General features: G+C 69.4%; 54 protein-coding genes, 3 tRNA genes and 2 pseudogenes (1 of these 59 running past the window's edge). 26 read left to right on the top strand and 33 right to left on the bottom strand.

Annotated elements, in window-relative coordinates:
- On the top strand, positions 1-468 hold the end of the coding sequence (locus AB0N66_RS29440) for a hypothetical protein (protein ID WP_365440630.1). It extends 516 nt beyond the left edge of the window; the window shows 468 of its 984 coding nt (coding positions 517-984); the start codon falls outside the window, past its left edge; the stop codon is at positions 466-468.
- Positions 469-750: 282 nt separating this feature from the next.
- Here the strand turns inward: AB0N66_RS29440 and AB0N66_RS29435 are convergent, their stop codons facing one another.
- On the bottom strand, positions 751-1,635 hold the full coding sequence (locus AB0N66_RS29435) for a bifunctional DNA primase/polymerase (protein WP_365440628.1): 885 nt from the start codon (positions 1,633-1,635) through the stop codon (positions 751-753).
- A gap of 397 nt (positions 1,636-2,032) precedes the next feature.
- Here AB0N66_RS29435 and AB0N66_RS29430 point away from each other — a divergent pair, with 397 nt between their 5' ends.
- The 8 genes from AB0N66_RS29430 to AB0N66_RS29395 all read left to right on the top strand — a co-directional run bounded on the left by AB0N66_RS29430 (position 2,033) and on the right by AB0N66_RS29395 (position 10,661).
- The gene (locus tag AB0N66_RS29430; protein WP_365440626.1) at positions 2,033-2,338 is read left to right on the top strand and encodes a hypothetical protein; all 306 of its coding nucleotides are present in this window, start codon (positions 2,033-2,035) and stop codon (positions 2,336-2,338) included.
- 307 nt (positions 2,339-2,645) lie between these two features.
- The gene (locus AB0N66_RS29425) at positions 2,646-3,989 is read left to right on the top strand and encodes an acyl-CoA dehydrogenase family protein (protein ID WP_365440624.1); all 1,344 of its coding nucleotides are present in this window, start codon (positions 2,646-2,648) and stop codon (positions 3,987-3,989) included.
- A complete protein-coding gene (locus AB0N66_RS29420; RefSeq protein ID WP_365440622.1) occupies positions 3,986-4,936 on the top strand; it encodes a bifunctional MaoC family dehydratase N-terminal/OB-fold nucleic acid binding domain-containing protein in 951 nt (316 codons plus the stop codon). Before AB0N66_RS29425 ends, AB0N66_RS29420 begins: the two co-directional genes overlap by 4 nt.
- Before the next feature lies 1 nt (position 4,937).
- Positions 4,938-6,065 (top strand): acyl-CoA dehydrogenase family protein, encoded by a 1,128-nt coding sequence (locus AB0N66_RS29415; RefSeq protein WP_365440620.1) that lies wholly within the window; start codon positions 4,938-4,940, stop codon positions 6,063-6,065.
- Positions 6,066-6,280: 215 nt separating this feature from the next.
- Positions 6,281-6,676, top strand: a complete 396-nt coding sequence (locus AB0N66_RS29410) for a MaoC family dehydratase (RefSeq protein WP_365440846.1) — start codon at positions 6,281-6,283, stop codon at positions 6,674-6,676.
- The gene (locus AB0N66_RS29405) at positions 6,673-7,857 is read left to right on the top strand and encodes a lipid-transfer protein (protein WP_365440618.1); all 1,185 of its coding nucleotides are present in this window, start codon (positions 6,673-6,675) and stop codon (positions 7,855-7,857) included. The genes AB0N66_RS29410 and AB0N66_RS29405 overlap by 4 nt, the downstream gene beginning before the upstream one ends.
- 219 nt (positions 7,858-8,076) lie before the next feature.
- A complete protein-coding gene (locus AB0N66_RS29400; protein ID WP_365440616.1) occupies positions 8,077-8,631 on the top strand; it encodes a SigE family RNA polymerase sigma factor in 555 nt (184 codons plus the stop codon).
- A gap of 377 nt (positions 8,632-9,008) precedes the next feature.
- A complete protein-coding gene (locus tag AB0N66_RS29395; protein WP_365440614.1) occupies positions 9,009-10,661 on the top strand; it encodes a long-chain fatty acid--CoA ligase in 1,653 nt (550 codons plus the stop codon).
- A 123-nt stretch (positions 10,662-10,784) separates the two neighbouring features.
- Here AB0N66_RS29395 and AB0N66_RS29390 read toward each other — a convergent pair whose 3' ends face one another.
- Entirely contained in the window at positions 10,785-14,864 is a 4,080-nt protein-coding gene (locus AB0N66_RS29390) for a PAS domain-containing protein (protein WP_365440612.1), read from the bottom strand.
- Between the two features lie 315 nt (positions 14,865-15,179).
- Positions 15,180-15,752: an SSI family serine proteinase inhibitor gene (locus tag AB0N66_RS29385; protein ID WP_365440610.1), complete on the bottom strand. Its 573-nt coding sequence runs from the start codon at positions 15,750-15,752 to the stop codon at positions 15,180-15,182.
- Positions 15,753-16,023: 271 nt separating this feature from the next.
- Between AB0N66_RS29385 and AB0N66_RS29380 the strand changes: the two genes are divergently transcribed.
- Both AB0N66_RS29380 and AB0N66_RS29375 read left to right on the top strand, forming a co-directional pair.
- Positions 16,024-16,114: transfer RNA gene (locus AB0N66_RS29380), tRNA-Ser, on the top strand.
- A gap of 185 nt (positions 16,115-16,299) precedes the next feature.
- A tRNA-Arg gene (locus tag AB0N66_RS29375) sits at positions 16,300-16,372 on the top strand.
- Positions 16,373-16,452: 80 nt separating this feature from the next.
- On the opposite strand, the gene AB0N66_RS29370 is transcribed toward AB0N66_RS29375, so the two are convergent.
- The 12 genes from AB0N66_RS29370 to AB0N66_RS29315 form a co-directional block, all read right to left on the bottom strand.
- Positions 16,453-17,736 (bottom strand): tyrosine-type recombinase/integrase, encoded by a 1,284-nt coding sequence (locus tag AB0N66_RS29370; protein WP_365440608.1) that lies wholly within the window; start codon positions 17,734-17,736, stop codon positions 16,453-16,455.
- Positions 17,736-17,933, bottom strand: coding sequence for a helix-turn-helix domain-containing protein (locus AB0N66_RS29365; RefSeq protein WP_365440606.1), 198 nt, complete (start codon positions 17,931-17,933; stop codon positions 17,736-17,738). The genes AB0N66_RS29370 and AB0N66_RS29365 overlap by 1 nt, the downstream gene beginning before the upstream one ends.
- Positions 17,934-18,116: 183 nt before the next feature.
- The gene (locus AB0N66_RS29360; RefSeq protein ID WP_365440604.1) at positions 18,117-19,262 is read right to left on the bottom strand and encodes a DUF3631 domain-containing protein; all 1,146 of its coding nucleotides are present in this window, start codon (positions 19,260-19,262) and stop codon (positions 18,117-18,119) included.
- The gene (locus AB0N66_RS29355) at positions 19,259-19,612 is read right to left on the bottom strand and encodes a hypothetical protein (RefSeq protein ID WP_365440602.1); all 354 of its coding nucleotides are present in this window, start codon (positions 19,610-19,612) and stop codon (positions 19,259-19,261) included. Before AB0N66_RS29355 ends, AB0N66_RS29360 begins: the two co-directional genes overlap by 4 nt.
- Positions 19,609-20,532 carry a bifunctional DNA primase/polymerase gene (locus AB0N66_RS29350; protein WP_365440601.1) on the bottom strand — a complete coding sequence of 308 codons (924 nt, stop codon included), beginning with the start codon at positions 20,530-20,532 and terminating at the stop codon, positions 19,609-19,611. The genes AB0N66_RS29355 and AB0N66_RS29350 overlap by 4 nt, the downstream gene beginning before the upstream one ends.
- Positions 20,533-20,620: 88 nt before the next feature.
- On the bottom strand, positions 20,621-20,932 hold the full coding sequence (locus AB0N66_RS29345; protein ID WP_365440599.1) for a hypothetical protein: 312 nt from the start codon (positions 20,930-20,932) through the stop codon (positions 20,621-20,623).
- Positions 20,933-21,136: 204 nt separating this feature from the next.
- The gene (locus AB0N66_RS29340; protein WP_365440597.1) at positions 21,137-23,254 is read right to left on the bottom strand and encodes an FtsK/SpoIIIE domain-containing protein; all 2,118 of its coding nucleotides are present in this window, start codon (positions 23,252-23,254) and stop codon (positions 21,137-21,139) included.
- A gap of 85 nt (positions 23,255-23,339) precedes the next feature.
- Positions 23,340-23,657, bottom strand: a complete 318-nt coding sequence (locus AB0N66_RS29335) for a hypothetical protein (protein ID WP_365440595.1) — start codon at positions 23,655-23,657, stop codon at positions 23,340-23,342.
- A 12-nt stretch (positions 23,658-23,669) separates the two neighbouring features.
- The gene (locus AB0N66_RS29330) at positions 23,670-24,041 is read right to left on the bottom strand and encodes an RRQRL motif-containing zinc-binding protein (RefSeq protein ID WP_365440593.1); all 372 of its coding nucleotides are present in this window, start codon (positions 24,039-24,041) and stop codon (positions 23,670-23,672) included.
- A complete protein-coding gene (locus AB0N66_RS29325) occupies positions 24,041-24,925 on the bottom strand; it encodes a DUF2637 domain-containing protein (RefSeq protein ID WP_365440591.1) in 885 nt (294 codons plus the stop codon). Before AB0N66_RS29325 ends, AB0N66_RS29330 begins: the two co-directional genes overlap by 1 nt.
- On the bottom strand, positions 24,922-25,116 hold the full coding sequence (locus tag AB0N66_RS29320) for a hypothetical protein (RefSeq protein WP_365440589.1): 195 nt from the start codon (positions 25,114-25,116) through the stop codon (positions 24,922-24,924). The genes AB0N66_RS29325 and AB0N66_RS29320 overlap by 4 nt, the downstream gene beginning before the upstream one ends.
- Positions 25,113-25,379 (bottom strand): DUF6284 family protein, encoded by a 267-nt coding sequence (locus AB0N66_RS29315; RefSeq protein WP_365440587.1) that lies wholly within the window; start codon positions 25,377-25,379, stop codon positions 25,113-25,115. Before AB0N66_RS29315 ends, AB0N66_RS29320 begins: the two co-directional genes overlap by 4 nt.
- A 472-nt stretch (positions 25,380-25,851) precedes the next feature.
- Here AB0N66_RS29315 and AB0N66_RS29310 point away from each other — a divergent pair, with 472 nt between their 5' ends.
- The 12 genes and pseudogenes from AB0N66_RS29310 to AB0N66_RS29255 all read left to right on the top strand — a co-directional run bounded on the left by AB0N66_RS29310 (position 25,852) and on the right by AB0N66_RS29255 (position 39,706).
- The gene (locus AB0N66_RS29310; RefSeq protein WP_365440585.1) at positions 25,852-26,697 is read left to right on the top strand and encodes a sigma factor-like helix-turn-helix DNA-binding protein; all 846 of its coding nucleotides are present in this window, start codon (positions 25,852-25,854) and stop codon (positions 26,695-26,697) included.
- Positions 26,694-27,506: a hypothetical protein gene (locus AB0N66_RS29305; protein WP_365440583.1), complete on the top strand. Its 813-nt coding sequence runs from the start codon at positions 26,694-26,696 to the stop codon at positions 27,504-27,506. Before AB0N66_RS29310 ends, AB0N66_RS29305 begins: the two co-directional genes overlap by 4 nt.
- A gap of 571 nt (positions 27,507-28,077) precedes the next feature.
- Positions 28,078-28,281, top strand: a pseudogene (locus AB0N66_RS29300) (FG-GAP repeat protein); the annotation flags it as partial.
- A gap of 253 nt (positions 28,282-28,534) precedes the next feature.
- Positions 28,535-29,548 (top strand): DUF2797 domain-containing protein, encoded by a 1,014-nt coding sequence (locus AB0N66_RS29295; RefSeq protein ID WP_365440581.1) that lies wholly within the window; start codon positions 28,535-28,537, stop codon positions 29,546-29,548.
- A gap of 91 nt (positions 29,549-29,639) precedes the next feature.
- Positions 29,640-30,002: an antibiotic biosynthesis monooxygenase gene (locus tag AB0N66_RS29290; protein ID WP_365440579.1), complete on the top strand. Its 363-nt coding sequence runs from the start codon at positions 29,640-29,642 to the stop codon at positions 30,000-30,002.
- Positions 29,999-31,024 (top strand): amidohydrolase family protein, encoded by a 1,026-nt coding sequence (locus AB0N66_RS29285; protein WP_365440577.1) that lies wholly within the window; start codon positions 29,999-30,001, stop codon positions 31,022-31,024. Before AB0N66_RS29290 ends, AB0N66_RS29285 begins: the two co-directional genes overlap by 4 nt.
- Positions 31,025-31,131: 107 nt before the next feature.
- Complete coding sequence (locus AB0N66_RS29280) at positions 31,132-31,872, top strand: response regulator transcription factor (RefSeq protein ID WP_365440575.1); 741 nt, start codon at positions 31,132-31,134, stop codon at positions 31,870-31,872.
- Complete coding sequence (locus AB0N66_RS29275) at positions 31,869-33,491, top strand: HAMP domain-containing sensor histidine kinase (RefSeq protein WP_365440573.1); 1,623 nt, start codon at positions 31,869-31,871, stop codon at positions 33,489-33,491. The genes AB0N66_RS29280 and AB0N66_RS29275 overlap by 4 nt, the downstream gene beginning before the upstream one ends.
- Before the next feature lie 14 nt (positions 33,492-33,505).
- Complete coding sequence (locus tag AB0N66_RS29270; RefSeq protein WP_365440571.1) at positions 33,506-34,996, top strand: bifunctional glycosyltransferase family 2/GtrA family protein; 1,491 nt, start codon at positions 33,506-33,508, stop codon at positions 34,994-34,996.
- Positions 34,993-37,188: a glycosyltransferase family 39 protein gene (locus AB0N66_RS29265; protein WP_365440569.1), complete on the top strand. Its 2,196-nt coding sequence runs from the start codon at positions 34,993-34,995 to the stop codon at positions 37,186-37,188. The genes AB0N66_RS29270 and AB0N66_RS29265 overlap by 4 nt, the downstream gene beginning before the upstream one ends.
- Positions 37,189-37,312: 124 nt before the next feature.
- Positions 37,313-38,836: pseudogene (locus AB0N66_RS29260) on the top strand (MFS transporter).
- A gap of 84 nt (positions 38,837-38,920) precedes the next feature.
- Positions 38,921-39,706: a TetR/AcrR family transcriptional regulator gene (locus AB0N66_RS29255; RefSeq protein ID WP_365440567.1), complete on the top strand. Its 786-nt coding sequence runs from the start codon at positions 38,921-38,923 to the stop codon at positions 39,704-39,706.
- Between the two features lie 195 nt (positions 39,707-39,901).
- Here AB0N66_RS29255 and AB0N66_RS29250 read toward each other — a convergent pair whose 3' ends face one another.
- The 4 genes from AB0N66_RS29250 to AB0N66_RS29235 all read right to left on the bottom strand — a co-directional run bounded on the left by AB0N66_RS29250 (position 39,902) and on the right by AB0N66_RS29235 (position 44,399).
- Complete coding sequence (locus tag AB0N66_RS29250) at positions 39,902-40,372, bottom strand: PPOX class F420-dependent oxidoreductase (protein WP_365440566.1); 471 nt, start codon at positions 40,370-40,372, stop codon at positions 39,902-39,904.
- A 49-nt stretch (positions 40,373-40,421) separates the two neighbouring features.
- Positions 40,422-41,243, bottom strand: a complete 822-nt coding sequence (locus AB0N66_RS29245; protein ID WP_365440564.1) for a YceI family protein — start codon at positions 41,241-41,243, stop codon at positions 40,422-40,424.
- A 112-nt stretch (positions 41,244-41,355) separates the two neighbouring features.
- Complete coding sequence (locus tag AB0N66_RS29240) at positions 41,356-43,869, bottom strand: MFS transporter (RefSeq protein WP_365440562.1); 2,514 nt, start codon at positions 43,867-43,869, stop codon at positions 41,356-41,358.
- 29 nt (positions 43,870-43,898) lie between these two features.
- On the bottom strand, positions 43,899-44,399 hold the full coding sequence (locus AB0N66_RS29235) for a MarR family transcriptional regulator (protein WP_365440560.1): 501 nt from the start codon (positions 44,397-44,399) through the stop codon (positions 43,899-43,901).
- A 236-nt stretch (positions 44,400-44,635) separates the two neighbouring features.
- On the opposite strand from AB0N66_RS29235, the gene AB0N66_RS29230 reads away from it, so the two are divergent.
- Positions 44,636-44,836, top strand: coding sequence for a hypothetical protein (locus AB0N66_RS29230; protein ID WP_365440558.1), 201 nt, complete (start codon positions 44,636-44,638; stop codon positions 44,834-44,836).
- Positions 44,837-44,967: 131 nt separating this feature from the next.
- Here AB0N66_RS29230 and AB0N66_RS29225 read toward each other — a convergent pair whose 3' ends face one another.
- From AB0N66_RS29225 to AB0N66_RS29185, 9 genes are all read right to left on the bottom strand, one after another.
- The gene (locus AB0N66_RS29225) at positions 44,968-45,276 is read right to left on the bottom strand and encodes a hypothetical protein (RefSeq protein WP_365440556.1); all 309 of its coding nucleotides are present in this window, start codon (positions 45,274-45,276) and stop codon (positions 44,968-44,970) included.
- A gap of 562 nt (positions 45,277-45,838) precedes the next feature.
- Positions 45,839-46,744: an RNA polymerase sigma factor SigF gene (locus tag AB0N66_RS29220; protein WP_365440554.1), complete on the bottom strand. Its 906-nt coding sequence runs from the start codon at positions 46,742-46,744 to the stop codon at positions 45,839-45,841.
- Between the two features lie 244 nt (positions 46,745-46,988).
- Positions 46,989-47,795, bottom strand: a complete 807-nt coding sequence (locus AB0N66_RS29215) for an RNA polymerase sigma factor SigF (protein ID WP_365440552.1) — start codon at positions 47,793-47,795, stop codon at positions 46,989-46,991.
- A 412-nt stretch (positions 47,796-48,207) separates the two neighbouring features.
- Positions 48,208-48,501, bottom strand: coding sequence for a Dabb family protein (locus AB0N66_RS29210; RefSeq protein WP_365440550.1), 294 nt, complete (start codon positions 48,499-48,501; stop codon positions 48,208-48,210).
- 79 nt (positions 48,502-48,580) lie between these two features.
- Positions 48,581-48,760, bottom strand: coding sequence for a hypothetical protein (locus tag AB0N66_RS29205; protein ID WP_365440548.1), 180 nt, complete (start codon positions 48,758-48,760; stop codon positions 48,581-48,583).
- Between the two features lie 159 nt (positions 48,761-48,919).
- Positions 48,920-49,004: transfer RNA gene (locus tag AB0N66_RS29200), tRNA-Ser, on the bottom strand.
- 109 nt (positions 49,005-49,113) lie between these two features.
- Positions 49,114-49,545 (bottom strand): tRNA adenosine(34) deaminase TadA, encoded by a 432-nt coding sequence (tadA, locus tag AB0N66_RS29195; protein WP_365440844.1) that lies wholly within the window; start codon positions 49,543-49,545, stop codon positions 49,114-49,116.
- An 82-nt stretch (positions 49,546-49,627) separates the two neighbouring features.
- A complete protein-coding gene (locus tag AB0N66_RS29190) occupies positions 49,628-50,179 on the bottom strand; it encodes a hypothetical protein (RefSeq protein ID WP_365440546.1) in 552 nt (183 codons plus the stop codon).
- Between the two features lie 393 nt (positions 50,180-50,572).
- Positions 50,573-50,755: a hypothetical protein gene (locus AB0N66_RS29185; RefSeq protein WP_365440544.1), complete on the bottom strand. Its 183-nt coding sequence runs from the start codon at positions 50,753-50,755 to the stop codon at positions 50,573-50,575.
- Positions 50,756-50,894: 139 nt separating this feature from the next.
- On the opposite strand from AB0N66_RS29185, the gene upp reads away from it, so the two are divergent.
- Positions 50,895-51,530: a uracil phosphoribosyltransferase gene (upp, locus tag AB0N66_RS29180; RefSeq protein ID WP_365440542.1), complete on the top strand. Its 636-nt coding sequence runs from the start codon at positions 50,895-50,897 to the stop codon at positions 51,528-51,530.
- Positions 51,531-51,563: 33 nt separating this feature from the next.
- Here upp and AB0N66_RS29175 read toward each other — a convergent pair whose 3' ends face one another.
- Together AB0N66_RS29175 and AB0N66_RS29170 are read right to left on the bottom strand one after the other, a co-directional pair.
- Positions 51,564-52,202, bottom strand: a complete 639-nt coding sequence (locus AB0N66_RS29175; RefSeq protein ID WP_365440842.1) for a LytR C-terminal domain-containing protein — start codon at positions 52,200-52,202, stop codon at positions 51,564-51,566.
- Between the two features lie 114 nt (positions 52,203-52,316).
- A complete protein-coding gene (locus AB0N66_RS29170; protein ID WP_003999914.1) occupies positions 52,317-52,613 on the bottom strand; it encodes a type II toxin-antitoxin system VapB family antitoxin in 297 nt (98 codons plus the stop codon).
- 105 nt (positions 52,614-52,718) lie between these two features.
- Here AB0N66_RS29170 and AB0N66_RS29165 point away from each other — a divergent pair, with 105 nt between their 5' ends.
- Entirely contained in the window at positions 52,719-54,419 is a 1,701-nt protein-coding gene (locus AB0N66_RS29165) for a helicase HerA-like domain-containing protein (RefSeq protein WP_365440540.1), read from the top strand.
- Positions 54,420-54,488: 69 nt separating this feature from the next.
- Here AB0N66_RS29165 and AB0N66_RS29160 read toward each other — a convergent pair whose 3' ends face one another.
- The 3 genes from AB0N66_RS29160 to AB0N66_RS29150 form a co-directional block, all read right to left on the bottom strand.
- On the bottom strand, positions 54,489-54,620 hold the full coding sequence (locus tag AB0N66_RS29160) for a hypothetical protein (protein ID WP_365440538.1): 132 nt from the start codon (positions 54,618-54,620) through the stop codon (positions 54,489-54,491).
- Positions 54,621-54,671: 51 nt separating this feature from the next.
- A complete protein-coding gene (locus AB0N66_RS29155; protein ID WP_365440536.1) occupies positions 54,672-55,016 on the bottom strand; it encodes a hypothetical protein in 345 nt (114 codons plus the stop codon).
- Between the two features lie 106 nt (positions 55,017-55,122).
- Positions 55,123-55,719, bottom strand: a complete 597-nt coding sequence (locus AB0N66_RS29150) for an HdeD family acid-resistance protein (protein WP_365440534.1) — start codon at positions 55,717-55,719, stop codon at positions 55,123-55,125.
- Positions 55,720-55,892 lie beyond the last annotated feature (173 nt).

The following is a 55,892-nucleotide window of genomic DNA, read 5'->3' as shown; positions in this document are numbered from 1 at the left end:
ACGGTTGAGCATAATAGAATGCCTCTCGTGTTTATTTTTCGGGGTGAGCGAATGCTTCGCAGTGAGATTAAAATGAAGCACGCCCGATTAGCTCAAGCGATTCGTGTGCATGCGAAGAAATTGGCTACCGTTCAGACTGAACAGCAATACAGAGATATAGCCTCTTCTTTGCTTAGTGGCCTATTGGTGGCATTGGAGGGCGATATGGATATTCTCCTGGAAAACGCCCCAGAAGTTTCTCGTTCTTCCAGGGTGCGCAACTTCCTACGCCATGTCACTCCTGCTCTAATTATGGTGCTCTTCGCGGTAATTATCCCGATGCTGCCGGGAGTTGGCGATGCGGCAGGCTCAGTACGTGTTCTCCTTCTGGCCACGGCGGTACTCACACTCATCCCCGGAGCGAGCTCCGCGAGGCCCACGATCGAAGGTGCTCTAAGCAGGGCGCTTCCCGGTCCGCAGAAGCCTTGACCCATGACGGGGCTAGAAGCCACTTCCCAAGCGCTGTGGGCCATGTGTGGGCCAGGCTGCCCTTCGCGGGAGCTGAAACTATGCCTGACCAGGGTGTTCACGCCGCCTGCTTGACGCTCTTGAAAACCGTCGTGGCAGCGATGTCACCGTGGGTTCAAATCCCACACCCACCGCGCAGGTCAGATGGATTGCAGGTCAGAAGGGGTGCCCCTGAGAACGGGGCACCCCTTCTGGGTTGCTCTTCATTCTGTGTTGGTCTACAGGCCCGTTCCGTGTCAGCCGTCAGGTCCGGTTTCCCGTCATGCGGGCCGCCGAGGCCACCGTCGAGCGGGCTTCGCGGAGTGTGAGGCCGGTATGGACGGCCGCGTCGATCAGGGCGGGGGTCAGGGCTGGGCCGATGCCGTTCTCGTAGGCGCGGCAGGCCGCCCAGAAGAGGCGGGTGTTGCGTTGGCCCGCGTGGGCCGCCAGGACGAACTGGATCAGGCCCTGGCCCTGCCCGTGGACGTCCGTCGACGTCGAGGACGTCGGCTTGGCGTACCGTGGTGGCGGCAGGAGCAGCCGTAGCAGGGCCGGCGGGCAGGGTGCGGGAGCCAGATGTGCGGTGCCCGGAGCGGTGCTGTAGACGCCCTGTTCGGTGCGGGAGCCGGGGCCGACGAGGTAGCCGCCGGCGCCGCGGACGTCGATGCCGGGGGCCAGCCGGCTCGCGGAGTTGGGGACGGCCACGTCGGGCGGACCGCTCAGCCACAGGTGGCGGCCGCCGCTCGGAGTGAGGACGACCACTGTCTCCGGGATGGTGAACAGGTGGCGCAGGGCCAGTTCGCGCAGGGCCGCCGACGACTCCGTACCGGACTTGGTGTCCAGGTCGATGCCGATCAGGTGGTACGGCGGCAGGCCACAGGCGATGCCGTAGCCGGTGGCCCAGGGGGCGGCCGTGAAGAGTGTGCGAATGCGGCGTGGGTCGGTCGAGGCGTCGTACACGCCATGCCCGAAACGGCCGCACTCGCCGTGGCAGACGGGCAGGCCGGCGGGGTCGGTGCGGTGGGGGGAGCGGAGGGCGGGGAGCTTCGTACGGGACAGCGGGATGACCGCGAGGCCGCGCTCGGCGGCGGACAGTGCGTGGGCCAGGGCCATGGTCGTGGCCTGCCGGTCGATGGTGGTGGTGGCCATGCCTCTATGTTCGTACGAGTGTTCGAAAAAGGGAAGAGGGTTCGGCAGGCTGCGACAACGGCAGCGGACGTTTCGGGGGTTGCGGGGCAGATTGGCCGAAAATGTGCCGGAACGCTTCATCTCGTGTGGTGTCTGTCCTCCGAGCCCGCTCTGCGGCCTTGAGCTGCGACTTTGAGCCAGAGGTGACGGATGGAAGGTCGCGAAAGGCGTTTATCGACTTGTCCTCACGCTTGAGGGGGAATCGGTGCTTCCGGGGTGGTTCGCCGGGGATTCGGTGGGCAACTCTGGAGTCGCGACGTCGTGCACATCACCGAGGTGGTCGGCCAACTGCCTTGGGACAAGCCGTACTTCCCGGTTCACACCGGTGCGTACATCCGGTTCTTCTGGAGGAATTCACATGGCAAGCATCCGTACCGCCCGCGTCTTCGCCGCCGTCGCGGCCCTGCCCCTCGCGGCCACCCTCTTCACGGGTGTCGCGGCGGCAGACAACGGCGCTTTCGCGGACGACGGATCGAACGCGGCGGTGGCGACCATCAGCGGCAGCGGTGTCGGTGGCAACAACCACGGCAACTCGTCCACCACGCAGCAGCAGGCGGTCGGCTCCGGCGCCTCGAACCAGAACAACACGGCCCAGGTGAACGGTTCCGCGTTCACGGCCATCGACCAGTCGAACACCGTCGTCAACTTCACCAACCTCTGGTGAGCCGCCGGCCGATGCGCCCTCATCGGCCCGGAAATTCCCGTGCGGGGTTGTGCTCTGTGGGGTGGTAGCGCGTCTGCGCGGCGGTGCTTCGGTGCCGTCGCGCAGACGTTTTTGCGTCTCCACGCGTGCGCGTGCCGTGCGCCACTCCTTGATGCGCATCGGGCCCGTGTGCTCGGGGGGCGTCCAGGAGGGGCGCTTGAGGTCCGGTACGGGTGCCTGGTGCGGGGTTCCGGTGACCTTGACAGTCGGCATTGTCTGACGGACAGTCAGAAACCGTTGTCCGTACGAGGTCCGGGAGGCCGCCGCCGTGCACCTCGCCCCCACCGAACGCCAGCAGCGGCTGCGCGCCGAGCTCCGTACGTACTTCCGCGACCTGATGCCCGATGGGCCACCGCCCGCCGACGACCCCGGGAAGCAGCGCGTGCTGCTGCGTCGCATCGGCGCCGACGGACTGCTCGGGCTCGGCTGGCCCGTCGCGTACGGGGGGCAAGGGCGGGGCGCGGACGAGCAGTTCGTGTTCTTCGACGAGGCGTACCGGGCCGGTGCGCCTGTGTCGATGGTCACGCTGAACACCGTCGGACCGACGCTCATGAAGTACGGGAGCGAGGAACAGAAGGACTACTTCCTGCCCCGCATCCTGAGCGGTGACCTTGTTTTCGCCATCGGGTACTCGGAGCCCTCGGCGGGGACGGATCTGGCGTCGCTGCGGACGCGGGCGGTGCGGGAGGGCGGGGGCGCCATCGGCCCTGGCCCCGGCCCTGGCCCCGGTTCGGGGCCCGGCTCTGGTCCGGGTCCCGGCCCTGGCTCCGGCTCGCGTGCGGCTGAGAGTGCGGCTCGGGGCGTGGCTCGGGGCGCGGCCGAATCCGGGGCCGTCGAGGGAGGCGCTGCCCGCGCGGGTGGCGGTGTCGACGGCGACTGGCTGATCGACGGGCAGAAGATCTTCACCTCCAACGCCCAGAACGCCGACTGGATCTGGCTCGCCTGCCGGACCGACCCGGACGCGCCCAAGCACCAGGGCATCTCCATCATCCTCGTGCCCACGGACGCGCCCGGCTTCTCGTGGACGCCGATCGAGACGGTGGGCGGGCAGACGACGACGGCCACGTACTACGACGGGATCCGCGTCCCGGCCGCGAACCTCGTCGGCGAGGAGAACGGCGGCTGGGGGCTCATCACCAACCAGCTCAACCACGAGCGGGTCGCGCTCGCCGCGATCGGCATGCAGGCCGAGGACTTCTACGCGGCCGCGCTGAAAGCGGCGCGCACACCCGATCCGGTGAACGGTCGGCGCCGGGTTGACGAGCCATGGGTGCGGTTCCAGCTGGCTGAGGCGCATGCCCGGCTGGCGGCATCACGCCTGCTCAACTGGCGTTTGGTGGGGGATGTCGGGGCCGGTCGGCTGGCACCGGGCGACGCGAGCGGCGTGAAAGTGATGGGAACCGAATCGGCGGTCGCGGTGTACCGAATATGTCAGCAAATTGTCGGGGCGGACGCACTGGTCCGCTCCGGTTCACCGGGGGCGTTCGGGGACGGCGAGCTGGAGCGGATGAACAGGGCGGCGCAGATCAACACGTTCGGGGGCGGGGTGAGCGAGGTGCAGCGGGAGATCGTGGCGGCGATGCGGCTCGGGATGCGGAGGGGGCAGCGGTGAGCGGCGAAGGTGACGGGGCGGACCGGACGAGCGTGCTGTCCAGGCGGCTCAAGGCGTACGAGGGCCGGCCGGCCGCCGTCGCCGGTGCGGGCCGGGATCCGGTCAACGCGCCGATGATCAGGCACTGGTGCGAAGCGATGGGGGACGCGAATCCGGCGTACGAGGGGCCGGACGCCGTCGCGCCGCCCACCATGCTCCAGGCATGGACCATGGGCGGCCTCTCCGGGCACACAGGGCGCACGCAGGCGTACGACGAACTGCTGGGACTTCTCGACGAGGCCGGTTACACCTCGGTGGTTGCCACCGACTGCGAGCAGGAGTATCTGCGGCCACTGCGGCCCGGGGACGAGATCACCTTCGACGCGGTGATCGAGTCGGTCTCGGAGCCCAAGACGACGAAGCTGGGAAGGGGGTACTTCGTCACGACACGGATGGATGTACGGGCGGGCGGCGAGCAGGCGGGGACGCACCGCCTCCGGATCCTCAAGTACGCACCGGCCGGGCGCCAGAAGCAGCAGGAGCCGAAGGCGCGGCGCCCGCGCCCTGTGATCAACCGGGACAATGCCGGTTTCTGGGAGGGCGTGGGCCGGCATGAGCTGCTGATCCAGCGGTGCGGGGACTGCGGCACGCTGCGGTTCCCCTGGCTGCCGGGGTGCAACGCATGCGGCTGCCTGGAGTGGGACACGGTCGAGGCGAGCGGGGAGGGCACGGTCTACTCGTACGTCGTCATGCACCACCCGCCCTTCCCGGCCTTCGACCCTCCCTACGCGGTCGGCCTGATCGAACTCGCAGAGGGCGTGCGGATGGTGAGCAACGTGGTGGGGGTGCCGTACGACAAGGTACGGATCGGGATGCCCGTGCGGCTCGAATTCCAGCGGTACGACGATGAGTTGGAGCTGCCGGTCTTCCGGGTCGGTGAGGCCGGCGTGGGCAGCGGTGGAGGCTGACATGGACTTCACGCCCACTGAGGAGCAGGCGGCCGCCCGTGACCTGGCCGCGCGCATCTTCGGCGACCTCTCCACGCACGAGCGGCTCGCCACAGCCGGGACCGGCAGCGACGCCGAGGTGTGGAAGGCACTGTGCGCGGCCGGGCTGGTGGCGGCCGTGGCGGACATCGGACTGCTCGGCCTGGTGCTCCTCCTGGAGGAGCAGGGGCGCACCACCGCCCAGGTGCCGCTCGCGGCGAGCTGTGTGTACGGGCTGCTGGCGGTGGCGGTCCATGGTTCACCGGAGCAGCGGGCGCGGCTGCTGCCGGGGATCGGTGAAGGGACGGTGGTGGTCAGCGGGTCGATATTCGGGCCGGGTCCGGTCGTAACGACAGGAGAGCCAGCCGCAGCGACGGGAGGGCCGGGTGAGATACGTGCGGGAGCTCCCGGGGGCGTACGGACGGGTTCGCCCAGTGCCGTACGCATGTCACCTCACGGGCAGTTGAGCGGCACCGTCCCCGTGGTGCCCTGGCTGCGGGACGCCACCCATGTGCTTGTCGCGGACGACCGGCGCCGACTGTGGCTGGTGCGGACCGCCGAGGCGGCGTGCGAGCCGGTGGAGCTGACGGCGCCCTGGTCGGCGGGGCGACTGACGCTGGACGCGACACCCGGTGAGCAGCTCGGTGGGGAGGGCGCGTACGACGACGTACTCGCCACCGCGCGTACCGCCTTCGCGGGGCTGCAGGCCGGGGTGTGCGCGGGATCCCTGGCCCGGGCGGTGGAGCACACCAACGCGCGCGAGCAGTTCGGGCGCCCGCTCGCGACCAAGCAGGGGGTCCAACTCCGGGCGGCCGACGCGTATATGGACACCGAGGCGATACGGGTGACGGCGTACGAGGCGGCGTGGCGGCGTGACGAGGGCCTGGCGTACGCGACCCACGCCCTGACCGCCGCCTGGTGGGCGTCGGAGGCGGGTCAGCGGGTGGTGCACGCCGGCCAGCATCTGCACGGCGGGACGGGGGCCGACCTGGAACACCCCGTGCACCGGCACTTTCTGTGGGGGCGGCAACTGGACGCGTATCTGGGATGCGGGAGCGAAGTGCTCCAGGAACTGGGGGAGTTGATCGTGAACGGAGAGGAGGGGACGTGAGGTCGGGGGGTACGAAGGGCGGAGGTACGAGGCCCGGGGAAGTCCGGCCAGGGGAGGCCGGGGTTGGAGAAGCCAAGCCCGGAGTTTCCGGGGTTGGAGAGGCCAGGCCCGGAGATGCCGGGGATGAGACAGCCGGAGGTGTGAAGGCCGACAACGTGACGGCCGACAACGTGAGGGTCGGGGACGTGGCGGTCGACAACGCGTGGGTCGGTGACGTGAGGGTCGGGGACGCGCTGCCGCCGCTGGAGATCGAGGTCACGCGCACGTTGATCGTGGCCGGGGCCATCGCGTCACGGGACTACCAGGACGTGCACCACGACGCGGAGCTGGCGCGGCAGAAGGGTTCCCCTGACATCTTCATGAACATCCTGACCACCAACGGACTGGTCGGAAGGTACATCACGGACCACTTCGGACCGGGCGCGGTCCTCCGCAAGATGGCCATACGACTCGGGGCGCCCAACTACCCGGGCGACTCCATGGTGTTGACCGGTTCGGTGGAGGAGCTCGCGGGCGACACCGCAACGGTGCGGGTCGTCGGGGCGAACAGCATCGGCAGACATGTGACCGGCACGGTGACGGTCACTCTTACACCCGGGGGTGCCCCATGAGCGTACGGACGCGGGACAGCCTCGGCGGGCGGGCCGCGATCGTCGGGATCGGGGCCACCGAGTTCTCCAAGGACTCCGGGCGCAGTGAGCTGCGACTGGCTGTCGAGGCGGTGCGGGCCGCGCTCGACGACGCGGGGCTGACGCCTGGGGACGTGGACGGGATGGTCACGTTCACGATGGACACCAGCCCGGAGATCACCGTCGCCCAGGCGGCCGGAATGGGGGAGCTGTCCTTCTTCTCGCGCGTCCACTACGGGGGCGGAGCGGCCTGCGCGACTGTCCAGCAGGCGGCGCTCGCGGTGGCGACCGGGGTGGCCGAGGTCGTGGTCTGCTATCGGGCGTTCAACGAACGGTCGGGACGCAGATTCGGTTCGGGCGTGCAGCAGCGGGAGCCGTCGGCGGAGGGGGCGGCCCTCGGCTGGGCCCTGCCGTTCGGGCTGCTCACGCCCGCGTCCTGGGTGGCGATGGCGGCCCAGCGGTATCTGCACACGTACGGGCTGAAGCCGGAGGTGTTCGGCCAGGTCGCCGTGGTGGACCGGAAGTACGCGGCGACGAACCCGGCGGCCTACTTCCACGGCAGACCGATCACGCTCGCCGAGCACGCGGCCTCGCGGTGGATCGCGGAGCCGCTGCGGCTGCTGGACTGCTGTCAGGAGACGGACGGCGGCCAGGCACTGGTGGTCACCTCGCTGGACAGGGCTCGCGATCTGCCGCATCCGCCCGCGGTGATCACGGCTGCCGCTCAGGGCGCGGGCCGCGCGCAGGAACAGATGACCAGCTTCTACCGGGACGGGCTGACCGGGCTGCCGGAGATCGGCGTGGTGGCACGGCAGCTGTGGCGGACGACCGGGCTGACTCCGGCGGACATCGACGTGGGGATTCTCTACGACCACTTCACGCCGTTCGTGCTGATGCAGCTGGAGGAGTTCGGGTTCTGTGCGCCGGGTCAGGCCGCGGACTTCGTCGCCGAGGAGCGGCTGCCGCTCAATACGCACGGCGGACAGCTGGGGGAGGCGTATCTGCACGGGATGAACGGTGTGGCGGAGGCCGTACGACAACTGCGGGGGACGGCCGTGAACCAGATACCGGGCGCCCGCCACACGCTGGTCACCGCCGGTACCGGGGTTCCCACGTCGGGGTTGATCCTGGGGGCCGACGCGGACGCCGGTGCGGGTTCCTAGCCCGTTCGGGCTGGGCGGAGGCCACCTGCGGGGAGCGGGGACGGGGACCCCGGCGTACTACCGTCGTACTCATCCCTCAGGGGTGAACCCTCAGAGGGCAGGACCCGCTCGTCCACCTTCAGGAGGTGGAGGCAGCCCCCCTCCTACAACCTGAGGCGGACAACGCTTCGGGACCTGCGGCCGATCCGCGAGAGTAGGGGTCGATTCTAGCGTGGAGCCATGACCACACCCGTCTGCACCAGCGCTTCGAACGCCGCGACGCGGACCCTTCCGTACGCGCCCTACCCGTCGTTCGCGTCGTACGTGAAGGCCCGCCAGCCGGTGCTGCTGCGTACCGCCCGGTCGCTGACCGCGAACCCGTGCGATGCCGAGGATCTGTTGCAGACCGCGCTCACCAAGACGTACGTCGCGTGGGAGCGGATCGAGGACCACCGGGCGCTCGACGGTTACGTACGGCGGGCGCTGCTGAACACGCGGACATCGCAGTGGCGCAAGCGCAAGGTCGACGAGTTCGCTTGCGACGAGCTGCCGGAGCCGGAGGGGGCGCCCGCCGGTGACCCCGCCGAGCAGCAGGCCCTGCACGACGCGATGTGGCGGGCGATCATGAAGCTGCCGGTGCGGCAGCGGGCGATGGTCGTCCTGCGGTACTACGAGGACCTGAGCGAGGTGCAGACGGCGGAGGTCCTCGGCGTCTCCGTCGGGACGGTGAAGTCGGCGGTGTCGCGCGCGTTGGGCAAGCTGCGTGAGGACCCCGAGCTGGAGCCCGTCCGGTAGCGCCCCAGGGACGGGGTGACCGTCCCTGGGCACCCGCCGACTCCCTTCGGCTTCCCAGCCCCCGGGCGCCTGCTTCCGGCTTCCCGGCCGCAGGGCTCCCGCCCTCCAGCTTCCCAGCCCCGGGCTTCCCGCCTCCCGCCCTTCGCTCCTGGCTTCCCATCCCCGGGGCTCCTGCTCCCTCGGGCTTCCCAGCCCTGGGGTTCCCGCCCCCGGCTTCCCGCTTCCCCGCCCCCCCGCCTCCCTCTTCCCCGTCTCCCGAAGGATCGTCGCGACCTGATCGATCATCCCGGCTACTAGTGACATACCGCGCGGTATGTGCGCAGAATCAGCCCAACCCTTACCACCGCGTAGGCAATGTCGCCCCCGGGAGGAACGCCGTGCTGAGCACGATGCAGGACGTACCGCTGCTGATCTCGAGGATCCTGACCCATGGGTCAGCGATCCACGGAACATCACAGGTGATCACCTGGACCGGAGAGGGAGAGCCGCAGCGCCGTTCCTACGCCGAGATCGGCGCCCGAGCCGCACAGCTGGCGCACGCCCTCGGTGACCTCGGAGTGGAGGAGGGGCATGCGACGGGGACGCTGATGTGGAACAACGCCGAGCACGTGGAGGCGTATTTCGCGATCCCCTCCATGGGCGCGGTCCTGCACACCCTCAACCTCCGGCTCCCCGCGGAGCAGCTCGCCTACATCGTCAACCACGCTGCCGACCGCGTGATCATCGCCAACGGCTCGTTGCTTCCGCTGCTCGCGCCGCTCCTCCCTCATCTGCCGACGGTCGAGCACGTCGTGGTCTCGGGGCCCGGTGACCGTTCGCTGCTGGACGGGGCGACGGCGCGGGTGCACGAGTACGAGGAGCTGATCGCGGGCAAGCCGACCAGCTACGACTGGCCCGAGCTGGACGAGCGTACGGCCGCGGCCATGTGCTACACCTCCGGCACGACGGGCGACCCCAAGGGCGTCGTCTACTCGCACCGTTCCATCTACCTGCACTCCATGCAGGTCAACATGGCTCAGTCGATGGGTCTCACCGACCGGGACACCACACTCGTCGTCGTCCCGCAGTTCCACGTCAACGCCTGGGGCCTGCCGCACGCGACCTTCATGACCGGCATCAACCTGCTGATGCCGGACCGGTTCCTCCAGCCCGCCCCGCTCGCCGAGATGATCGAGAGCGAGAGGCCGACGCATGCCGCGGCCGTCCCCACCATCTGGCAGGGCCTGCTCGGCGAACTGACCGCCAAGCCCCGCGATGTCTCCTCCCTCACCCAGGTCACCATCGGTGGCTCCGCCTGTCCGCCCTCGCTCATGGAGGCCTTCGATAAGCTGGGCATGCGCGTCTGTCACGCCTGGGGTATGACGGAGACGTCCCCGCTGGGCACGATCGCCCGAGCGCCGGCCCATGTCGTGGGTACGGACGAGGAGTTCGCGTACCGGCTGACACAGGGCCGCTTCCCCGCGGGCGTCGAGGCGCGCCTCACCGGCCCGGGCGGTGAACGGCTCCCCTGGGACAACGAGTCCGCAGGTGAACTGGAGGTCCGCGGCCCGTGGATCGCGGGCGCCTACTACGGCGGCCCGGGCGCCGAACCCCAGCGCCCCGCCGACAAGTTCAGCGAGGACGGCTGGCTCAAGACCGGCGACGTCGGCACGATCAGCTCCGACGGCTTCCTGACGCTCACCGACCGAGCCAAGGACGTCATCAAGTCGGGCGGCGAGTGGATCTCGTCGGTCGACCTGGAGAACGCGCTGATGTCCCACCCGGACGTCGCCGAGGCCGCCGTCGTCGCCGTCCCCGACGACAAGTGGGGTGAACGCCCCCTCGCCACCGTCGTCCTCAGGGAAGGCGCCAGCGCCGACTTCAACACCCTCCGCACCTTCCTCGCCGGCGAAGGGAAGATCGCCAAGTGGCAGCTCCCCGAGCGCTGGACGATCATCGAGTCCGTCCCGAAGACGAGCGTGGGCAAGTTCGACAAGAAGGTGCTGCGCCGGCAGTACGCCGCGGGTGAGCTGGACGTCACGCAGATCTAGCAGTTCCGGTACTTCCGGTACTTCCGGTACGGGGCTTGGGCACTGTTTCACGTGAAACAGTGCCCAAGCCCCGTATGTACGACCTCAGTTCGCACCACCCCGACGCCTGCTTGGCGCGGTCGGTCAGTTCGTGCCGATCCGCGCCAGCAGGTCCACGATCCGCTCCTGCACCTCGGCACTCGTCGAGCGCTCCGCCAGGAACAGGACCGACTCCCCCGAGGCCAGCCGTGGAAGTTCGGCCTGGTCGACGGTGGCGGTGTAGACGACGAGCGGCGTGCGGTTCAACTGCCCGTTCGCGCGCAGCCAGTCGACGATTCCGGCCTGGCGCCGACGTACCTGCATCAGGTCCATCACCACCAGGTTCGGCCGCATCTGCGAGGCCAGCGTCACCGCGTCCGCGTCGGTCGACGCCCGCGCGACCTGCATTCCGCGGCGCTCCAGCGTCGACGTCAACGCGAGTGAGATCTCCGCGTGTTCCTCGATGAGCAGCACGCGCGGCGGGTGCTGCTCGGAGTCCCTGGGCGCCAGGGCCTTCAGGAGTACGGCGGGATCGGCGCCGTATGCCGCCTCGCGCGTCGCCTGCCCGAGTCCCGCTGTCACCAGGACGGGCACCTCGGCGGCGACAGCGGCCTGGCGCAATGACTGGAGTGCCGTGCGAGTGATCGGCCCGGTCAGCGGGTCGACGAAGAGGGCCGCCGGGAAGGCGGCGATCTGCGCGTTGACCTCCTCGCGCGAGTTCACGATGACGGGCCGGTAGCCGCGGTCGCTCAGCGCCTGCTGGGTCGTCACGTCGGGCGCGGGCCACACGAGCAGGCGCCGCGGGTTGTCCAGCGGTTCCGGCGGCAACTCGTCGTCCAGGGGCTGTAGACGTGGCTGGTCGGCGACCTCGACGGCACCACCGGGACCGTCGAGCGGCTCGGGGCCCTCGTCGGCGTTCTCGTCCGGGGCGCCTATGGCGTACGACCGTCCGGCGCCCTCGGTGGCTCCGGCCAGCCGCGACCCGGGGCCCTGCCCGCCCTGCGGGTGCGGACGGGCTGCCGCCTCCGGGCGCTCGGCGGCGGGCTCGGGGGGTGTGCCGAGCTTGCGACGGCGGCCGCCGTTGCCGTTGGTCTGGTGCGGGGGAGGCGTCGGGGACTGGGACTGCGGCTGTGCCTGCGCTTGCGCTTGTGGGGCTTGCGGCTGGTTCGGGGCGGGCTGGCGGCCGAACGGCACGCCCTGGCCGAGTGTCCGGACGCTGATCGCGCGTCCCTGCGTCGAGTTGGGATCGATCGGGGCCGGGGCCTCCGCGGGCAGTGGCTGAGCGACGCGCGGCTGGGCGGGGGCGTTGGGCGCGGAGCGGGCGGGGGGCGCGGTTTGAGCCGGTTTTCCGGGCTGTGCCGGGGAGCCGGCGCCTGGTGTGTCGTGAGCGCCCGCGCTCGCGTTCGGCCAGGGCTGGGCGGGGGGCTGGGTCGGCGGTGCGGCGGCAGCGGCCTGCGCGGGTACAGGCTGCCCAGCGGCGGCCGCACCCGGAACACCTTGCGGCGGAACGCCCTGTGCCGGCACCCCTTGTGCAGGCGTCCCCGGCGCACCCTGCTGCGCCGCAGTCCGCGCCGCGCGCCGCCGTCCCGTAGGGCTGGAAACGGGGTGCGGCTGAGGCGGAGTGTGATCGTCGGCCAGGTCGTGCAGCATCGCGTCGTGGCGGCCGTCGTCGGTCCGGACCTGCGGAGTACCGACAGCGTCGGCCTGCTGGAGGCGCTGCCTCTGGGCCTGCTGCTGTTGAGCTTCGACGTACTCCGGGGAGCGGTCCGCGTCCGCGGGCGGCAGCGCGAACACCGCGCGGGCGCCCGCCTCCTGCGTGGCGGCACGCTCGGCCGAGGCGGCCAGCGCACGCCGACGTCGCCCGGCCGGCGCCCCATCCTCAGCGGCAGCGCCGCCGGCCGCGCCCTGCGTACCGGGCGCATTCTGCGTACTTGTCCCACTAGGAGCCGCGGGCAACGCAGGCGGCAGCGCGTGCTGTTCGCCGCCCTGTCGTGCGCGCCGTCCGGAAGGCACGGCCACGCCCTGCGCGGACACGGGCACGCCCTGCGGAGGCACCGTCCCGCCCAGCCCCGTACCCGTCGCCGCGGTCCCCGCCCCATGTTCGCCCGCCATGACGACCGCGCCTTCGGAGGCACCCTCCGCCGCGACATCGCCGGCCGAGCTCTCGACCGGGCTCGGTCGTCCACGCCGTCGCCCGGTGCCACCGGAGGTCCCACCATCGCCGGAGCCCTCGACTGCCGCCCCCTGCGCGGGAACCGACACCCCGCCGGCCGCCCCGGCTGCCTGCTCCTCCGCCATACGCCGCCGCCGACGCCCGGTGGGAGCGGTCGAGCCGCCGCCAGTGTCAGGATCGGTTCCGGAGTCCGGGTCTGACTCCCCCGCCACCTCGCTCTCCAGGAAGGCGTCCACGGAGGACCGCCGCGCCCGCCGCCTGCCACCGCCCTGGTGGGAGGCCTGCTCGGGAAGGGCAACCTCGGCGCCGGTCGTAGACGCACCCGCCTCGACGCTCGATGGGACCGACCCGGCCCCACCGCCGATCGGCACCTCCAGCACGAACGCGCTGCCGCTCATCCCCGGCACCTCGTGCGTCTGCAGCACGCCACCGTGCGCGCGCACAATCCCGCGCACGATCGGCTCGTGCACCGGGTCTCCCCCGGCGTACGGCCCGCGCACCTCGATGCGGACGACCTCACCACGCTGCGCCGCCGCCACGACGACGGTGTTGTCCATGTAACCGCCCGCGGATACGGGCGCGTTGCCGGTGGCGTCGACTCCGGCGACGTCCGCGATGAGATGCGCGAGGGCGTTCGCCAGCCGCTGCGGGTCGACCTCGGCCTCGATGGGCGGCGCGTGTACGGCGAACTGCACGCGTCCTGGCCCGATGAGTTCGACGGCGCCTTCGACACCGGCCGCGACGACCGCGTCGAGCATGACGTTCGTACGGGAGATCTCCTCGGCCCCGGAGTCGAGCCGCTGATAGCCGAGCACGTTGTCGACCAGAGTCGTGATCCGCGAATAGCCGGCGGCGAGGTGGTGGAGCACCTGGTTGGCCTCGGGCCACAGTTGCCCGGCGTCGTCCGCGGCGAGCTTGGACAGTTCGCCGCGCAGCTGGTCCAGGGGTCCGCGCAGAGACAGCGAGAGCACGGCGAGCAGGAGCTCGTGCCGGGCGGCGAGAGCCTCGAACCGGTCCTTCTCGCGCTCCCCGAGCGACGCGTACCGCTCGTCGCCGGCGGCGAGTTCCTCCTCGTGCTGCTCGCGCAGTTCGGCCAGCTCGGCGGCATGCTGCTCGCGCAGTCCGGCGAGCTCCTTGTCGTGTTCCTCGGCGGCCTGTGCGAGCTCCTGCTCGTGGCGCTCCTCGGCCTTGTCCTTCTCCTCGGAGAGGTTGTCGTACGGCCGCCGGTCGGTGAACGTCATCACAGCGCCGACGAGCTGGTCCCCGTCGCGCACGGGCGCGGTCGTGAGGTCGACCGACACCTTGTCCCCGGACTTGGACCACAGGACCTGCCCGCGCACCCGGTGCTTCCGCCCGGAGCGCAGGGTGTCGGCGAGCGGCGACTCCTCGTACGCGAAGGGCTCGCCGTCGGCGCGCGAATGAAGGATGAGGTCGTGCAGCGCCTGCCCGCCGAGATCACTGGCCCGGTATCCGAGTATCTGAGCGGCCGCCGGATTGACGAGAACAACCCGCCCGTCCGTGTCCGTCCCCACGACACCCTCGGCCGCGGCCCGCAGGATCATCTCGGTCTGCCGTTGCGAACGCGCGAGTTCGGCCTCGGTGTCGACGGCGCCCGAAAGATCCCGTACGACCAGCATGAGCAGCTCGTCGTTGGCGGGGCCGTAGCCGTCGTATGCCTGCTGCCCGTTCTCAAGATTCGCACTGGTGACTTCGACAGGGAACTCACTGCCGTCGGTACGCCGCGCGATCATCCGGGTCGGCTTGGTCCGCCCGCTCGGGTCGATCGTCTCGGGCCGCCGCATGCTGCCGGGGATGAGCCGTGAGTCGAACGCGGGCAGCAGATCGAGCAGGCCGCGCCCCACCAGAGCCGTGCCCGGGGCCTCGAAGGCCTCCAGGGCGATGGTGTTCGCGTTGACGACGGTCCCATTGGCGTTGACCAGCACCAACGCATCGGGCAGCGCGTCCAGTATGGCTGCGAGGCGAGCAGCGCCTCGGGATGGCCTGCTGCTCACGAGACGCTTCCTCCCTGTTACCGCACCTTGCCGACCGCGGGTGCCATCTTGCCAACCGTCCCGCAGCGTGTCACGCGGGGGAGTCTACGGGCAGAGGTTGCGCTCGCGACGCCGGATGAGAGGGAGGTCGCACGCAGAACTGACGTAGAAACCACGCAGAAGCGACACAGAAGCCGTGATTGCACATTTCGCCCCCTTCATCCCCCTGCGGAACCGTGACGCCACTGGGAATCCGCCGCACCCTGCCTCCGCCCTGCCGCTGCCCTGTACCTCTCCCGGCCTTCCCCTGTTTCCTTCCCTTGTTTCCTTCCCTGGCTATGACCGAAGGTCGGGAAGGAGCGGTGTGAGCGCGTTCCACCGCGAGATCTGGCACCCGTCCCCGCGGTCGAACCTGGCGTCGACGGGTCGCCCCGCCCAGGTCCCGGTGACATGGGCGGTGGCCGGACCGCCGTACTGCATCGTGCACATGGCCTCCGGTGACACCGGGGCGAACGGATCCTTGCCCCAGCGAGCCCCCCGGTCGAGCGCATCGCACGCTCCGATCGCATCGGGGTGACTGCCACTGCCGGGATGACACCGCAGCTCGTACGTCCCGTCCGCACCGGTCCCCGCGTCGTGGACGGTCACGGTCAGCCGATCCCGGGAGTCCTCGTCGCGGGCGGGCGGGGGCATCAGGGTCGGCTTCGAGGCCTCGGCCGAGGCCGGATTCTGGACGGGGCTGAGGAGAATCGGTTCGGCGTACGCGATGACCGGCCCGAGGGACTTGAGGGACCCGGCGGAGGTGACGGGCCCGGCGGACCCCGCGGGCAGCGCGGCGGCCGGCCCGGCGGGTACGGCGGAGAGCGCGGCGGCGGACGCGGCAACAGTGAGAACGAGACGACGCAACATGACCTGACTAACGCCACGCACCCCGCACGGTTGCGCGGAGTTCCGGTCACTCTCGCGCCAGGCCGACTCTCGTTCCTCCCCCACTCTCGCTCTGCCGTCCGCGCCCCCGCCCCCTGCCGTCCGTCCCGCCTGCCCCTTCGCCCGCTCCCGCCACATTTCGACTTTGCTCTGCGGCCCGCACGCCTAGTACCGTGGGAGGCGATTGGTGACAGCCCGCTCGGCTGTGTCATCATCTGCACGCACCACTCGCGCTCGCGTGAGCGGTTGTGCTGGAGGCGTCGCCTAGTCCGGTCTATGGCGCCGCACTGCTAATGCGGTTTGGGACTTCAATCCCATCGAGGGTTCAAATCCCTCCGCCTCCGCACCAAGATCCGAAGCCCCGGCCCATCTGGTCCGGGGCTTCGGTGTTACCCCAGGCCAGAGCATGTTTACGCAGTTCACAAGGGGTGCGGCAAACGGATTTCACATGGCGGCGGCAGTCATGTAATGTTCTTCCTGTCGCCACGAGCAGGCCGAAAGCCCAGCAAACGGGACAAAAACAAAACAAGCACTCGTAGCTTAACGGATAGAGCATCTGACTACGGATCAGAAGGTTGCAGGTTCGAATCCTGCCGAGTGCACACAGGTCAAAGGCCCCTTGGGATCATCCCAAGGGGCCTTTGACATCAACGGCTGACATCAACGCCCTTGGATGGCGTGATCAGCCGTCGGCAGTCGGCACGTTCTCGCCCTCCGAATCTCCATCGGAGTCGTCGATCCGCAGGGCGTCGTCCATGCGATCGGCAGCCGCCCTCAGCGTGGTCGCCATCACATGCGCATAGGTGTCCAGCGTCATAGTGATGGTGCTGTGCCCGAGCGTCTCCATGATTGTCCGGGCATCGACCCCTTGCGCGAGGAGCAACGATGCGCAGGTGTGACGCAGGTCGTGCACTCGCACGCGCCTCACGTTCGCGTCCCGGCAGAGGATCGTGAGCATTCGGTTCAGGCTGCGGGGATCGGTGACGCGTCCGGTCACCGTGGTGAAGACCAGCCCGACGGGATGGCCTGGCACGGGCTGCCACTTCTTGCCCGCCACCTGGCGCTCCCTTTCCTGCTGCTCGCGGTGCTGCGTGAGTGCCCGTACGCAGTGCTTCGGCAGGGACACCGTACGAACGGACCGCATGGTCTTGGGCGTGCCAAAGATCAGCTCACGCCGAATCCGCTGTACGTTCCGGCGAACCCTGATCTGTCCGCCCGCGAGGTCGATGTCTCCCCAGGTGAGTCCGAGCGCCTCGCCACGGCGCAGACCGGTTGACACGAGCACCAACCACAGGGCGTACAGGCGGTGGGACTTGGCGGTCTTGAGTAGCAACCTGACTTCCGTGACGTCCAGCGGACGCACCTCCTTGGGGGTGACAGTGGGGGTCTCCACGATCCGTGCGACGTTCCTCGCGATCAGTTCCTCGCGCATCGCCTGCTGTAGCGCGGACCGAAGGACGGCATGGATGTACTGGACGGTGCGTGCCGACGGAGCGCGCTTGCAACAGCGGCCCACCGCGCAGCAGGACCGCTTGGCCTCCGGTCGTTCCTTGTCTGCACCACGGAGGCAGCACAGGCACGAGGCTTTGAACTCCGAGAGGAACCGGCGCACGTCCGCCGGCGACAACCGGTTCAGCTTCTTCTTGCCGAGCGCCGGCCGAATGTATAGGCGGGTCAGACCCTCGTAGCTGTTCAGCGTGGACGGCTTGAGTCGCGCCGGCGCGATGGCTGCGAGCCAGTAGGTCAGATACTCGCCGAATGCCATCGTGGACTCTGCAGCCGGAATGCCCTGACGGGTCTTCTCCTGCAACTCCGTGAGCTTGTTGGCCACCTCTTCACGGGTCTTGCCGTAGACGAACTTCCGGGTACGGGTCCCATCGGGCCGGTAGACGTAAGCGGCAGCGTGATAGCGGCCGTCCGCACGCTTGGTGATCGTGCCTTCGCCGTTGGCGCGACGCTTTGCCATCAGGCGGCCTCCTCAAGTCGGTCTTGCATGTACTGGCGCACTGCGGCGACCGGGACGCGACGGGCACGGCCGGCGGTGAAGCTATCGAGCTGCTTTGAGCGGAAGAGGTCGTAGACCTTGCTGCGGCTGAGGCGCAGCGCGTACATGACCTCGGGAACCGTGAGCGCTTCGGGTGCAGCGGGGGCGACGGTAGGCACGACGAACCTCCGGGGCGTGGCGGGGCCTCTTCGGGCCCCCTTCTGAGGGGCGCTACTTCCGCTACCGCCGCTACCGTGCAGGTCAGAGGCCTGTGCGAGGTAGCGGGAGGGGTAGCGGTAGCGGATGGGTAGCGGCACGGTAGCGGCAACCGAGAGTGGTTGCCGCTACCGTGTTATCGCAGGTCAGAGCAGGTTTTCGGTGCCCGGTAGCGGAGGTAGCGGACTTTCCGGGGGTGGGGGGCAGTAGCGGCCCCACGCGTCGTGCAGATCGGTGGCGTAGTAGCCCTTGAGGACGCTCCCGGCGGTCTTGATGTTGCGGGACGCGATCGGCTCGGTGTCCGCCGTCATGTACTCCGCGAGCATCTTCGACAGGCGCCGGCTGTCGAGCGGCTTGCCGTTCAGATCGGCCCACGGCGCGTCATCGAGCGCGTTGAGCCTGTCGAGAATGGCGATGGTGGGAAGGCGGTCAATGCCCACCAACACGTGATCGCGCAGGTCGGTCAACAGCCGGACCCCGAGACTGCCTTTGTCGTTGGTCTTGGACGCGGTCACCAACGTCACGCACGCGTCCCGCGCCCTGGTAGGCCAGTCGCCGCCGGCCGCGTCGGCGATGGCGAGCAGGGGTTCCCACACATCCGCCGGCCGGTCGCTGACCTCGTCGGGCATGTCGGGCCACGCACCCATGACGAACCCCCGTGCGTGTTCGGCCCATTGGGCGAGCCGGTCGCGGAGCTTGTGGCCTTCCGCCTCGTGCAGGCGGGCACGGAAGGGTTCGATGCGCTCGTTACGGGCCCGCCGGCGCATGCGGATGATGACGGACCGCGTCATGATCGTGTCCGGCAAGTTCCCCAGGCCGGCGACCGCGACCCCGCAGTACGAGGGGAAGGCCTGAACGGTCTGGTTGCCGCCGTCTCCGATGCACCGGTAGGTGACTCCGGTACGGCGGTGACCAGCATTCAGGAACCCGCGTAGTTCCTCGTTGTCGCCCGCTTTGGGCCCAAAGACCGTGTCGATTTCGTCGAACAGGATGGTGGGCCGGCCGTTGGGTCCGGACACCGACCGGAACAGCGCGGCGGCGGACGCGTTGACGGCCGTCATCGGCTCGGGCACGAGGGTTTCCACGATCTCCAGCGCGCGCGACTTCCCCGAACCCGGTTCCGGGGACAGGAAGGCGAGGCGGGGGGTGGAGTCGAAGCAGTCGAGCAGGTGAGCGTGTGCGTCCCACAACGCCACGGCGACGTAGGCGGCCTCGTGCGGGAAGACGTTGAACCGGCGGTGGAAGGCTTCCACCTCGTTGAGCAGCGCGGCGCCGTCGAGGGGTTGGGTCATGCGGCGGCCCTTCCTTCCTGGGGTGTGCGGAGGGGGCAGGTGTCGCGGTGTGCTTCGTGGGCGGCGGTCAGGGCCCACACGTCCGCGTGTCCTGTGGCGCTGCGGTCCCAGCCGCACAGGCACGTTGACGTGGCGGTGGGGGTGGCGCCGTAGGGCGTGCGGATGGTCAGCCATGCGACGGCGTATCGGCCGTCGCCGCGCTGCGGGTCAGGGCGAACAGCAGTGGGGACGCCTTCGGCGACGCCCTTCGGGTCGCCCAACGTCGCCTGAGGCGCGGCCGGTTCGGCGTCGTGACAGTTGCTCGGGGTGTGGGTGATGCTCTTCAGTCGGGGGCGGTGTGGGGTGCTCATGCCGTGTTCCGGCGGGTCTGGTTGTGGGTGATGGACCAGTTGAGTGCGCTGCGCAGGGTGGCGCGGCACTGGGACGGCGGGAGTCCTGCCGACTCGCCTGCCTGCTGAAGAGCCTGCTCAACCACACTGCGGGGGAGGTCGCCCCACGCGATGAAGCGGCCCAGGGCTCGCGCTGCCCGGAACAACTTGGCCTCGCGCTCCCCGAGTTGGGCACGAGTGACGTTGCGGACTTCACTGGCGAGTGCAATGTCAGCGTATCGGCGCGATTGCCCCGCTACGGCCATTGAGGGGGCCTGAGACGGCTTGGGGGTCGGTTTCAGGATGCTCAGCAGCCAGGCGGGCAGTGGGGCCACCACAGGGCCGCCTACGGCTTCGTAGGCTCCGGCGGGGGTGATGCTGCCCGCCGCGACGACGTAGCCGCCCCATGCGCGGGTGTCGACCAACGGGGCGATGGTGCCTGCGGTGTTGGTCAGGCGGATGCCGGGCGGGGCGGTGAAGTACAGGTGCTGTCCGCCGCTCGCGGTCCGGACCCGGTAGGTGTCGGGGACGGCATGGCCGGCGCGCTCGCAGAGCGCCGCAAAGTGTGCCGCGCCGTCAGGCGCGTCTGAACTGCCCTTGCAGTCTTTGTCTTTGGGCATGTCGAGGTCGACGACGACCAGCCCGGACGGGCCGGTCGCGATGGCGACGTTCGCGGTGCTGGTCTCCCAGCAAGTGCGGATGCGCTCGGGGTCGGTGCTGGCGCGCTGTTCCCACTTCAGGTGTCCGTTCGCGCAGTCGCCTGTCTGGCGGCAGCGGTCGGCGCCGTGCAGTGCGGGTTGCTTGCTGCTGGGACGGAGCGGGAAGACGTGCCAGCCGCGCTCGGTGGCGTTCAGAGCTGCGGCGAGTAAGGCCTCTCGCGTGTTGTCGGTGGGTTGGGTCATCCTGGAGGTCTCCAGTTCCTTGGTCGGTTCTGGTTGGCAAGGGCGGCCCCGCTTCATTGGCGTGAGTGGGGGGCCGCCCTTGGCGTAGCTAGCGGTGCTTGGAGCCGAAGAGCTTGAGGCTGATCCCGCCGACGCTGAGAGGCCCTGCGGCAGCGGCGATGGCGGTCGCGGTGTGGACGGCGAAGTCGAGCAGGGCGAGGAACGCGGCGACGGTGGCGAAGACACCGACCACCCCGGCGCCGGCGACAGCGATCGGGAACAGGTACTGGTGCAGCGGGCGCCCGGTCTGGTCGGTGGTCTGGACGACGATCACGACCGGTCGTCCGGTGGCTTCGGCGCGGCGCCAGTCGTCGGCGGGGATGTGCGGGGCGATGATCCCCGGCGGGTCGCGGTGCGACATGCGGAATCCCTTCGATGGCAGGGGCAGGGAGGCAGAGCCACCCCCTTGCGGGAGGCTCTGGGAGGGGGTTTTCGGGGGTCTGACCTGCACGCCTCCCTGACTCCCTGAACGAGCATCTGTGCAGGTCAGGGTGAGGGAGGCGGGTCAGGGAGGGGGGCAGGGACTTCTCCCTGCCTCCCTGGCCAGGCGGGGGTTGGCTCCCTGTCATTCGGCGGCGGAAGCGGAACCGTTGCCATCGCGGTTGGCGAGCGCGCGCGAGAGGCGTTCGGCGGCGACGACCATGCGGCCGTCCGACTTGTACGGCTCGGCTCCGGTGCCTTCCAGCACGCGGCGCAGGTCGCTGGGTGTCCAGTCGCCGTACGCCTCGGGGTTCAGCGCGTCCAGCCGCTTCAGCACGTCCTGGGTGAACAGGCGCGGCGCCGTGCCGAACACGGCGGCGATGTCGGCGAGCGGGTCGCGGTCCTCGCCCCGCTCGATGACGTGCAGGGTGGTGACGCCGTTCCGCAGCGCCTTGGCCCGGTCGGCGATGGCGTAGGCGCTCTCGTCGTCGACGTAGTGCGTGCGCACCGTGATGGAGGCCTGCCCGGCGGGGATGGCGATGCCGTCGGAGGCGACGACCAGGGTTCCCTTGTCCAGACCCTGACGGAGCAGGTGTGGGGCGGCGCCGCCTTCAACTGCCTTGTCTCCGAGGGCCATCTTGGCCTGGGACTCGGTACCGAGAACCAGCGAGGCGCGGGTGTGGGCGCCTTCGCGGACCAGCTTGGGAAGGTTCTGGTCGGTGGGGTCCTGGGTGCCCTCCCACAGCGTCACGTTGACCGCGCGGCCCTGGTTGTGGACCTTGCGGACGGCCATGAAGTAGCGGGAGGTGGCCTTGGAGCCGCCGTAGGGGTTCTTGTCGGCGTCCTTGACCGGGCACATGAACGCCACCTGCGCTTCGTCCACGATGCCGACCAGCGGCCCGAACACGGTCCCGGGAGGCTCCTGGAGACGGCGTTCCATCTCGCTGACCAGGCCTTCGACCATCTCGGTTGCCTGGATGACGTGGTCGTCGGTCGGTCCCTGGATGAGCAGGGAGGCCAGATCATCGAACATGGCCCAGTCGCCGGCGCCCTTCAGGTCGGCGATCCGGAACTCGACCGTGCGGTCCAGGGCGAGCCACAGGGCGAGCGCGCGCAGGGCGGCGGTCTTGCCCTGGTTGGACAACCCGGTGATCAGAAGGTGGCGCTGGTAGACGCTCAGGGCCGCCGCGTCGCCGCGCAGGTCCTGGCCCCAAGGGGCGCGTCCGGTCTTGTAGTTGGCGGTCATCGTCTCGTCGGTGACCAGCGGAGACGGGCCGATCGGCTCATCCAAGGCTCCGGAGTCCGCGATCCACAGGCGGACCGTGCGGGCCGCCTCGGGGATCGTGATGAACACCTCGTGCTCGTGCCGGGTCAGGTTCTCGGCAAGCTTGCGCCGCCTGCCCTGAACCTCGTTCGTCGACACCCCGGACGGAAGCGTGACGTCGACTTCCACGCCGCATCCGGCGATCCGGATCGGACCCAGCATCGACGCGCCGACATCGCCCATGTCCTTGATCGCGTTGCGCAGCGCGGGCACCCCGAGGTCACGCAGGGCCTTGACGACGATGGACGGGGTGATCGGCTCGCCTTCGCTGTTGCGGATGTTGGCGGGCAGCGCCCAGGCGGGGGCCGCTTGTTGCTTGCTGCCGATGGCCCAGAGGGCGAGCAGGGCGAGGAAGGGGCCGATCGTGAGGGCGGGGCCCCACACGACCTGGACGATGGTGATGAGCAGGTTGATGAAGTCGACCGTGGCCATCAGCGGCGTGACGACGGCGGTGAAGTCCTTCGTCGCGATCGCCATGACCACTCCGAGGGCGACCAGTGATCCGATGCCCACGCCGGCGCTGACCGCGACGCCTTTGGCCGCGTCGATGGGGGTGTGCAGGAGGTCCATGCGGCGGCGGTGGCGTTCCGCGCGGTAGCGCTGACCGCGCTCCTCCCACTCAGCGGCCACCTCGTAGTTCCCGGCGGCTTCCGCCGCACGCAGCATCCGCTCATAGCGGGAGGCGGTGCGGCCGTCCCACGTGCGCTTGGCCGCGATGCGGGCGCCGCCGGCGACGTAGAGGGTGTGGCGGGCGACGGCGCGTGCGGTGGTCTTGGTGGTCTCGTGTGTGACCACGGTCTTCACCGCGCGCCCGGAGCGCACCCACAGCGGAACGGGTGCGACGGGTGCCCGGTCGGGGACCACGGTCAGCTTGGTCACTGTGCCGAGATCGGCGGGCGGTTCGGTGTTCTTGTGCAGGTGAACGACGTTCTCACTCATACGGGAAGTACTCCTGACTGCCCCATACCGGGGTGAAGTTGAAAGGGGAGATCCGTGCAGGTGGGGCGGGCGGCGCGGGTGCGCGTCACCACCACCCCGACGACTTCTTGGCCGCCTTGGCGCGGGCGGCTTCGGTGACGAGCCGCTGCCTTTCGACCTGCAACGCAGTCAGTTCCGCGATCAGTCGCGTCTCAGCGGATGTGGTGAGGGAGTCGATTCGGTTGTCTGCGCGGGTGGTGCTCTTGCCTCGCAGGGTGCGGTAGGAGCCGCCGGCGAGGGCGGCGAGCATCGCGCGGCGCTCGGATCCGGTGAGCGGCCAGGTCTCGCCCTGGCGGACCGCTTCGAGCTTGCGGTTCGTCTCACGGATCGCACGGTCGAGCCGGCGGGTGTCAGCGTTGCCCATGGTTGGTACTCCTCACGGACTGTCGGGGTAGGCGCAGGGAACGCAGGTGCCGAGCGAGAGCGGGATGACGTATCCGGCATCGCGTCGGCACTGCGGGCAGGTGCGGCGAGCGAGGTTGGCCTTGGCCAGCGCCGCCCGTTTCGCCGGCGTCATCGGCCGGACCGGTTTGGCGTGGTCGAGGCGGTAGAGGTAGGCGACCAGCGGGCCGCGCCGGTAGCGGGGGCGCAGGACCTGCGCGGCGATGGGCTGTCCGCCCGGACGCAGGCCACGCGCCCGCAACTGGCGGCGCGTGACCATGCCGTCCGGTGCCATTCGCCAGGGGAAGGTGGGGATGCCGTGGCGGGCGCCGTGGGGGTCGAAGCACTTGCCGTACGAGCGGCCCATCACGGGGTGGTGGCGCGTTCGGCGAGCAGGGTGTCCCGCAGCATCCGGGCGTTGGCCGGCGAAGTGTGGACCTCACGGCGGATGCCCTCAGCGGTCACCTTCGCGGCCGGCCAACCGGCCGTCACCGTGCGCGCCTCATCAAGCAGTTGAGCCGCAGTCCGCTTCGGCCGAGGCGATCGGGCTACCTCGGGAAGTCGACCGGTTGCCCGACGGCGGGACGACTCTGCTGCTACCGGACGCCGCTGGATCGATGCGACGGGAGTCGACGCGATGGCGGGTACGGGCTTGAACGGCAGAGCCGACTTCAGGAAGTCGACTGCGACCGGATCGGGCATCCGCAGCGGAGCGACGGTGATCGGTGCGGGGGTCGATACTGCGAGGTCAGCCGTAGACCGATTGCTCACGATCTCGGTCGATTCCTCCGCATTTGCGATCACATCGGGAATCGGGGTGGGGTGGTGGTGCAGCACCTTCGCGACCAGATCGGATCCGAAGTAGATCGAGCCGACCGGAAGTGATGTGGCGAGCAGGACCAGCGCGTAGTTGGCGGGGTCCCAGTCGGCGAGCCGTCCCCAGTCGACGGTGCGGCCGTGCAGCTCGGGTACGAGTCCGTGGACGTAGTTGAGGACCAGCGAGGCGATCGTGTAGGTGCCTAGCACCCGCAGCGCGAACTTCCGGTCCTTGCCCGTCAGAACCAGGGCAGCGATCAGGGCCAGGGCCATCAGGCCGTCGACCACGAACGGGTAGAGCGTCGCGGCCGTGTTGTCCGCGCCGATCGCGCCGGCCACGTCCCGCAGCGCGTTCCAGGAGACCCGGAACGCCATGCCGACCACGGCGACCAGGGCCAGGACCAGGAGGGCTTTGCCCTTGTGGTTCAGGTTCATCGCTGACCGCCCCGAAGTCGCCGGCCGTGCAGTACCCAGCCGACGAACTGCATCAGGCCGCCGGCCGCGATGACGTACCGCCAGGCCTGCTCGTGGGTCGCGAAAACGGCCACGGACGCGGTGATCGCGGTCACCGAGCCCAGCATGACGAGCAGCAGGGCCAGGCTCTTGGGGGAAGGGTTCGCGCTCATGCGCCCACCTCCGGGAGGACCGGGGAGGCCGTGTTCGCCAGCGAGCGGCGGGCCGCCAGCACGCGGCGGTGGGCGCGGCGGACACGCCGCGCGTCCAGCTCCGTCGGCGTGCGGTCCAACATGATGATCTGCGCGTCCAACAGGTCGACGTCCGCCCGGATGACGGGCATCTCGCGGTCGATCGCGTCCAGCTCAGCGGCCGTCGGCTCCATGAAGTCGGAGAACGCGGTAACAGCATCCTGAACAGTGACGATGGTGCTCATAGGGTCGTGGTTCCTCTCACCAGGAACGGCCCGAACAGCGGCGCCCGGGGTGCAACCCGGGCGCCGCGCGCCGTTGAAGTCGGAAGCTCCGGCTCCCCTCAGCGCTGCACGTGCGAGACGTGCAGCGGAGGCAACCGGCCGCAGCCACTGAGCTGCGGAAAGGTCAGTCGCGCTGTACCGCACACGGGGACAGAACCCGCGCACGCCGCCCTCTTGCTTGCAGAGGTGGAGCGGCTACCTCAGGCACACTGTTGAGTTTTCAAATAACTAGCACTCCCTTCGTACTCACCCCCTCGGGCTTTCCTCCGGTGCGCCATACGTGCAGGTCAGGCAAGGCTTAATGGTCACCTCCCGTGTTGCCTAGGGGGGGTTGCCGTTCTGCTTGTTAGGTACCGTAGGCAAAGTCGAGGCTGCGCGCAACCCCCTCTCGCGATACAGTTCGTTAGCCCCCCTAGGCGAGCATTGGAGAGCCGTGCACGACGAGATGAAGCGGGTCGCTGAAATCGCGGCACCGGTCGACAGAGCCAAGGCAGCAATTGACCTGATGGCGACCTATCAAGGCTGGGTGCTGGAGCTGTCCCGCATCCGGCGTGAGGCCATTGAGGAAGCGCAGGCATCCGGCATGACCCAAGCCGAGATCGCCACGAAACTCGGCGTCAGTCGCGGGCGCGTAGGGCAGCTAGCATCTGCCGGCCCACCCCCGGAGCGTGCGTTCTTCGGCACGGACCAGGTGACGGTGTCGCTCGGCGGCAAGTACGAAGCGGGCAAGGGCCCCGACCAGAAGCCGAGCGAGGTTGTGACCAGGGAAGACCTCGACAACTTCGAGCACCTGCGCAAGTTGCTAGGTGGGATGAAGCTTGAGGCCGAGTACGACGTGATCCCACCCACGGGAATCGTCAACCTCAACCGCGACAACCACGTGGTGATCTGTGGACCGCGACTGTCCCCGATCGTCGCCCAAGTACTTGAGGGGGACGACAACCTGCGGTTTGAGAAAGACCGAGCGTGGCACCTGGTGGATCGGAAGGCCGGGAAGAAGTACCGCTCGCCGCAGGACGAGGATGGCTCAGCGGGTGACTTCGGCTACCTGGGGCGGCTTCCCCGACTGGACGGACGTGGCACGTTCCTGTACATCGCCGGCGTCCACGCCATCGGCGCCAACGGCGTCGTGCACTTCCTGGAAAACAACCTCGCTGAGCTGTATAGAGAGGTCCGCACCAAACGGTTTTCGACGCTCATCTCCTGCCGCTACGACCCCGATACGCTCACCGTGCTGGAGAGCCGTCGCGTCACGCCGTTGTACCGACACGAGGGATGATCATGCGCGTCTGTCTGGACACTCGCCCCGGGGGAGTCAACCCGAACGAGGATTGGGGAGCAGGAACGCCGACGCTCGCCATCGTGCTGGACGGACTTAGCACGGTGGGGCTGACCACGGGATGCCAGCACGGTGTTCCTTGGTACGTCGCTCACCTAGGTGGTCAGCTTGTAGCAGCCCTGGCGGACACGGATCGTCCGCTCTCGGACGGGTTGGCTGAGGCTCTCGAACGCGTTGCGGAGCTGCACCCCGAGTGCGACCTGAAGAACCCGGGCACGCCGTCAGCCACCGTCGCGGTTTTGCGGCGGCGGCTTGACGTCCTTGACCACCTGGTTCTCGCAGACTCGCCGATCGTCTTTGAGGGGGCAGAGGAGTACTCGGTGATCACTGATCTTCGAGTGGACGACATCCTGCCGAAGATGAGAGCCGAAGTTGAGCAACACGAGACGCACACGCCAGAGCACAGAGAAGCCCTGCAACGATTCGTGAGCGCGCAACGGCAAGTGCGCAACACGCCAGATGGGTACTGGGTGGCAGCGGCAGGGCCAGAGGCGTCGGCGCATGCCCTGACCGGCACGACGGCGTTGGGCGATGTGCATGCCGCCGCAGTGATGTCCGATGGCGTATCGAGGCTTGTGACCGAGTACGGGATGGTGACTTGGTCCGACGTGTTCGCAACGCTGCGGACGGGAGGCCCCCGGGAGTTGATCGACACCGTACGCAAGGTGGAAGCGACGGACCCAACTGGACGCCGGTGGCCACGGTACAAGTCTGGGGATGACGCAACCGTGGCGTTCTGCCAATGGTGACCTCACCAGCGAAAAGAGCGCCGCACCCTGACATCAACGGCTGACATCAACAGCCACGTACACCGACGCACAGTCGCGGACCCTCGTGTCTACGCGATGCCGGATAGTGGCTGCGGAGAGGCTGGTTGGCGGGATCTGCGGGCAGGGGGAACGCGCCTACGGATCAGAAGGTTGCAGGTTCGAATCCTGCCGAGTGCACACAGGTGAGGGGCCCCGGATCACTCCGGGGCCTCTTGCGTTTTCGCGTCGTACAGCAGCGAAGCACAGCAACGGCTGATGTCAGCCGCTCGGCAGTCCAAGAGGTGACTCGGGGGATGGTGTGACGGACACATCGAGGTTCTTTGGGCGGACAGGGCGAGTAGTGGCGCTCACCTTGATGTCTTGTGGCTGGGTGGTCGCCGTGATCGACAACTTCGTCGCCTTGCCTCACATCAGTTGGTCCGGTTGGGCACTGGTTCTCGTGGGCTGCGTATTTCTGCCGTGGGAGTGGCGAAGCGTCCGGCGTCGAGGGACTTCGTACGACGTGCGGTAGGCCAAGGGTGTATCTAAAGAGGCGGCCGGCGCGGTTGTCGTGCTGCACGGGGCGAAGTCGGGGCTGTTGGCGAGTCGGCGGAAGGTCATTACGCAGAACACCGTTGGCGTGCCGGGCACCTCGGAGGCGTACGACCGGTTCGGTGCCGCCACGGCCACGGCGGATCTGAACCGGGACGGGTACGCGGATCTGGTCGTCTCCTCGCCCTACGAGAGCACGACGAAGGGTGCCAATGCCGGGACGGTGACGGTCCTGTGGGGGAGCAGCGATGGCCTCACCAAGGGTACCGACCTGCCGACGCCGGAGAGCGAGCCGCTGTACTACGGGCTGGACCTGGCCGCTGTCAGTACCGGCTCGGGAGCCAAGACCGAGGTCCTGGCGGGTGGTTGGAGCGGGGCCGTCCGCTTCACCGGGCCCTTCAGCCGCACCGGCACGTTCGGCAGCTCGGCGATACCGGCGGACCGGGTTGTCAGTGCTGGCCTTTACGCTTTCGGTAATGGCACAGGCGTGGAGATGTACGGGGCTGCGGTGGGCCGGGGGTGGCCCCGTGCTCGGGTGGGACGGGGGGCGGAGCAGTGCGTTGTCCTGGGGGAAGCGGGTTGCGTTCGGCGTCGTGGAGGGGGGCGTACGGAGGTGCGTGGGGGCGCGGGGGAACGCGTGTCCGGTGGGGGCCGTGGTGGCCGGGCGGAGTGTCGGAGCCCGGTGCGAGGAGTGCGGGCGGCTGGACCGGGCTCACTCCGTCGCGGCGGACACCATCGCCGATGACCTTCGGCCCTACTCCGTCTATCTGGCCTGGTTCGGGCCCGGGATGGTCAAGGTCGGGATCACCGCCGTCGAGCGCGGGTCCGCTCGGCTCCTGGAGCAGGGAGCCGTTGTCTTCAGCCGGCTGGGGCGGGGGCCGCTGATGGCCGCCCGGCGGAGCGAGGAGCTGTTGCGCACGGTCCTCGGCGTACCGGACCGGATTCCCTACGACGCCAAGCGGGCCGTCCGGAGTGTGCTGCCGGACGCGGAGGTCCGGGCGGCGGAGGTCCGTGAGCTGCACGCACGGGCCGTGGGGCTCGGCGGGTGGCCGGAGTCCCTGGAGCGGATGCCGTTCGAGGCGGTCGATCACGCCGGTGCCTTCGGGCTCGGCGGGTTGCCACCGGCCTGGGGCGTCGTCAGCGAGCTTGTCGCGGGGGGTGCGGTGAGCGGGGAGCTGGTGGCCGCCGCCGGGCCCGATCTGCATCTGGCCACCGAGCGCGGGATCGTCGTCCTCGACACGCGACTGATGACCGGGTGGGAGCTGACCGCCGCACCCGCCGCACCCGCCTCAGCCGCGGCACCCACCGCGCCCATCGCACCCACCGCACCTGCTCCGGACACCGCAGCTCCTGTCACGGAAGCCACCGCTACCGGCCCGGCCACCGGCACCGGTACCCGCACTGGCACTGGCACCGAAGACAGAATCACCTTCCCAGTGAGGGAGTTGAAGGATTCGAAGGACACCGCCGTCCAGGACGGGCTCTTTTGAAGGGGCGGAATGGTCAAGACTTCGATCCCTTTTGGACCCCGTTCGGAAAGGCGCTGGACGTCGGGGAACGCATGGCCCGAGAGTGGCGGACATGAGCGATCACCTCATTGCACCTGTCGCCGCCCACGAACCTCCGTACTACGCCGTCGTGTTCACGTCCCTGCGGACGGAAGGCGACAACGGGTACGGCGAGACCGCCGATCGCATGGGCGAGCTGGTCAAGGAGGTTCCAGGGTTCCTCGGGGAGGACTCCGCGCGGACGCCCGGCGGGCTCGCGATCACTGTCGCCTACTTCCGGGACGAGGCCGGCATAGAGGAGTGGCGGAACCATCTGGAGCACCGGGCGGCGAAGAAGCACGGGCGCGAGCATTGGTACGAGCGTTACAGCATCCACATTGCCAAGGTCGAGCACAGCCACGGGTTCGAGCGGGAGCGGGAGCGGGAGCGGGCGTGAACGGGAACGGGAACGGGACGGATGGCCGGCACGATGCCGACGACGTACGGCAGTTCTGGACGCGGCTCGGGCTGCCCGGGCTCGTCGACATCCACGCCCACTTCATGCCCGAGCGCGTCCTGCGCAAGGTGTGGGCCTACTTCGACGGGCTCGGACCGCTGACCGGCGGTGTCGAGTGGCCGATCACCTATCGCGGGGACGAGGACGAACGGCTCGCGGTGATCCGGGAGTTCGGGGTGCGGGCCTTTACGGCTTTGCTGTATCCGCACCGGGCGGGCATGGCCCAGTGGCTCAACGGCTGGGCCGCCGACTTCGCTCGGCGGACCCCGGACTGTCTGCACACCGCGACGCTGTTTCCCGAGCCGGGCGTCGAGACGTATGTGCGTGAGGCCGTCGAGGCGGGGGCGCGGGTGTTCAAGGCGCATGTGCAGGTGGGGGCGTACGACCCGGGTGACCCGCTCCTGGACCCCGTCTGGGGACTGCTCGCCGAGGCCGGGATTCCGGTCGTGACGCACTGCGGGTCCGGGCCAGCGCCCGGCAAGTACACCGGGCCGGGACCGGTGGCCGGGGTGCTCGCCCGGCATCCCCGGTTGCGGCTGGTCGTCGCGCATCTCGGGATGCCCGAGTACGAGGACTTCCTCGGGCTCGCGGAGCGGTACGGGGAGGTGCGGTTGGACACGACCATGGCGTTCACGGACTTCAGCAAGCGTTTCTCGCTGTTTCCGGCCGAGGCGCTGCCCCGGCTCGCCGACCTGGGCGACCGGGTCCTCCTCGGCACCGACTTCCCGAACATCCCGCACCCGTACGTCCATCAGCTGCACGTCCTGGAGCGGCTCGGCCTGGGTGACGACTGGCTGCGAGCCGTTTGCTACGAAAACGGGGCGCAGCTGTTCGGGATCCCGCACCCCACCGAGTTCACGCGTCCCACGGGGACCTCGCACTCCTCGGGGACCTCGCACTCCACCGGGGCCCCGAACCCCACCGGGACTCCGTACCCCTTCGGGATCACGCCGTCACAGTGAGCGCTGAGCGCTTCCAAGGTGTTCCCTGAGAGGCGCCTGTGCGTTTCTCAGGAAAATCACAGGTTCCGGAAAGGATGCTCTCAGCGGCGCCGAGCAATGTGTCGGCTATGACCACGACCTCGCCCCAGGGGCGCACCGAACTGCTGAGGCCGGACGGGAGCCCCGTCCGAGTGCTTGTGGTGGACGACGAGCTGTCGATCACCGAGCTGTTGTCCATGGCCCTTCGCTATGAAGGCTGGCAGATCCGCAGCGCGGGTGACGGGACGGGAGCGATTCAGACCGCTCGCGACTTCCGGCCGGACGCCGTCGTCCTCGACATGATGCTGCCCGACATGGACGGGCTGACCGTCCTGGGGCGACTGCGGCGTGAGCTGCCCGACGTGCCCGTTCTGTTCCTCACCGCAAAGGACGCCGTCGAGGACCGCATCGCCGGGCTCACCGCCGGCGGCGACGACTACGTCACCAAGCCCTTCAGCCTCGAAGAGGTCGTGGCCCGGCTGCGCGGGCTGATCCGCCGCTCCGGCGCCGCCGACCGCCGCAGCGACTCCACGCTCGTCGTCGGGGACCTCACCCTCGACGAGGACAGCCACGAGGTCTCGCGGAGCGGCGAGGGCATCCACCTCACCGCGACCGAGTTCGAGCTGCTGCGCTTCCTGATGCGCAACCCGCGCCGGGTACTCAGCAAGGCGCAGATACTCGACCGCGTGTGGTCGTACGACTTCGGCGGTCAGGCCAATGTCGTCGAGCTGTACATCTCGTACCTGCGCCGCAAGATCGACGCCGGTCGCGAGCCGATGATCCACACGCGGCGCGGAGCCGGTTATCTGATCAAGCCCGCGGCGTCATGAGCGGACGACGACGGCCGCGAGCGCAGAAGAGGCGAGGACGACAGCCGCGCACCCTGCGGACGCGGCTCGTCGTCTCGGGGGTGGCGCTCATCGCCGTGGTCTGTGCGGTGATCGGCACGGTGACCACCATCGCGCTGGGCCAGCATCTGTATCAGCAGCTGGACAGCCAGCTGAGCGAGGCCGCCGTACGTGCGGCCGGCGGCCCGCTGAAGCAAGGGGGCGGGAACCCGGAGGCCAATGGCCAGCTCCCGGGGGCCACCAACAACTCCAACTCGGCGGACAACACCTTCGAATTCCTCACCAAGGGGCCGAGCCCGGAGGACACCATCGCCGCAGTGGTGGAGAACGGTGGGATCACCAAGGCGGTCGTCTCCCAGGAGAAGACCTCCACCACCGGCGGCTTCGACGGCATGGACACCAAGAACCTCACCGAGGCGCAGATTGCGGCGCTCGGCTCGGTGTCGAAGACCGGCGTGCACAGCGTGGACATTCCGGGGCTCGGTGAGTACCGCGTCAAGTTCCAGCACGGTCCCAGGGGCGACTTCTATGTCGCCATCCCCACCAAGTCCGTCACCAACACCATCAGCACCCTCATCATCGTCGAGGTGAGCGTCACCGGCGCCGGTCTGATCGCCGCCGGTATCGCGGGCAGTGTGCTCGTCGGCGTGGCCCTGCGCCCGCTGCGCCGGGTCGCCGCCACCGCCACCCGCGTCTCCGAACTCCCCCTGCACAGCGGCGAAGTCACCCTGTACGAGCGTGTCCCCGAGTCCGAGGCCGACCCGCACACCGAGGTCGGCCAGGTCGGCGCGGCCCTCAACCGGATGCTCGACCACATCCACGGCGCCCTGCACGCGAGACAGCAGAGCGAGACGCGGGTACGGCAGTTCGTCGCGGACGCGAGCCATGAGCTGCGTACGCCGCTGGCGTCCATCCGCGGATACGCCGAGCTGACCAGACGCGGCCGCGAGGAGACCGGGCCCGACACCCGGCACGCGCTGGGCCGGATTGAATCCGAAGCCGGGCGTATGACGTTCCTCGTCGAGGACCTTCTGCTGCTCGCGCGGCTCGACGCCGGGCGGCCGTTGCAGTACGAGCAGACCGACCTCGTACCGCTCGTCATCGACTCAGTGAGCGACGCACGGGCCGCCGGGCGCGATCACAACTGGCGTCTGGAGCTGCCCGACGAGCCCGCTCTCGTCCTCGCGGACGCGGCCCGGTTGCAGCAGGTCATGGTCAATCTGTTCGCGAATGCACGCACGCACACACCACCGGGTACGACGGTGACGGCACGTGTCCGCCAGCAAGGACCGTGGCTCTGCGTGGATGTCCAGGACGACGGCCAGGGCATTCCGGCGGACCTGCTCCCGCACGTCTTCGAACGTTTCGCACGCGGCGATACCTCGCGCTCCCGCTCCTCCGGCTCGACCGGTCTCGGCCTTGCCATCGTGCAGGCCGTCGCCTCCGCTCACGGGGGCGCGGTGACCGTCGACAGTGTTCCCGGACGTACGGTGTTCACCCTGCATTTGCCCGCGCTGCCGGTGGAAACGTCTGTAACAAGTTCGCAAACGTACTCACAGGTGCAGCACAGTGCCACCACATGGGTGCAACAGGGCGCATGACGAAACTAGTTGGCATGCGAACCGACTCTTCTCCCGGCAACTTGCCGGCGCGGGAGCACCTCCCGGCCGGAAATGCCGGTACGCCTGTCCTGGACGTAGTGATCCCCGTCTACAACGAGGAGAAGGACCTTCAGCCGTGTGTGATGAGACTGCACGAGCACCTCAAGCGCACCTTCCCGTACGAGTTCCGCATCACCATCGCGGACAACGCGTCGACCGACGCGACTCCGCAGGTCGCCGCACAGCTGGACGTCGAGATACCGGAAGTCAGGGCCTTCCGGCTGGAGCAGAAGGGCCGGGGCCGGGCGCTGCGCACGGTGTGGTCCGCCTCGGACGCGCCGATCCTCGCGTACATGGACGTGGACCTGTCCACCGACCTCAACGCTCTGCTGCCGCTGGTGGCCCCGCTGATCTCGGGCCACTCGGACCTCGCGATCGGCTCGCGGCTCGCGCGGAGTTCGCGCGTGGTGCGCGGTGCCAAGCGCGAGTTCATCAGCCGTACGTACAACCTCATTCTGCGCGGTTCGCTGCAAGCGCGCTTCTCCGACGCCCAGTGCGGCTTCAAGGCGATCCGGCGTGATGTCGCCCAGGTGCTGCTGCCGCTGGTCGAGGACACCGGCTGGTTCTTCGACACCGAGATGCTGGTGCTCGCCGAGCGGGCCGGGCTCCGTATCCACGAGGTGCCGGTCGACTGGGTCGACGACCCTGACTCGACGGTCCACATCGTCAAGACCGCGACGGACGACTTGAAGGGCGTCTGGCGCGTCGGCCGCGCCCTCGCCACCGGTTCGCTGCCGCTCGACCGGCTCGCCCGGCCCTTCGGGGACGACCCGCGCGACCGCGAGCTGACCGACGTACCCAAGGGCCTCGCCCGCCAGCTCGTCGGCTTCTGCGTGGTCGGCGCCCTGTCCACGCTCGTCTACCTGCTGCTCTACAGCGGCTTCCGGACGTTCTCCGGCTCGCAGGTCGCCAACGCGCTCGCCCTGCTGGTCTCGGCGGTCGCCAACACGGCCGCCAACCGACGTCTGACCTTCGGCGTACGCGGCCGGGGCGGCGCCGTCCGCCACCAGGCCCAGGGCCTGGTCGTGTTCGGTATCGGCCTCGCCCTCACCAGCGGTTCGCTCGCCGCACTGAACGCGGCGACGACCGACCCCGGGCACTCCACCGAACTGGCGGTGCTCATCGCCGCCAACCTCGCGGCGACGGTGCTGCGGTTCCTGCTCTTCCGGGCCTGGGTCTTCCCCGACCGGCGCGACGAGACTCCCTCCCCCGTCGTGGCGGGCCACCACCCGGCTTCCCCCACCTACTCGACGGCGGCTCCGCAGCAGTACCAGAGCTATCAGGGTCACCAGGGTCACGAGCACCCGCCGCTGCCCCAAGTTCCGTACGACACAGACCAGTTCCGCGCCGGCGAAGCCGCGGACCGCACCTACGGGGACGCGACCATGCAACTGGAAGCGGTGCGCCCGTACGACGACGATCCGAATCCGAGGAACGCGCGATGACGACTCAGTCCGATACGAGCTATCAGGGGGGAGCGAATCCCCCCACCGGTACCGCGGATCCCGCCGCGGGGCCCACGGCCTCGACGGCCGTACACGAGCCGGTCGTGCCCACCGCCTCCCCCGACTCCGGTGAGCCCAAGCAGCCCTTCGCACGTCGCGTCTGGCGCGGCCGGCCCGAGGACCCGAGCTGGGCGCGCCCCGCGTTCCTCGGTCTGCTGGTCGCCACCGCGGTCCTGTACCTGTACAACCTGAGCGCCTCCGGCTACGCCAACTCCTTCTACTCCGCGGCCGTCCAGGCCGGCAGTGAGAGCTGGAAGGCCTTCTTCTTCGGCTCGCTGGACGCCTCCAACGCCATCACCGTCGACAAGCCGCCGGCCTCGCTCTGGCCGATGGAGCTGTCGGTACGGATCTTCGGTCTCAGCTCGTGGGCGATCCTCGTTCCCGAGGTGCTCATGGGCGTCGCCACGGTCGGCGTCCTGTACGCGGCCCTGCGCCGCCGCTTCAGCCCGGCAGCGGGTCTGATCGCGGGCGCGGTGCTCGCGCTCACCCCTGTCGCCGCGCTGATGTTCCGGTTCAACAACCCGGACGCGATCCTCGCGCTGCTGATGACCGTCACGGTCTACTGCGTGATCCGCGCCCTGGAGGACGGCCGTACGAAGTGGCTGGTCTGGGCGGGTGTCGCGGTCGGCTTCGCCTTCCTGTCGAAGACCTTGCAGGCCTTCCTGGTCCTGCCGCCGCTCGCCATCCTGTACGCGGTCTGCGCGCCGGTGAAGCTGAAGAAGCGGTTCGTGCAGCTGGGCTGGTCGACGCTCGCGCTGCTCGTCTCGGGCGGCTGGTGGGTCGCGATCGTCGAGCTCTGGCCGGCGTCGTCCCGCCCGTACATCGGCGGCTCGCAGAACAACTCCTTCCTTGAACTGACCTTCGGCTACAACGGACTTGGCCGCATCAGCGGCGACGAGGCCGGCAGTGTCGGCGGCGGCGCCGCCGGTACCACCGGGAGGTGGGGCGAGACCGGCTGGGACCGGATGTTCGGCGACGAGGTCGGCAGCCAGATCGCGTGGCTGCTGCCGGCCGCGCTTATCCTCTTCGTCGCGGGTCTGGTGCTCAGCCGGAAGGCCAAGCGGACCGACCTGGTGCGCAGTTCGTTCCTCGCCTGGGGCGGCGCGCTGCTGATCACCACGCTGATCTTCAGCTACATGGCCGGAATCTTCCACCAGTACTACACGATCGCCCTGGCCCCCTACATCGCCGCCCTGGTCGGCATGGGCGCGACGGTGCTGTGGGCGGAGCGCGCCAAGATCTGGGCCTCGCTCACCCTCGCCGCCTCGGTCACCGCGACCGCGGCCTGGGGGTACGTCCTCCTCAACCGCGCCCCCGACTACCTGCCCTGGCTCAAGTGGCTGGTCCTCGTCGGCGGTCTGGTCGGCGCCCTCGGTCTGATCTTCGTGGCCAAGCTGGGCCGCCAACTGGCCCTTGCCGTCGCCGCGTTGAGCTTCGTGGCTGCGGTCGCGGGTCCGACCGCGTACACGCTCAGCACGGTGAACACCGGGCACACCGGGTCCATCGTGACGGCCGGTCCTGCGGGCGCGAGCAGGGGCGGGTTCGGCGGAGGCGGTGGCGGCGCAGGCGGTGGCATGCGCGGCGGCGCGCCTGGCCAGAACCAGCAGGGTGGCACCACGGGCCAGCCCCCGACCGGTGGCGGCGGTGGCTTCCCCGGCGGTGGCGCGAACGGCAACACCCAGCAGCAGGGCCAAGGCGGCACGGCCGGCGGCCGTGCGGGCGGAGGCGGCATGGGCGGTGGCGGCGCGGCCGGCCTGCTCAACGGCGCGACCGTCACCGACGAGGCGAAGTCACTGCTGGAGAAGAACGCCGGCGACTACACCTGGGCGGCCGCGGCCATCGGCGCCCAGAACTCCGCCAACTACCAGCTCGCCACGGGTGACCCGGTGATGGCGATCGGCGGCTTCAACGGCACCGACCCCTCGCCGACACTGGCCCAGTTCCAGCAGTACGTGGCCGACGGCAAGATCCACTACTTCATCTCCAGTTCGACAGGTGGTGCCGCCATGGGTGGCGGCAGCAGTGAGGGCACCTCCTCCCAGATCACCACGTGGGTCGAGGCCAACTACACGAAGGTGACGGTCGGTACGGCCACCTTCTATGACCTGACGCAGCCGACCAGCAGTAGCTGACGGTTTCCTTCCAAGGGTGGTGGCCCGGAGCGAACGCTCCGGGCCACCACCCTTTTCGTCCTTTCCGTGCGCCGGCCGATGATCGTGTCTCACGCCGTACAGGGATCGTTCTACGGTGTATGGCATGTCCCTCGTTCAAACCCCCCAAGGGCACCCCCAGCGCTGGCTCATCCTCGGCGTCATCTGCCTCGCGCAGCTCACCGTGCTGCTCGACAACACCGTGCTGAACGTCGCGATCCCCTGCCTCACCCGGGAGCTCGGCGCGGGAACCGCCGACATCCAGTGGATGATCAACGCGTACTCCCTGGTGCAGCCCGGGCTGCTGCTCACAGCGGGCAGCGCGGCCGACCTCCCCCACGCCTAAAGGGCGCGGGGGGACCCCATCGGCCGCAAGAAGATGCTGGTCGCCGGTCTCGTGCTGTTCGGGATCGGCTCGGTGGTGGCCGGACTCGCCGATTCCACCGGGCAGTTGATCGCCGCGCGGGCGGGGATGGGCGTCGGCGGCGCACTGTTGCTGACCACCACGCTCGCCGTCGCGATGCAGATCTTCACGCCCGAAGAACAGCCGAAGGTGATCGGCATCTGGAGCGCCGTCAACGCGATCGGCTTCGCGGCGGGGCCGCTTCTCGGCGGGTTCGTGCTGGACCACTTCTGGTGGGGCGCGATCCTCCTGGTCAATCTGCCGGTCGTGGCGCTGGGGCTCGTCGCGGTGGTGGCCCTCGTACCGGAGTCGAAAAACCCGCGCGGGGACCGGCCGGATCTGCTCGGCGCGCTGCTCTCCACCGTCGGGATGGGTGCGCTGGTGTACGCGATCATCTCGGGGCCCGAGCATGGCTGGGCGTCGGGGCGGGTGCCGTTCACGGCGGTGGTCGCGGTGGTGGTGCTGGGCGGGTTCGCGTATTGGGAGAGCCGGATCGCCGATCCGATGCTCGATCTTCAGTTCTTCCGGGACCGCCGATTCACCGGAGCCGTCGCGGGCGCGGTGCTCATCACCTTCGGCATGGGCGGGGCGCTGTTCCTTCTTACCCAGCACCTTCAATTCGTCCTGGGCTAAGGGCCCTTGGAGGCCGGGCTGCGGGTGGCGCCCCTCGCCCTCGCGGTCGTCGCGCTGAACTTCTCCGGCCTTTCGGCGAAGTGGACGGCGAAGCTCGGGACACCAGTGTCGATCGCTCTCGGCATGGTGCTGATGTCGGCCGACCTGGTGTCGATCGCGACGCCGGCCGCGGACGGGTACGGCGGCACGCTGCTCGGGCTGCTGCTGATCGGCGTGGGCTGCGCGATCGCCAACCCTGCCATGGCGCACGCCATCATGAGCGCGATACCCCGGGAGAAGGCGGGCGTCGGCGCCGGCATCAACGGCACGCTCGCCGAGTTCGGCAACGGCCTGGGTGTGTCCGTGCTCGGCGCGGTCCTCAACTCCCGTTTCGCCGCGGTGATTCCGGTGGCCGCGACCTCGCTGCCCGCGGCGCTCGCGTCGGCCGGTACGGCGGACGAGCGGGGGCGGATCACGGACGCGTTCTCGGCGGGTCTTGAGACCAGCCAGCTGGTGGGTGCGGTCGCCGTCCTTCTCGGCGGACTGCTGGCGGCGGCGGCGGCGTTGTTGCGGCGGGCGGAGAGGGAAGAATCCGCTGTGGCGGTTTCCGTGTGACGCCCGCTTAGCATCGTCAAGAGGGGCGGATCGGAGAGTTCCGGCCCACTTGCTTGAGGTATCGAGTTCCGAGGAAGGTGCGCCATGGTGAGGGCGGGCGACCGGGCCGAGCGTCCGGCGCGGGCCAGTGTCTGGCTGGAGGGCAAGGCGCCCCGGGGCGGGGCGGCTCCGCGTGGTGGCGGTCAGCCCTCGGGGCTCGACCGGGACCGGATCACCGAGGTCACGGTGCGGCTGCTCGACGCGGAGGGGATGGCGAAGTTCTCCATGCGCCGGCTGGCCGCCGAGCTGAACGTCACCGCGATGTCCGTGTACTGGTACGTCGACACCAAGGACGACCTGCTCGAACTGGCCCTGGACGCGGTCTTCGGTGAACTGGAGCTGCCGGACCCGGACCCGGAGTCGGGCGAGGACTGGCGGGATCAGCTGCGTGGCCTTGCCGGCGGCTACCGGGCCCTGCTGGTGCGCCACCCCTGGGTGTCCCCGCTCATCGGGACCTTCCTGAACATCGGCCCGCACTCGATGGCTTTCTCGCTCCGTGTGCAGGAGGTGGTCCGAAGGACGGGGCTGCCTCCGCACGGACAGATGGGCGCGCTCTCGGCGGTCTTCCAGTTCGTGTACGGATTCGGCACGATCGAGGGTCACTTCGTGCAGCGGTGTGCCTCGGCGGGGCTGAGCCAGGACGAGTACCACCGCCAGGCCATGAGCACGATCGGCGAACAGCCGCAGCTCGCGGCCCACTTCGAGAGTTCCGCGGATCTCCTGGAGGCGCGCGGCGGTGACACGGTCGAGGAGATGCGGGAGCGGGACTTCGGGTTCGCGCTGGAGTTGCTGATCGCGGGGATCGAGGCGATGGTCGCGCGGGGCGGCTGACTCCGGGGCTGAGCGCGGGGCGCCTACGGGCTGTGGGTGGGTCGGGGCCGCGCCGGTACATCCGCCCGCATCCGAACGGATCGACTGGGGTTTGTCAGTGGCCGTGGGGCTTTGATCCGTTCGGATGCGGGCATTTGACGTACCGACACGGCCCCTTCCGCCGGTGGGCGGGTGCCGCTGCCACTTCGACGGGTGTCAGTCCTGCGGGGCCAGCCGCGCCGGGAATCCGCCGGTCGCGACCGGGCCCCACTTCTCCGGGGTGACCCGGATGATCGACTTGCCCTGCTTGAGCATCGCCTCGCGGTACTCGTCCCAGTCCGGGTGCTCGCCGGCGATGTTGCGGTAGTACTCGACGAGGGGCTCGACGGAGTCGGGCGTGTCCAGGACTTCGGCCGTGCCGTCGACCTGGACCCACGGGCCGTTCCACTCGTCGCTCAGGATGATCAGGCTGACCCGCTCGTCCCGTTTGGCGTTGCGGGTCTTGGCGCGCTCGGGGTACGTCGAGACGACGATGCGGCCGGAGTCGTCGACCCCGCAGGTCAGCGGGGAGCCTTGGGGGCTGCCGTCGGTGCGGCGGGTGAGCAGGATGGCGCGGTGGCGGGGACGTACGAAGTCCAGCAGGTCTTCGCGGGAGACGGGGGTGTTCGTCGCAGTGTTCGGTGCCATGGCTCGCAGCCTAGGGCCTGGGACGGTCGTGTGGCTGTCCCTGCTGTTCCTATGCCTGGGGGAGGGTTTCGCCTTGTAGGGCCTGGATGTCCAGTTCCACCTTCAGCGTTGTGCCGATGGCCGCGATGCCCGCCTGGAGGATCTGGTTGTAGTTCATCGCGAAGTCCTCGCGGTGGAGCTCGGCCGTGGCGCGGAATGCCGCGCGGGTGCCGCCCCAGGGGTCGGCGCCGGTGCCCAGGTAGGCCAGGTCCAGGTCGACCGGGCGTACGACGCCGTGCAGGGTCAGTTCGCCGTGGACGGTCCAGCGGTCGGAGCCCGCGGGGGTGAGGCCCGTCGATTGGTAGGTGATCTCGGGGTACGCGAGGACGTCCAGGAAGTCCGGGGACTTCAGGTGTTCGTCGCGCATCGCGTTGCCGGTGTCGATGGAGGACGCCCTGATCACCGCCTCGACGCGGGACTTGGCCGTCTCGTCCGGGGCGATCTCGATCCGGGCCGCGAAGTCGGTGAAACGACCGTGCACGCTGGAGATGCCCAGGTGCTGGGCCGCGGCGCCGACGGACGAGTGGGCCGGGTCGACGGTCCAGGGGCCGGGCGGCGGCAGTTCGGTGCCGCCCTGGCGGGCGAGGGTCACACTGCCGATCTCGGCCCGGCCGCTCGCCGTGACGATGGCGCTGGAGGCCGTGGGCGCGTATCCGACCGCCGTGACGATCACCGTGTACGCGCCGGGGGCGAGGGGGGTCGTGTCGCGCACGGCTCCTTCGGTGTCCGCCTCGGTACGCAGTACCTGTACGCCGGTCATGTCGGTCACCGTGACGACCGCGTGCGACACGGCCCATCCGTCCCGCGTACGGATCCTTGCGGTCAGTCCCATCCCGTTTTCTCCCTGCAATTCAATGAAAAGTGCTGCGAGTCGGTCAAAAAAGGGCCGGCCCGCGAGGGCGCGCCTCCGCTCAGAGCGCGCGCCCCACGGGCCGGGGTCCGGATTACTCGCCGGGGTGGGCGAGTTCGATGTCGTGGGCGTCGACGCCGCGGCCGTTGACGGTGAGCGCGGTGGCCACCGGCGGGTAGCCCGTCGCGATGACCGTGTACTCGCCGCTGTCCAGGTCGGTGAAGGCGTACGCCCCGTCCGTGCCGGTCCTGGAGGTGCCGACCACGTTGCCTGCCGCGTCGACCAGCGTGACCCGCGCGTCGCCGAGCGGGCCGCCCGGTGCCCGTACGACACCCTGGACCAGGGCGCCGGAGGCGAGCTCGACCTCGACCCGGGTGACACCGGTGCCGCCGACCTCGACGGGCAGGGCCACGGGCCGGTGTCCGGCGGCGTTGACCGCGACGGTCACGGAGCCGGGGATCAGCTCGGCGAAGGTGAACTCGCCCTGCACACCGGTGGTTCCGGTGGACAGGACGTCACCGCGCACATCGGTCACGATGACCATGGCGTCCTTGACCGGGGTTCCGGTCTCCGAGGCCCGTACGACACCGCTCAGGCCGCTCGTGCCGCTCAGCAGGATGTCGTACGTCACCGGCCCGTCGGTCACGAGGACCGTCGAGGCCTGCGGCTGGAAGCCGTCGGCGGAGGCGATCAGGACGTAACTGCCGACGCCTGGCGCGTCCACGGCGTAGGAGCCGTCGGCCTGCGCGACCGAGCGGCCCAACTGCCGTCCGGCGAGCGAGATCAGCGTGACCGCGGCCTGCGGCACGGGTGCGCTCTCGGCGCCGCGGACGTACCCGCGTACCGGAATTCCGCTGGGTGTGGTGGACGTGATGGACGTGGTGGCCATGGGGGTGCTTTCCCTCTCCGACGTGGCGGAGGTCGTGAGTTGCTGTGTGCCTTCGGGGGCTGTTTCCCTCCGCGCCACGGACCCGCTCAGGACCTTCTCATCGGCGGGAGAAGCCGCCTCCGCGGCCTGCGCCAGGGCGCCCGAGGTCCGCAGCGGGACCTCCTTGATGAACAGCGTCACGAAGAAGGCGAGCAGCGCCAGTCCCCCGGCGATCAGGAAGACGTCCGCGATGCCATGGCCGTACGCGCTCTCCACGACGGTACGCAGCGGCGCGGGCAGCGTGTTCACGTCCGGGATGGCACTGTCGGAGCTCGAACCGGACGCCAGGGAGGCGTACTTGGGGCCGAGGTCGGCCAGGCCGTCCTTGGTGTAGTCGGCGATGCGGGTGGCCATGACCGCGCCCAGCGCGGAGACGCCGATCGCGCCACCGAGGGAACGGAAGAACGTCACCGTGGAGCTGGCCGAGCCGAGGTCCGCGGGGGCCACCTGGTTCTGTGTGGACAGCACCAGGTTCTGCATCATCATGCCGATGCCGAGGCCCATCAGCGCCATGAAGATCGCGATGTGCCAGTAGGGCGTGTCGTACCGGATGGTGCCCAGCAGACCCAGCCCGGCGGTGATCAGGACGCCACCGCCGACCAGCCAGTACTTCCAGCGGCCGGTCTTGGTGATGACCCGGCCGGAGACGGTGGAGGAGATGGCCAGACCGGCGATCATCGGGATGGTCATGACGCCGGACATCGTCGGCGACTTGTCCCTGGCCAGCTGGAAGTACTGGCTGAAGAAGACCGTGCCGGTGAACATCGCGACGCCCACGAAGAGCGACGCGATGGAGGAGAGAGTGATGGTGCGGTTGCGGAACAGGCGCAGCGGGATGATCGGCTCACGCGCCTTGGACTCGACGAGCACGAACAGCAGACCGAGCACGATCGAGCCGCCGACCATCGCGTACGTCTGCCACGAGATCCAGTCGTACTTGACGCTGGCGAAGGTGACCCAGACCAGCAGCAGCGAGACCGCGGCGGAGATGAAGAACGCGCCGCCCCAGTCGACCTTCACGTCCCGCTTCACCACGGGCAGGTGCAGGGTCTTCTGGAGCACGATCAGCGCGATGACCGCGAACGGCACACCGACGTAGAAGCACCAGCGCCAGCCGAGCCAGCTCGTGTCGGTGATGACACCGCCGAGCAGCGGACCGCCGACGGTAGCGACCGCGAACGTCGCGCCGAGGTAGCCGGAGTAACGCCCGCGTTCGCGCGGGGAGATCATCGCGGCCATCACGATCTGGGCGAGGGCGGACAGACCGCCGACGCCGACGCCCTGCACCACACGGCAGGCGATCAGCATGCCGGGGTTCTGGGACAGACCCGCGGCGGCTGATCCCAGTACGTAGATGATGAGGGCTATCTGTACGAGCGTCTTCTTGTCGTACAGGTCGGAGAGCTTGCCCCACAGGGGCGTCGTCGCGGTCATGGCCAGCAGCGAGGCCGTGACGACCCAGGTGTAGGCGGACTGGCCGCCGCCCATGTCGCCGATGATCTCGGGGAGCGCGTTGGTGACGATCGTCGACGACAGGATGGCGACGAACAGTCCGAGCAACAGCCCGGAGAGCGCCTCCATGATCTGCCGGTGCGTCATCGGAGCGCCGTCGGAGGATCCGGAGGACCCACCCCCGTGCTTGGCGTGCGCCCGCACACCGGCTGGTGTGGTTGTAGCCATTGATTTCCTTCTGTTGCGTACTTTCGTACTTATGCGGGTGTACGGGTGGTCAGTTGCGGCGCCGGTGCCTCGTGCGCCTGCGGGAGTCGCTGAGGGGTGGTGCGGCGGTCGCCGAAGCTCTCGCCCAGCCGGCCCATGAGGTGGATGAGGAGCCCGACCTCATGGTCGGACCAGTCGCTCAGCCGGTCGGCGAGGAGTAGTGAGGTACGCCGGGACAGCTCGTCGAGCCGCTCGTGTCCGGCGGGGGTGAGGCGCAGGATGCGCGAGCGTTTGTCGGCCGGGTCGGGGGACCGTTCGATCCAGCCCCGGTCCGCGACGTGTGCGACATGGCGGCTGGTCACCGACATGTCCACGGAGAGCAGCTCCGCGAGCCTGCTCATGCGCATCTCGCCGTACTTGCCGAGCAGCGTCAGCACGGTGGCGGAACCCCCGTGGCAGTCGGGCGGCAGGATCCGCGCGAGGTCCCTCTTCACCGCACCGATGGCGCTGAGTTGACGAGCCAACTCCTCGTACTGCGCCTGCTCGGCCATCGCCCCTCCGGTGTTCGTTGCTTGGGGCAACCATAAATATGTTGGTTGCTACAGGCAAACTAATTCACGGGGTCGCGCCTTAAAACCTTGGCAAAGGCAAGTATTGGCAAACGTAAACTCGCAGGTGGGAGTGCGGGCCAGGGCGGGCCGTTCCGACCTGTGCGGAGGCCCTGGAGGCGGGCGGGCGGAACCCCCGCACTTGGGCAACCGTCCCGCGTTCGCTAGTGTCCTGGGCCATGGCAAACACCCAGGGCCCCGAGGGCAACCACGACCCCGCGGGAAGCACCCAGATGTTCCGCGCATTCGTCGACGAGGCCCCCCAGGGCCGGCAACAGCAGGCGGTGGCCGCTCCGGCGGGCCCCCGCATCGGCCTGATCATCGGAGTCGTCCTCGCCGTCGCGGTTGTGGCCGCGGTGGCTTGGCTCGCACTCATGTAAACCGTCGTTCCGGTCGCCGACGCGGCGGGCGCCCTTGCCGCTCGTGGCGTCGGGGGTCGCGCGCCGCCGGGCGACGTCAGCCTCACGTGTACGGGACGGGACTCAAGGAGGCGGACGGAGCTGGCGCCCCGCTACGCCCAGTCCACGGACACGTCCCGCGTCTCGATGTGCATGCCCAGCGGCACCCTCCCCCACTCTCGACTTCGCTCGAGCGGGGGGACCCCCATCGCTTCGACGCACACCGTCCAGGTCTTCGTCCGCTCCGCACCCGCGGCGATCGGCGAGGGCAGCTCCTCGCTGGACTCGATCGTCGCCCAGTCGATCCCGAGCGCCCCGATGATGTGCGTCCCGAAGGTCACCGTGCCCGAACGCACCGCCGTACCCCCGGTGTTGCGGAACGAGACGGTGACCTGCTCGCACCACCTGTGATCGGCGCTCACGCGCCCCGGGGTGCCGACGGTGAGTGCGGCAGGCCCCGGCTCCGTGGGGGTCGCAGGAGGTGGTGCGCCGGTCGCCGTTCCCGAGCCGGAACTCCCGCCCGTACGGCCGGAGTCCGCATCGCCCGGCGATGTCGTACGTGCTCCTGCGGGAGCGCCGCTAGTAGCCGATGTCCCTGGCACGGGCGCACCGCTTCCGCCGTCCGAAGCGTCCGCCGCGCCCGAAGTCCCTCTCCCCGCCGCACCCTTGACGCCTTCGGACGTCGAGGCTTCCCCCGGGGGCTCCAGGGGGATCAACTCGACGTCCCCCGTGGGCGCCACCGCTGGGCCCGACGCGGGACGCTGCACGGCGATGTAGCCGCCCCCGCCATCCCCTGCGCCGCAGGCGACGAGCGCGGACCCCAGACACACCACAGCCGCCGAGGCACCCACAAGGGCACCTCGGCGACCACGAATCACACGCATCAACTGTCGACGCAGCATCGCGTCAGTGTGACTGACGCTCCGTCAAATATGAACCCTCGGACGGCCGCTGGGGCTGCCCGCGAAGCGCCTCCCCATCGGCTCAGTCGGAGATGAGCCCTTCCCGGAGCTGCGAGAGCGTCCGGGTCAGGAGCCGGGAGACGTGCATCTGCGAGATGCCGACCTCCTCGCCGATCTGCGACTGGGTCATGTTCGCGAAGAAGCGGAGCATGATGATCCGGCGCTCACGGGGCGGCAGTTTGGCGAGCAGCGGCTTGAGGGACTCGCGGTACTCGACGCCCTCCAGCGCGGTGTCCTCGTAGCCGAGGCGGTCCGCGAGGGAGCCCTCACCGCCGTCGTCCTCGGGGGCGGGCGAGTCGAGGGACGACGCCGTGTACGCGTTGCCGACCGCGAGGCCGTCGACGACGTCCTCCTCGGAGACGCCGAGCGCGACGGCGAGTTCGGCGACGGTGGGCGAGCGGTCGAGCTTCTGGGACAGCTCGTCGCTGGTCTTGGTGAGGGCGAGCCGCAGCTCCTGGAGGCGGCGCGGGACGCGCACCGACCAGGACGTGTCGCGGAAGAACCGCTTGATCTCACCGACGACCGTCGGCATCGCGAAGGTCGGGAACTCCACGCCGCGTTCGCAGTCGAAGCGGTCGATCGCCTTGATCAGGCCGATCGTGCCGACCTGGACGATGTCCTCCATCGGCTCGTTGCGGGAGCGGAAGCGCGCCGACGCGTACCGGACGAGTGGGAGGTTGAGCTCGATGAGGGTGTCCCGGACGTAGGCACGCTCGGGGCTGTTCTCGTCGAGTGCGGCGAGCCGCAGGAACAGGGAGCGGGACAGGGTGCGGGTGTCGATGGCCCCTGAGGTCGCTGGTGCCGGGGCGGCCTGGGGGGCCGGCGCGGCATCGAGGGCCGGAAGGGCCGGGACATCGTGAAGCACGTCGGGCTCTGATTCGCTCTTCGTGAGCGTGAGCACCTTCGAGCTGCCCTGGTCTACGGACATGCCACCCCCTTTGGGTCGCGGACGGTCGCGGCGGACGCTCCCGTCGGAGGAACGCAGCCTCCACCTGAATACCGGAGGCGAGGCCGCGGCAAACGCGGTAGCCGCAGAATGTCACATGTCGGCAACACGCTGAAGTGATATGTCGACACCGAGGGGGTGAATAGGCCCTGGGTAGAGGGGGTCTGACGGTTTTTCAGCGCCGAACAGCCGGAAAAGACGCCGGTGAGCGATTCGCTCTTTCCGGTTACGCCTCGATCCTGTTTGCGGATCGAAGACGCGCGAAGCTACGGGCGAGGAGCCTTGACACATGCATCTGGGATACTCCCAGCTCCGCGCTGATCTGTGACTGCGTCAAATTGCTGTAGTAGCGCAGGAGAAGGATTCGCTGCTCACGCTCTGGCAGTTGCACGAGGAGGTGGCGTACGAGGTCGCGGTGTTCGACCCCGTCGAGCGCCGGGTCCTCGTAGCCGAGCCGGTCGAGCAGTCCGGGCAGCCCGTCGCCCTCCTGGGCGGCTTCGAGGGAGGTCGCGTGGTACGAGCGTCCGGCCTCGATGCAGGACAGCACCTCCTCCTCGGTGATCCGCAGCCGCTCGGCGATCTCGGCGGTGGTGGGCGAGCGCCCGAAGGCCGTCGTGAGGTCCTCCGTGGCGCTGTTCACCTGCACCCACAGCTCGTGCAGCCGGCGCGGTACGTGGACGGTGCGGACGTTGTCGCGGAAGTACCGCTTGATCTCCCCGACGACGGTCGGCATCGCGAAGGTCGGGAACTGCACGCCTCGGTCCGGGTCGAACCGGTCGATCGCGTTGATCAGCCCGATCGTGCCGACCTGGACGACGTCCTCCATCGGCTCGTTGCGGCTGCGGAAGCGGGCGGCGGCGTACCGGACGAGGGGGAGGTTGGCCTCGATGAGCGCGCCGCGCACGCGGCCGTGCTCCGGGGTGCCCGGCTGGAGCCCCTTGAGCTGGCCGAAGAGCACCTGTGTGAGGGCCCGGGTGTCGGCGCCTCGGCGCCGCTCCGGGGCGACGTCCTGGGGCGGGTCCTGGATGACCACGACGTCTTGCGGCGGCGCTTGGGGCGGCGTCTGCGGTGCTTGCGGCGTTTGCAGCGTTTGCGGTGTGTGCGGTGATGCTTGGGGCGGCGCCTGCGGTGAGACCTGGGGCGGGGCCTGTAGCGGTGTCTGCGGCGGGGCCTGCAGTGGCGTCTGTAGTGGTGCTTGCGGCGGTGCTTGAGGCGCAGTACTGGCCGGCACGGTCAACTCCACCTCTATGATCCGTCAGATCCATCAACTCATCCGTCAAAAGCGGTCATAGCATCACAAGACATGTGCACTGTGTGCAAGCACCGCATAACGCCGTGTTGAACGAGATTTAGGGAGAGTTGGGGCCCGAGGCGCAAAAGAGCCCCTCGCCGGCTGCGGCGAAGGGCTCCGGGGTGGTGCGCCTCGGAAGGGCGGGCCGGGCGGCTCAGAACGGGTAGTCGGCGATCACCCAGGTCGCGAACTCGCGCCACAGCGCGACGCCCGCCTGGTGCGCCGGGTGCTCCAAGTACCGCTTCAGCGCGTCGATGTCGTCGACGGCGGAGTTGATCGCGAAGTCGTACGCGATGGGCCGGTCGGTGATGTTCCAGCCACATTCCCAGAAGCGCAGCTCCGGGATCTGCTCGCCGAGCGTGCCGAACGCCGCGACGCCCGCGACGACACTCGGGTCGTCGCGCTCGACACCCTCGTTGAGCTTGAAGAGGACCAGATGGCGGATCACGGGTACTCCCTGGTGGTGCGGTTCTTTTCGCTGACCCGGCGGCTCGGCGCCCGGCTCGGTTCTTGGTCCGGTGCCTGGTTCAGTCCTGGGCCCCGTTGGCGATCCACGTCATGAAGTCACCGACGCCCTGGGCGGCATTCGATATGCCCTCGAACCCTATCTGGACGTAGTCGGCCGCCTTCGCCGGATCCGTGATGATCACGTACAGCGCGAAGACCACGAGCACATAGACGGCGATCTTCTTCGAATTCACCGCCATCGCGGCCTCCCCTGTGCCTGCTGCGCCCGGTGGGCCCCTGGTGACGGCCGCGAGTGTAACCTTCACATCCTCTTTAAGTACCAACGGCCCGCTGGTCGTGGCCTTTTGCCGGGCGCGAACGCAGGAAGGGCCCCGTCTCTCGACGGGGCCCTTCTCAAGCGGTAGCGGAGGGATTTGAACCCTCGGTGACTTGCGCCACACTCGCTTTCGAGGCGAGCTCCTTCGGCCGCTCGGACACGCTACCGAGAGAGACCTTACCCCAAGGTGGGGCGTGCTCCGAAATCCGTTTCCCGCACCCCTGGGGGCTCATCGGGGGCTCATCGGGCCCTCGTCGGGGGAGGCATCGGGCGCGGTCAGCGGTGGCGGAAGAAGTCGGTGAGTCCGTGCGCGCACTCGTCGGCGAGGACGCCCTCGATCACCTCGGGGCGGTGGTTGAGCCGGCGGTCGCGCACGAGGTCCCAGAGGGAGCCGGCCGCGCCTGCCTTCTCGTCGCGGGCGCCGTAGACGACCCGGTCCACCCGGGACTGCACCAGCGCGCCCGCGCACATGACGCAGGGCTCCAGGGTGACGACGAGCGTGCAGCCGGACAGCCGCCACTCGCCCAGCTTGGCGGCAGCCCTGCGGAGCGCGAGGACCTCGGCGTGCGCCGTCGGATCGCCGGTCGCCTCGCGCTCGTTGTGCCCGGTCGCGAGCACCGTCGTACCGTCCGTGGACAGCACGACGGCGCCGACGGGAACATCCCCGCCCTGGACTGCCAGCTGGGCCTCGTCCAGGGCGAGCCGCATCGCGGCCCGCCAGCGGTCGCGTACCGGATCAGTTTGTGGGGTCTCCTTGGCAGTGCTCACCAGGGGAACCTAGCGGAGGAAGCTAACGGACGGTCTCCAGAACCTCCGCGGCTCCCAGCGAGTCGGCGATCGTGCTGAGCGCGTCGCCTTCGTCCAGGGCGAGCAGTTCCTTCTCGCTCACACCGAGATCGGCGAGGATGTCACGGTCCCCGACGGGGCTGTGTGACACGGCCTCGCCGGAAGCGCCGACTTCGTCGTCCTCCTCTTCGGAGTCGCTTTCGTTGTCGGGCTCACCGTCCTCCGTGCCGTCCAGGTCCAGGGAGTCGAGGTCGGCGACATCGTCGTCGCCGGGCTCCCTTCCGAGCAGTTCGTCCGTGAGCAGGATCTCGCCGTACGAACTGCGGGCAGCCGCTGCGGCGTCCGAGACGTAGATACGAGGGTCCTCCTCGCCGTCCAGGCGGAGTACGCCGAACCAGGCGTCCTCCTGCTCGATGAGTACGAGTACCGTGTCGGCCTCCTCCGAGGCTTCACGGGCCAGATCTGTCAGATCCGACAGGGTCTCCACATCGTCCAGCTCTGTGTCGCTCGCTTCCCACCCGTCTTCGGTGCGCGCGAGCAGTGCGGCGAAGTACACCGTGACTCTCCCACTGTCATAGGCGTGCCGGTTGGGGGTCCCCCCGGCGGAGGCTGTGGGCGGGGTGCGTTTCTCCGAGCCCCACCCACTCGGAATCGTGGCAGAAACAGAGCCCTCAGGGGACGTCTTCGGCCTGCTGTGTCTGCCTCTTTTGATCGCTAACAGCGGATCGTACGCGGCCGTCGGCGCCACGTACGCACCTCCCCGCCCTCACGGCGTGGGCGGCGCGCGGGCGGCTCACCAGCGGATGTCGCGCACCCCCACGGCGTGGCCGCCGGTGAAGTGCGCGCAAGCACATGGTGCGGCTGGCGGTGAGGGGCGCGCAAGCACCTCGCGGGGCTGTCGGCGGATGCCGTACACGGGGCGCGCGTGGCTAGCGGCCCAGCCGCGTGGTCACCAGCGGAACGTGCGCATGCGCATGGCGTGGCGCAGCCGGGCGGTCTTGGCGCGGCGGGGCTGGACGCGGTCGCGCAGTTCGCGCGCCTCGGCCAGGTCGCGGAGGAACTGGGCGCGGCGCCTCCGGCGCTCGGCGTCGGTCTCCGGCCGCTCGGGGAACTCCTCTTCCCGGTCTCGCACAGGCTCACCACCCAAAGGTCGGTCCCTCCCACTTTCCCCCTGATGGGCGGTTTGATGCCAGCGGATGGGTGCGGGGGAGTGCCGGACCGTACCGGGCGGGGCAGTGGCGGGCGCCCGGAGCCCGGTTACTGTTGTGGACATGCGTCTCCACGTCGTCGACCACCCCCTGGTCGCCCATAAGCTCACCACCCTGCGCGACCAGCGCACCGACTCCGCGACCTTCCGGCGCCTCGCCGACGAGCTGGTCACCCTGCTCGCCTACGAGGCCACCCGGGACGTGCGCACGGAGCAGGTCGACATCGTGACCCCGGTCTCCCCGACCACCGGCGTCAAGCTCTCCTACCCGCGCCCCCTCGTCGTGCCGATCCTGCGGGCGGGCCTCGGCATGCTCGACGGCATGGTGCGGCTGCTGCCGACCGCCGAGGTGGGTTTCCTGGGCATGGTGCGCGACGAGGAGACGCTCCAGGCGTCCACGTACGCGACCCGCATGCCGGACGACCTCTCCGGCCGTCAGGTGTACGTCCTCGACCCGATGCTGGCCACCGGCGGCACCCTCGTCGCGGCGATCCACGAGCTGATCAAGCGCGGCGCCGACGATGTCACCGCCGTGGTGCTGCTGGCCGCCCCCGAGGGCGTCGAGTTCATGGAGCGCGAGCTGGCGGGCGCACCGGTGACGGTCGTGACCGCGTCGGTCGACGAGCGGCTCAACGAGCACGGCTACATCGTGCCGGGCCTCGGCGACGCGGGGGACCGGATGTACGGGGCTGCCGAGTAACCGACGGCGCCGAGAGGCACGTAGGTACGGACTTCAGCAGCTGTTCTTCGTGGCGGAGGGCGTCGGCCGGGGCTGGGCCAGGACGGCCAGCGCCTTGTCGGCGTCCTCCTTCACTGTCAGGTTCTTGAAGCCGGTGCCGATGATCAGGTCGACCTGATCGGCCTTCGTACGGCCGTCGGTCTTCAACTGGGCGCCGGAGAGCTGGGTGTTGAGCACCGGCAGCGCGGCCTGGGCCGCGCCCTTCGCGCCGAGCAGTATCCCCGCGCCGTCGACCTTCTTGTCGTACGCGCCCGTCGCGTTGCCCACGTCACCGATCCGGAAGCCGCGCTTCTTCAGCTCGTCCGCGGTCTCCTTGGCGAGCCCGCTGCGGGGCGTCGCGTTGAAGACGTTGACGGTGATCTGGCCCGGCTTGGGCAGTGCCTTGGCGGCGGAAACCGCGGAGGCGCTGGAGGCGGTCGCCGAAGGGCTTGCCTTCGACGCGCAGTCCGCCTTCGGGCCTGCCGCCGAGGCCTTGTCGCCGCCCGTGAAGACGTCGATGAGCTGGAGTGTTCCCCATCCGATCAGCCCGAGTGCGGCGACGGAGGCGACGATCAGGAAGGCGAGCCTGCGGCGCCCGCGGGGTCGGCGCATCCGCGGGTACTTGTCCCCCGTGATCCGGTACTGGCCACCCATGCCAGGGGGAGTGAGCATGCTCATGGGCGCAGCGTAGTGCTCCGCGGCGACGATAACTACTAGATGATCATTGTCCCGCGCGCAGTCCAACCCAAAAGGGTCAACAAGGGTCGGTCAGTCCAGTTCCAGGACGCGTGCGTGCAGTACCTGGCGCTGCTGGAGCGCCGCGCGGACGGCGCGGTGCAGGCCGTCCTCCAGGTACAGATCGCCCTGCCACTTCACGACGTGCGCGAAGAGGTCGCCGTAGAACGTGGAGTCCTCGGCGAGCAGTGTTTCGAGGTCGAGCTGGCCCTTGGTCGTCACCAGCTGATCGAGGCGGACCGGGCGCGGCGCGACATCCGCCCACTGCCGGGTGCTTTCCCGGCCGTGGTCGGGGTACGGCCGGCCGTTTCCGATGCGCTTGAAGATCACACGGAAAGCCTACCGGTCAAGACGTTCCGGGCGCAGCCATGGCGACGGAGTGCGACGCTGGAAAAGACGCCGTAAATCAGGGCAAACCGGAAACAGGGGCCTGATATGAGTGACAGCGAGACCGTACCTCCGGCCACTGCCGGGACCGCGCCCGCGGCGACGGGTCCTCGGACCGAGGGGAGCGCTCCCGCGACGGGCGTAAGCGCTTCCGCGACGGCCGGTGGTGCTTCCGAGGCCATTGGTGACGCCGCCGCTCTCCCCAAGGAGGTCCTGGAGATCGCTTCCGGGTACGCCTTCTCCGGGCCCGCCCTCGACCTCGGCGCCCTGCTCTGGGACGCGCGGTGCGTGCCGGACGTACAGATCCGCATTCCGCTTCCGATGCTGAACCGGCACGGACTGGTCGCCGGCGCCACCGGCACCGGGAAGACCAAGACCCTCCAGCTGGTCGCCGAGCAGTTGTCGGCGCAGGGCGTGCCCGTCTTCCTCGCCGACATCAAGGGCGACGTCTCCGGGATCTCGGCGCCGGGAGCCCCGAACGACAAGGTCCAGGGGCGCGCCGCCGATGTGCGGCAGGAGTGGGCGGCGACCGGTTTCCCGGCCGAGTTCTACGCCCTCGGCGGCATGGGGCACGGCATCCCCGTACGGGCGACGATCACGAGCTTCGGGCCGGTGCTGCTGTCCAAGGTGCTCCAGCTCAACCAGACCCAGGAGCAGTCGCTCGGCCTGATCTTCCACTACGCCGACCAGAAGGGTCTGGAACTGGTCGACCTGAAGGACCTGCGCGCGGTCGCCACCTTCCTGACCTCGGACGAGGGCAAGGCGGAGCTGAAGGGGATCGGCGGGCTTTCGACCGCGACGGCGGGTGTCATCCTGCGCTCCCTCACCGCGTTCGAGGCGCAGGGCATGAGCCCTTTCTTCGGGGAACCGGAGTTCGACACGAGTGAGCTGCTGCGGGTGGCGAGGGACGGACGGGGGGTCGTGTCCGTGCTGGAACTTCCTGAGGTGCAGGACAAGCCCCAGCTCTTCTCGACTTTCTTGATGTGGCTGCTTGCTGATCTTTTTCACGACCTTCCTGAGGTCGGTGACTCGGAGAAGCCGAAGCTCGTGTTCTTTTTCGACGAGGCCCATCTTCTTTTCAACGACGCGTCGAAGGCCTTCCTGGACGCCATCACGCAGACCGTCCGGCTCATTCGCTCGAAGGGGGTCGGCGTCTTCTTCGTGACCCAGACTCCGAAGGACGTCCCCGCCGATGTCCTCGGTCAGCTCGGCAACCGCGTCCAGCACGCCCTGCGCGCCTTCACGCCGGACGATCAGAAGGCGCTGAAGGCCACGGTGAAGACCTTCCCGAACTCGCCGTACGACCTGGAGGAGGTCCTCACCGGCCTTGGCACCGGCGAGGCCGTGATCACCGTTCTCAGCGAGAAGGGTGCGCCGACGCCGGTCGCGGTGACGCGGCTGCGGGCGCCGCAGTCCCTGATGGGGCCGGTCGACGCGGGCGCCCTCGACGCGGCGGTGAAGGGGTCGACGTTGTACGGGCGCTACGCGCAGGCGGTGGACCGTGAGTCCGCGTACGAGAAGCTCGCGGCGGGGGAGGCCGCGCGTTCGGGGGCCGCGCGTGAGCCTGCGGCGCCTGACGCCGCGTCGGCCCCCGCGAAGGGGCGGGGCAAGGCGCCCAAGGAGGATGCCTCCGTTGTCGAGCAGGTCGTCGGCAGTGGCATGTTCAAGTCGCTTGCGCGGTCTGTGGGTACGCAGATCGGGCGGGAGATCACTCGGTCGATTTTCGGGACGGCTCGGCGTAAGCGGTAGGGCTACTGGCGGGGGTGTAGGGACCGACCCCGGGTGGCCGCCCCCGGGAGAGGGGCGGCCGCCTTCCGGCTATTTGGCTTCGTTCTGCTTCGGGGGTGTCTTCTGTTGGTCCGGTCCCGGACGGGGCTCCGGCTTCGGGGCGTTGCGTACGGCGTCTGCGCGCAGGAGGGCGCGCAGGATCGCGTAGGGGTCCTTGGGCATGCGTTTGTCCTTGCGTTCGCTGGTGAGTGACGGGTCCGGAGGCCGGGACCGTCAGCAGCGCAGGACCACGCAGCGCAGTGCGTGCAAGGTGGGGGAGGGCGGCGGGGGCGCGGGTACGGGGTGGGGGTGGGGGTGGGGGTTCGGTTCCGGGTGGGGCGCCTTGGCGTGGGGTGCGGGGCGCAGGGGGGTGCCGGAACGGTGGCCCTGGCGGGCGGGTGGGCGCAGGGCTGTGTCGAGTACGTCGGGTTCGGCGGCCGGGGCGGGTGGGCCCGGCGGGCCGGGCGGGCCGGCGGGGGCTTCGGTGGTGATCGCGCCGGGGGGTGCGGCGAGCAGCGTCGGGTGCGGGGTCGTCGCGAGTATCGCGACGACCAGTAGGACGAGCACCCGTAGCTTCATGTCACGTCATGTCCCCATCGGGGGCCGGTGGTTCATCGGGGGACGGTGAGATCCGCCCTCTTGGCGTACGGGGCGGGCGCGGTGTTGACGACGAAGTGCCGTGTCGTCAGAGGGCGCGGGGGACATGGTGGGCCAGTGTGCGGATCCGGAACGCCGTGACGATCTCGGTGATGCCCACCGCGAGGAGCCAGAGGCCGCCCACGAGGGTGAGGACGGCGACCGACTCGAAGGGCGACACGATCAGGACGATGCCGGCGAGGAAGCTGACGATTCCCAGGAAGATCTGCCAGCCGCGGGCCGGGACGCCCGGGTCGGAGGCGGCGGCCATGGTCTGGGTGATCCCGCGGAACAGCCAGCCGATGCCGATCCACAGGGCCAGCAGCAGGATCGACTGCATCGCGCCGCGGAAGCAGAACAGGCCCAGCAGGATGGACAGGGCGCCGCTGATGAACGCCATCGTCCGGAGGGATGTCGCCGCGTGTGTGCCGAAGGCGGAGACCAGTTGCAGCACGCCGCTGACGAGCAGGTAGAGGCCGAAGAGGACGCCTGCGGCGAGGATTGAGGCGCCCGGCCAGACCAGCACCATGACGCCCAGCGCGAGCGTGGCGACTCCTGCGGTCAGGACCGCTTGCCAGGCGCTGCGAGTGAGGAGGTTCAGGGGGCCTTCGAGGGGGGTGGGGGGCGCGTCTCTTTCCTCGGTCATGCCTCATGCTGGGGACGGTGGTGGGGGCCTCGCCACCGGGGTGGACCGAGTGGTGGACGCCGGGTGCGGTCTGCTGTTCGCTGTCCGGGTTGTGGGTGGGTCGGGGGCGTGCCGGTACGTCCCGCCCGTCGCCGCCGGATCAGGCGTTGGGCAGGATGCGACGGGTCCGGTGA

The organism is Streptomyces sp. NPDC093544, from assembly GCF_040683495.1.
Lineage (GTDB): Bacteria > Actinomycetota > Actinomycetes > Streptomycetales > Streptomycetaceae > Streptomyces.
The sequence above is the reverse complement of the archived record's forward strand: the minus strand, read 5'-3'. Positions and strand labels throughout refer to the sequence as shown.

Excerpts from the sequence above, each read along its gene's own strand:
- AB0N66_RS29435 (WP_365440628.1), bottom strand. The coding sequence starts at position 1,635 with ATGGCCACCACCACCATCGACCGGCAGGCCACGACCATGGCCCTGGCC.
- AB0N66_RS29430 (WP_365440626.1), top strand. The coding sequence starts at position 2,033 with ATGGCAAGCATCCGTACCGCCCGCGTCTTCGCCGCCGTCGCGGCCCTG.
- AB0N66_RS29415 (WP_365440620.1), top strand. The coding sequence starts at position 4,938 with ATGGACTTCACGCCCACTGAGGAGCAGGCGGCCGCCCGTGACCTGGCC.
- AB0N66_RS29405 (WP_365440618.1), top strand. The coding sequence starts at position 6,673 with ATGAGCGTACGGACGCGGGACAGCCTCGGCGGGCGGGCCGCGATCGTC.
- AB0N66_RS29400 (WP_365440616.1), top strand. The coding sequence starts at position 8,077 with ATGACCACACCCGTCTGCACCAGCGCTTCGAACGCCGCGACGCGGACC.
- AB0N66_RS29385 (WP_365440610.1), bottom strand. The coding sequence starts at position 15,752 with ATGTTGCGTCGTCTCGTTCTCACTGTTGCCGCGTCCGCCGCCGCGCTC.
- AB0N66_RS29370 (WP_365440608.1), bottom strand. The coding sequence starts at position 17,736 with ATGGCAAAGCGTCGCGCCAACGGCGAAGGCACGATCACCAAGCGTGCG.
- AB0N66_RS29360 (WP_365440604.1), bottom strand. The coding sequence starts at position 19,262 with ATGACCCAACCCCTCGACGGCGCCGCGCTGCTCAACGAGGTGGAAGCC.
- AB0N66_RS29355 (WP_365440602.1), bottom strand. The coding sequence starts at position 19,612 with ATGAGCACCCCACACCGCCCCCGACTGAAGAGCATCACCCACACCCCG.
- AB0N66_RS29350 (WP_365440601.1), bottom strand. The coding sequence starts at position 20,532 with ATGACCCAACCCACCGACAACACGCGAGAGGCCTTACTCGCCGCAGCT.
- AB0N66_RS29345 (WP_365440599.1), bottom strand. The coding sequence starts at position 20,932 with ATGTCGCACCGCGACCCGCCGGGGATCATCGCCCCGCACATCCCCGCC.
- AB0N66_RS29340 (WP_365440597.1), bottom strand. The coding sequence starts at position 23,254 with ATGAGTGAGAACGTCGTTCACCTGCACAAGAACACCGAACCGCCCGCC.
- AB0N66_RS29335 (WP_365440595.1), bottom strand. The coding sequence starts at position 23,657 with ATGGGCAACGCTGACACCCGCCGGCTCGACCGTGCGATCCGTGAGACG.
- AB0N66_RS29330 (WP_365440593.1), bottom strand. The coding sequence starts at position 24,041 with ATGGGCCGCTCGTACGGCAAGTGCTTCGACCCCCACGGCGCCCGCCAC.
- AB0N66_RS29325 (WP_365440591.1), bottom strand. The coding sequence starts at position 24,925 with ATGAACCTGAACCACAAGGGCAAAGCCCTCCTGGTCCTGGCCCTGGTC.
- AB0N66_RS29320 (WP_365440589.1), bottom strand. The coding sequence starts at position 25,116 with ATGAGCGCGAACCCTTCCCCCAAGAGCCTGGCCCTGCTGCTCGTCATG.
- AB0N66_RS29315 (WP_365440587.1), bottom strand. The coding sequence starts at position 25,379 with ATGAGCACCATCGTCACTGTTCAGGATGCTGTTACCGCGTTCTCCGAC.
- AB0N66_RS29305 (WP_365440583.1), top strand. The coding sequence starts at position 26,694 with ATGATCATGCGCGTCTGTCTGGACACTCGCCCCGGGGGAGTCAACCCG.
- AB0N66_RS29295 (WP_365440581.1), top strand. The coding sequence starts at position 28,535 with ATGGCACAGGCGTGGAGATGTACGGGGCTGCGGTGGGCCGGGGGTGGC.
- AB0N66_RS29290 (WP_365440579.1), top strand. The coding sequence starts at position 29,640 with ATGAGCGATCACCTCATTGCACCTGTCGCCGCCCACGAACCTCCGTAC.
- AB0N66_RS29280 (WP_365440575.1), top strand. The coding sequence starts at position 31,132 with ATGACCACGACCTCGCCCCAGGGGCGCACCGAACTGCTGAGGCCGGAC.
- AB0N66_RS29275 (WP_365440573.1), top strand. The coding sequence starts at position 31,869 with ATGAGCGGACGACGACGGCCGCGAGCGCAGAAGAGGCGAGGACGACAG.
- AB0N66_RS29270 (WP_365440571.1), top strand. The coding sequence starts at position 33,506 with ATGCGAACCGACTCTTCTCCCGGCAACTTGCCGGCGCGGGAGCACCTC.
- AB0N66_RS29265 (WP_365440569.1), top strand. The coding sequence starts at position 34,993 with ATGACGACTCAGTCCGATACGAGCTATCAGGGGGGAGCGAATCCCCCC.
- AB0N66_RS29255 (WP_365440567.1), top strand. The coding sequence starts at position 38,921 with ATGGTGAGGGCGGGCGACCGGGCCGAGCGTCCGGCGCGGGCCAGTGTC.
- AB0N66_RS29250 (WP_365440566.1), bottom strand. The coding sequence starts at position 40,372 with ATGGCACCGAACACTGCGACGAACACCCCCGTCTCCCGCGAAGACCTG.
- AB0N66_RS29245 (WP_365440564.1), bottom strand. The coding sequence starts at position 41,243 with ATGGGACTGACCGCAAGGATCCGTACGCGGGACGGATGGGCCGTGTCG.
- AB0N66_RS29240 (WP_365440562.1), bottom strand. The coding sequence starts at position 43,869 with ATGGCTACAACCACACCAGCCGGTGTGCGGGCGCACGCCAAGCACGGG.
- AB0N66_RS29235 (WP_365440560.1), bottom strand. The coding sequence starts at position 44,399 with ATGGCCGAGCAGGCGCAGTACGAGGAGTTGGCTCGTCAACTCAGCGCC.
- AB0N66_RS29230 (WP_365440558.1), top strand. The coding sequence starts at position 44,636 with ATGGCAAACACCCAGGGCCCCGAGGGCAACCACGACCCCGCGGGAAGC.
- AB0N66_RS29220 (WP_365440554.1), bottom strand. The coding sequence starts at position 46,744 with ATGTCCGTAGACCAGGGCAGCTCGAAGGTGCTCACGCTCACGAAGAGC.
- AB0N66_RS29205 (WP_365440548.1), bottom strand. The coding sequence starts at position 48,760 with ATGGCGGTGAATTCGAAGAAGATCGCCGTCTATGTGCTCGTGGTCTTC.
- tadA (WP_365440844.1), bottom strand. The coding sequence starts at position 49,545 with ATGCGGCTCGCCCTGGACGAGGCCCAGCTGGCAGTCCAGGGCGGGGAT.
- upp (WP_365440542.1), top strand. The coding sequence starts at position 50,895 with ATGCGTCTCCACGTCGTCGACCACCCCCTGGTCGCCCATAAGCTCACC.
- AB0N66_RS29175 (WP_365440842.1), bottom strand. The coding sequence starts at position 52,202 with ATGGGTGGCCAGTACCGGATCACGGGGGACAAGTACCCGCGGATGCGC.
- AB0N66_RS29165 (WP_365440540.1), top strand. The coding sequence starts at position 52,719 with ATGAGTGACAGCGAGACCGTACCTCCGGCCACTGCCGGGACCGCGCCC.
- AB0N66_RS29160 (WP_365440538.1), bottom strand. The coding sequence starts at position 54,620 with ATGCCCAAGGACCCCTACGCGATCCTGCGCGCCCTCCTGCGCGCAGAC.
- AB0N66_RS29155 (WP_365440536.1), bottom strand. The coding sequence starts at position 55,016 with ATGAAGCTACGGGTGCTCGTCCTACTGGTCGTCGCGATACTCGCGACG.
- AB0N66_RS29150 (WP_365440534.1), bottom strand. The coding sequence starts at position 55,719 with ATGACCGAGGAAAGAGACGCGCCCCCCACCCCCCTCGAAGGCCCCCTG.